Source organism: Streptomyces sp. NPDC008137, from assembly GCF_042957035.1.
Taxonomy (GTDB): Bacteria; Actinomycetota; Actinomycetes; order Streptomycetales; family Streptomycetaceae; genus Streptomyces.
Map to the genome: position 1 here is coordinate 169,494 of NZ_JBIBHN010000010.1, position 55,137 is coordinate 224,630.

A 55,137-nucleotide genomic window follows, 5' to 3' on the forward strand; every position below is an offset into this window, starting at 1 on the left:
AGCCGCTCGTTCTCGAAGTCGAGCGAGGTGCCCTCCGGCTCCGGAGGCGCGGGCGGGATCTCCAGGTCCGGGGCGACCACGCCGGTGAGCTGCTCGTAGGCCTCGTCCGCCGCGTAGCCGAGTTCCTCGCCGTCGCCGTCGATCTCCTCGTCGAATTCGTCCAGCAGCTCGGCGAGCGAGTCCGGGTCGTGCACGGCGCCCTCGAAGACATGGCGGCCCTGGCCGATCAGCCAGCACCGGAAGAAGTCGAAGGCGTCGTCGCTCGCCCCGTCCAGCAGCACCCAGGCGGCGCCCCACAGGTCCCAGCGGTAGGCGCGGTTGTAGCGCGACTCGAAGTGCCGGGCGAAGTCCAGGACCGAGTCCGGGTCCAGCCGCGAGAGCCGTTCCACGAGCAGGTCGGCCTGCTCCTCCGGGTCGCCTTCGGCGGCCTCGCGAGAGTCGTCGACCAGCTCCCAGAACTCCGTCTCGTCCATCACGGGACAAGCATCGGCCCTGGGGCACACGGGCGCACCCGGAGTGCGCGGGATCGTTATGCGCCGTCCGCGCGGTGGTACAGCCCCGCCAACCGCAGCGCGTCCGCCGCGAACCGCTCGCGCAGGCTCTCGGGCGCCAGCACCTCCACCTCCGCGCCCAGCGCCGCCAGCTGGGTGTGGGCGACCTCCTCGGACTCCACCGGCAGCGCCACCGTCACCCATCCGTCGGCGTCCGGACCGTCCGCGTCCGCCAGGGCCTCCCGCGCGGACAGCGAGTCGAGGGCGTACGGCAGTGCGCGCACACCGTCGGGGGACAACCGCACCACCACCCGGGCCCGCAGGATGGACCGGGCGAACTGTTCCGCGCGCTCCTCCCAGAAGGCGGGCAGCTCGAACTCCGGCTCCCGCTCGAAGCGCTCCCCGCCCGGGTCCACCGCCGTGAACCGGTCGATCCGGTACACCCGGAAGGACCCGCCCCCGGCCACCCGCGCGCACAGGTACCAGACGCCCGCCTTCAGCACGAGCCCGTACGGCTCCAGCTCCCGGACGACCTCGTCCTCCCCGCGCCGGTACCGGGCGACGACCCGCCGGTCGTCCCACACCGCGTCGGCCACGGCAGGCAGCAGCGCGGGCGTCCTCGGCTCCTTGAACCAGTTCGGCGCGTCCAGATGGAACCGCTGCGCCGCCGTCTTCGAGGCGTCCCGCAGGGACGGCAGCAGCGCCGCCGACACCTTCAGCTGCGCGGCCGAGGCGGCGTCCTCCAAGCCCATCTCGCGCAGCGCACCCGGCACCCCGGACAGGAACAGCGCCTCCGCCTCGCCCCGGTGCAGCCCGGTCAGCCGTGTCCGGTACCCGCCGACCAGCCGGTATCCTCCGGCCCGGCCCCGGTCCGCGTACACCGGAACGCCCGCCTCCGACAGTGCCTGGGCGTCCCGGGTCACCGTCCGCTCCGACACCTCCAGCTCACGGGCGAGTTCGGCGGCCGTCATGGCGGGCCGGGACTGGAGCAGCAGCACCATCTTGATGAGCCGGGCAGCACGCATAGGGCCATCATGGTGCGTGTTCGGGTGCGGGTGTGCGGGGGCAGGCCTGTTTCAGGGGCGCGGGGAACTGCGCGACAAGCCCCCACCGGCCCGCGGTCGACGAACGACCGGGACCGATGGGGGCCGCAGATCCTACAGACCGTACTTCTCGCGGGCTTCCTTCACTGCCGTCGCCTGGACCTCGCCGCGCTTGGCGAGCTGGGCCAGGGCCGCGACGACGATGGACTCGGCGTCCACGCCGAAGTGGCGGCGGGCCGCCTCACGGGTGTCCGAGAGGCCGAAGCCGTCGGCGCCCAGCGAGGACCAGTCCTGCTCGACCCACTGCGCGATCTGGTCCGGGACCTGGCGCATGTAGTCCGAGACCGCCAGCACCGGGCCCTCGGCGCCCTGGAGCGCCTGCCGGACGAACGGCACCCGCTCCTCGCCGCGCAGCAGCGCCTCGTCCGCCTCAAGGGCGTCCCGGCGCAGCTCGCTCCAGGACGTCGCCGACCACACGTCGGCCGCCACGCCCCACTCCTCGGCGAGCAACTGCTGCGCCTTGAGCGCCCAGTGGATCGCCGTACCGGAGCCGAGCAGCTGGATCCGCGGGGCGTTGGCCGGGGGCGTGATGCCCGCGGACTCCGCCGTGTTGAAGCGGTACAGGCCCTTGACGATGCCCTCGTCGACCCCGTCCACGGACGGCTTCGCCGGCTGCGGCATCGGCTCGTTGTAGACGGTCAGGTAGTAGAAGACGTCCTGGTCCTCACCCGGGGCCGCCTCGCCGTACATCCGGCGCAGACCGTCCTTGACGATGGCCGCGACCTCGTAGGCGAACGCCGGGTCGTACGTCAGGGCCGCCGGGTTGGTCGCCGCGATGACGGGGGAGTGGCCGTCGGCGTGCTGGAGGCCCTCACCGGTCAGGGTGGTGCGGCCGGCCGTGGCGCCGACGAGGAAGCCGCGGCCGAGCTGGTCGCCGAGCTGCCACATCTGGTCGGCGGTGCGCTGCCAGCCGAACATCGAGTAGAAGATGTAGAACGGGATCATCGTCTCGCCGTGCGTCGCGTACGACGTCGAAGCGGCGATGAAGTCGGCCATCGAACCGGCCTCGGTGATCCCCTCGTTGAGGATCTGGCCGTTCTGGGCCTCCTTGTAGTACATCAGCTGGTCACGGTCGACCGGCTCGTACGTCTGGCCCTTCGGCGAGTAGATGCCGAGCGACGGGAACAGCGACTCCATGCCGAAGGTGCGCGCCTCGTCCGGGACGATCGGCACCCAGCGCTTGCCCGTCTCCTTGTCGCGGACCAGGTCCTTGACCAGGCGGACGAACGCCATCGTGGTCGCCACGTTCTGCGAGCCGGAGCCCTTGTCGAAGGACGCGAACGCCTTCTCCGCCGGGGCGGGCAGCGGGGCGACCGGGTGCACACGACGGGCCGGGGCCGGACCGCCCAGGGCGGCACGCCGCTCCTGGAGGTAGCGGACCTCGGGGGAGTCGGCGCCCGGGTGGCCGTAGGGCACCACGCCGTCCACGAAGTCGCTGTCCTTGATCGGCAGCTCCAGCAGGTCGCGCATGTTCTTGAACTCGTCCACCGTCAGCTTCTTCATCTGGTGGTTGGCGTTCTTCGACGCGAAGCCCTCGCCGAGGGTGTGGCCCTTGACCGTCTGGGCCAGGATCACGGTCGGCGCGCCCTTGTGCTCGACGGCCGCACGGTAGGCGGCGTACACCTTGCGCGCCTCGTGACCACCGCGCGAGAGGTGGAAGCACTCGAGGATCTTGTCGTCGCTCAGCAGCTTCGCCAGCTCCGCCAGCGCCGGGTCGGCGCCGAAGAAGTCCTGGCGGATGTAGGCGGCGTCGCGCGTCTGGTACGTCTGGATCTGCGCGTCCGGTACCTGACGCAGGCGGCGTACGAGCGCGCCGGTGGTGTCGAGCTGGAACAGCTCGTCCCAGGCCGTGCCCCACAGGGTCTTGATCACGTTCCAGCCGGCGCCGCGGAACTGGGCCTCCAGCTCCTGCACGATCTTGAAGTTGGCGCGGACCGGACCGTCGAGGCGCTGCAGGTTGCAGTTGATGACGAACGTGAGGTTGTCGAGCTCCTCGCGGGCGGCGAGCGCGAGGGCCGCCGTCGACTCGGGCTCGTCCATCTCGCCGTCGCCGAGGAACGCCCACACGTGCGAACCGGCGGTGTCCTTGATGCCGCGGTTGGCGAGGTAGCGGTTGAAGCGCGCCTGGTAGATGGCGGAGAGCGGACCGAGACCCATGGAGACCGTCGGGAACTCCCACAGCCAGGGCAGACGGCGCGGGTGCGGGTAGGACGGCAGGCCGTCGCCGCCCGCCTCGCGGCGGAAGTTGTCCAGCTGCGTCTCGTTCAGCCGGCCGTCGAGGAAGGCGCGGGCGTAGATGCCGGGGGAGGCGTGGCCCTGGATGTAGAGCTGGTCGCCGGAGCCGTCGGCCTCTTTGCCCTTGAAGAAGTGGTTGAAGCCGGTCTCGTAGAGCCAGGCCGCCGAGGCGAAGGTGGCGATGTGGCCGCCGACGCCGTACTTGCTGCCCCGCGTAACCATCGCGGCCGCGTTCCAGCGGTTCCACGCGGTGATCCGCTGCTCCAGCGCCTCGTCACCGGGCACGCCCGGCTCGGCGGCGGTGGGGATGGAGTTGACGTAGTCGGTCTCGAGGAGCTTCGGCAGCGCGAGGCCGGCGCCCTCGGCACGCTCCAGCGTGCGCCGCATGAGGTATGCGGCACGATGCGGTCCGGCCGCCTCGGTCACCGCGTCCAGGGAGGCCTGCCATTCGGCGGTCTCCTCCGGGTCCCGGTCCGGGAGCTGGTCGAGCTCGCTCGGCTGGATGGCTTTGGGGTCGGTCATGTCGCCGCCTTCCTCAGTCGAAGGGGGTTCCCTCATCGGCAAGGGTTCGGGGGTGCCCTTTGTCTTTGGCAGGACAGGGCTGGGGCTTGGGTGGCAAGCCCGTCGGCGACTGTAACCCTCTGATCGATGATCGATCAAAGGGTTGAGGCGTAAAACCTCTTGATCACGAGAAAGTAGGCACGCGGTGCCTTCCGCGGTGGCACGCGGTGACCGATTTTCGAATGGTTTTCGCAGGTCGGAGCCGTTTGAGCGGGAATGTGCTCGAGTGTCACGCCCGGGGCGCGCAGCCCAGGACGTGGGCCTTCACCAGTTCGGCGATCCGGGGGTCGCGGCGCTTGAAGGCGGCGACCAGCTCCTCGTGCTCCTCCGCGTACGACTGCTGCTGGGTGCCCAGCCAGCGGATCGACAGGGCCGTGAACACCTCGATGCCGAGGCCTTCCCAGGTGTGCAGCAGGACGGAGTTGCCCGCCGCGCGGACCAGTTCGCGGTGGAAGGCGACGGTGTGGCGGACCTGTGCCGTGCCGTCCGACCTGCGGTCGGCCTCGTACAGGGCGGTGACGTGGGGTTCCAGTGCCCTGCAGTCCTCTGCCAGGCCCTGGGCCGCCAGCTCCGCCGCGATGGCCTCCAGGCCGGCCCGGACCGGGTAGCTCTCCTCCAGGTCGGCGGCGGTGAGGTTCCGTACGCGGACGCCCTTGTTGGGGGCGGACTCGATCAGGCGCAGGGATTCCAGTTCGCGCAGGGCCTCGCGGACCGGGGTCTGGCTGACCTCCAGCTCGGTGGCGATCCGGCGCTCGACGATCCGCTCGCCCGGCTGCCAGCGTCCGCTGATGATCCCCTCCAGGATGTGCTCGCGGATCTGCTCGCGCAGCGAGTGGATGACGGGCGCGGTCATGTGAGCTCCTTAAAGGGGTTTGACGTTTAGACAATAAGGCCGGGTCGCTCCCTGGGCGGGGTGGGTGAGGGTGTCTTGGTGCAGGTGAGACGAGACTTACACGGGGGGTGTGAGCTGTCCTCGACTGCCGCGCCGTCGTGGCTGGTCGCGCCCACGCGGCGGAGCCGCACATCGATACAGCCCCGCGCCCCTGAAAGACAAAGGCCGATGCCCCCGCCCGGAGTTGTCCGGACGGGGGCACCGTGGTGCTGCGACAGGCGTCAGAGGCCGAGCTCGACCTCGAACTCGCCCGCTTCCAGGATGGCCTTGACCGCCGTCAGGTAGCGGGCGGCGTCGGCGCCGTCCACCAGGCGGTGGTCGTAGGACAGGGTCAGGTACGTCATGTCGCGGACGCCGATGACCGTGCCCTCCTCCGTCTCGATGACGGCGGGGCGCTTGACCGTGGCGCCGATGCCGAGGATGGCGACCTGGCCGGGCGGCACGATGATCGTGTCGAAGAGCGCGCCGCGCGAACCGGTGTTGCTGATGGTGAAGGTCGCGCCGGACAGCTCGTCCGGGGTGATCTTGTTGGCGCGGACCTTGCCCGCGAGCTCCGCCGTGGCCTTGGCGATACCGGCGAGGTTGAGGTCACCGGCGTTCTTGATGACCGGGGTCATCAGGCCCTTCTCGGAGTCCACCGCGATACCGACGTTCTCGGTGTCGAAGTAGGTGATGGTCCCCTCGGCCTCGTTGATCTTGGCGTTGATCGGCGCGTGCGCCTTCAGCGCCTGGGCCGCGGCCTTGACGAAGAACGGCATCGGGGAGAGCTTGACGCCCTCACGGGCCGCGAACGCGTCCTTGGCACGGGCGCGCAGCTTCATCAGACGCGTGACGTCGACCTCGACGACCGAGGACAGCTGGGCCTGCTCCTGCAGGGCCTTGACCATGTTGTCGCCGATGACCTTGCGGATCCGCGGCATCTTGATGGTCTGGCCGCGCAGCGGCGAGGTCTCCAGGACCGGGGCCTTCTTGCCCCCGGCGGCCGGAGCGGCGGCAGCGGCCGGAGCCGGAGCGGCGGCAGCGGCCTTCGCGGCCTCGGCGGCGGCGATGACGTCCTGCTTGCGGATACGGCCGCCGACGCCGGTGCCCTTGACGCCGGCCAGGTCGACGCCGTTCTCGGCGGCGAGCTTGCGCACCAGCGGGGTGACGTAGGCGCCGTCGTCGGCCGGCTGGGCGGCGGCCGGAGCGGCCGGGGCCTGGGCCGGAGCCGGGGCGGGCGCGGGAGCGGACGGGACCGGCTCGGGAGCCGGCGTGGTCTGCTGCTGCGGCGCCGGGGCCGACGGAGCCTGCGGGGCCGGGGCGGGCTGCGCCGGGGCCGGAGCCGGGGTGGGCTCGGGCTGGGCCGGGGCGGCCGGGGCCTCCTGCGCCGGGGCGGCGGCCGGAGCCGCGCCCGCGACGCCGATGACGGCGAGCTTGGCGCCGACCTCGGCGGTCTCGTCCTCGCCGACCACGATCTCCAGCAGCGTGCCCGCGGTGGGCGCCGGGATCTCGGTGTCGACCTTGTCGGTGGAGACCTCGAGCAGCGGCTCGTCGGCCTCGACGCTGTCACCGACCGACTTCAGCCAGCGGGTGACGGTGCCCTCGGTGACGGACTCGCCGAGCGCGGGCAGGACGACGTCCGTGCCCTCGGCGGAGCCGCCGCCGGCGGCGGCGTCGGCGGAGGGAGCGGGCGCCGGAGCGGCCTGCTCGGTGGACGGGGCGGCCGCGGCCGGCTCGGGAGCGGGCTCGGCGGCCGGGGCCGGGGCGGCGGCGGGGGCACCGCTGCCGTCGTCGATGAGGGCCAGCTCGGCGCCGACCTCAACGGTCTCGTCCTCGGCGACCTTGATGGAGGCCAGGACGCCGGCTGCGGGGGAGGGGATCTCGGTGTCGACCTTGTCGGTCGAGACCTCGAGCAGCGGCTCGTCGGCCTCGACACGCTCGCCCTCGGCCTTCAGCCAGCGGGTGACAGTGCCCTCGGTGACGCTCTCGCCGAGCGCCGGAAGGGTTACGGAAACCGCCATGGTTTCGGTTGCTCCTTACGGAAAGTGCGGAAGTCTGTGTCGTCGCTTCTCGACCGAGGGGGTCAGTCGTGCGAGTGGAGGGGCTTGCCGGCCAGGGCCAGGTGGGCCTCGCCGAGCGCCTCGTTCTGCGTCGGGTGGGCGTGGACGAGCTGCGCGACCTCGGCGGGCAGCGCCTCCCAGTTGTAGATCAGCTGGGCTTCGCCGACCTGCTCGCCCATGCGGTCGCCGACCATGTGGACGCCGACCACGGCACCGTCCTTGACCTGGACGAGCTTGATCTCGCCCGTGGTGTTCAGGATCTTGCTCTTGCCGTTGCCCGCGAGGTTGTACTTCAGAGCGACGACCTTGTCCGCGCCATAGATCTCCTTGGCCTTGGCCTCGGTGATGCCGACGGAGGCGACCTCCGGGTGGCAGTACGTCACCCGCGGGACACCGTCGTAGTCGATCGGAACGGTCTTCAGACCGGCCAGACGCTCCGCCACCAGGATGCCCTCGGCGAAGCCGACGTGCGCGAGCTGGAGGGTCGGGACCAGGTCACCGACGGCGGAGATGGTCGGCACGTTGGTGCGCATGTACTCGTCGACCAGCACGTAGCCGCGGTCCATGGCGACGCCCTGCTCCTCGTAGCCGAGGCCCTGCGAGACCGGGCCGCGGCCGACGGCGACCAGCAGGATCTCGGCCTCGAACTCCTTGCCGTCGGCGAGGGTGACCTTGACACCGTCCTGGGTGTACTCGGCCTTCTCGAAGAACGTGCCCAGGTTGAACTTGATGCCGCGCTTGCGGAAGGCGCGCTCCAGCAGCTTGGAGGAGTTCTCGTCCTCGACCGGCACGAGGTGCTTCAGGCCCTCGATGACCGTGATGTCCGCACCGAAGGACTTCCAGGCGGAGGCGAACTCGACGCCGATGACACCGCCGCCGAGGACGATGGCCGACTTCGGCACCCGGTCCAGGACGAGGGCGTGGTCGGAGGAGATGATCCGGTTGCCGTCGATCTCCAGGCCGGGCAGCGACTTCGGCACGGAGCCGGTCGCGAGGAGGATGTGGCGGCCCTGGACACGCCGGCCGTTCACATCGACGGAGGTGGGGGAGGAAAGCTTGCCCTCACCCTCGATGTACGTCACCTTGCGGGAGGCGACGAGACCCTGCAGACCCTTGTACAGGCCGGAGATCACGCCGTCCTTGTACTTGTGGACGCCGGCGATGTCGATGCCCTCGAAGCTGGCCTTCACACCGAACTGCTCGCTCTCGCGGGCCTGGTCGGCGATCTCGCCCGCGTGCAGCAGGGCCTTGGTGGGGATGCATCCCCGGTGCAGGCAGGTGCCGCCGACCTTGTCCTTCTCGATCAGGGCGACGTCCAGGCCCAGCTGCGCCCCGCGCAGGGCCGCGGCGTAACCACCGCTGCCACCGCCGAGGATCACTAGGTCGAAAACGGTGCTGGCGTCGTTCGCCACGTCACGTCCTCCATGCATGTGCGCCGTGAGCCGGTCTTCAGTGACCGGCAGGCGGCTGGTGTCCGGCCGCTCGTTCTTCGGCCCTTCGGTGGGGCCCTGTCCTGCCGAGCCCCATCTTCGCACTTGTCGACACACAAAGAGACGCCGGGCTGCTGTGTGAGACGCCCCACGTTCAGATGAGCCGTGCCCTGAAGGGGCGCGGGGCTGTGCCTGATCTGCGGCTCCGCCGCGCGGGCGCGAGGGCGTCCGACCCCAGGGGCGCGGGGCTGTGCTCGATCTGCGGCTCCGCCGCGCGGCCGCGAGGCCTTCGCCCCAAGGGGCGCGGGGAACTGCGCGAACAACCCCCACGCCCCCGCACTCGCCACACAGCGGACGAGCCCGAGCTCTCAGGCGAAGGTCAGCCCAGATCCCCGGCAGCCGTCAGCTCGGCAAGCCGCACCAGCGTCCGCACAGCCGACCCCGTGCCACCCTTCGGCGTGTACCCGAAGGGCCCGCCCTCGTTGAACGCCGGCCCGGCGATGTCGAGGTGCGCCCAGGTGATCCCCTCGCCCACGAACTCGCGCAGGAACAGACCGGCGACCAGCCCGCCGCCCATCCGCTCACCCATGTTCGCGATGTCGGCCGTGGGGGAGTCCATCCCCTTGCGCAGGTGCTCCGGCAGCGGCATCGGCCACGCCGGCTCCCCGACCTCCTCGGCGGCCTCGTGCACCGCGGAGCGGAACGCGTCGTCGTTGCCCATGATCCCGAACGTCCGGTTGCCCAGCGCCAGTACCATCGCCCCGGTCAGCGTCGCGACGTCGACGATCGCGTCCGGCTTCTCCTGGGAGGCCGCCCACAGGGCGTCGGCCAGCACCAGCCGGCCCTCGGCGTCGGTGTTCAGCACCTCCACCGTCTTGCCGCTGTACATCCGCAGCACGTCACCCGGACGGGTAGCGGAACCGGACGGCATGTTCTCGGCCAGGGCCAGCCAGCCCGTGACGTTGACCTCGAGACCCAGCCGCGCGGCGGCGACCACCGCGGCGAACACGGTGGCCGCGCCGCTCATGTCGCACTTCATCGTCTCGTTGTGACCGGCCGGCTTCAGCGAGATGCCGCCCGAGTCGTAGGTGATGCCCTTGCCGACGAAGGCGAGGTGCTTCTTCGCCTTCGAGGAGGTGTACGACAGCTTCACCAGGCGCGGTCCCGCCGCCGAGCCGGCCCCGACGCCGAGGATGCCGCCGTATCCGCCCTTCTCCAGGGCCTTCACGTCGAGCACCTGCACCTTGATGCCGTGCTCCTTGGCCGCGGCCTGCGCGACGGCGGCGAACGCCTCGGGGTTCAGGTCGTTCGGCGGGGTGTTGATCAGGTCGCGGGCGCGGTTGAGCTCCTCGGACACGGCGGCGGCACGCTCGATCGCCGCCTTGTACGCCTTGTCGCGGGGCTTGCCGCCGAGCAGGGCGACCTCGGCGAGGGGAGCCTTGCCGTTCTTCGCCTTGGCGTCCTTGCCGTTGTCCTTGTAGGCGTCGAAGGAGTACGCGCCGAGCAGCGCGCCCTCGCCGATCGCGCCGGCGTCGGCGGCGTCCGTCAGCGGCAGGGCGAAGGCGGCCTTCTTGGTCCCGGTCAGGGCGCGGGCGGCGACGCCGGCGGCCTTGCGCAGGGCCTCGGTGTCGTAGTCGGCGTCCTTCTCGGGCAGCGCGCCCAGGCCCACCGCCAGTACGAGCGGCGCCTTGAAGCCGGACGGTGCCGGCAGCTTCGTCAACTCGCCCTCGGCACCGGAGGCGCCGAGAGTCTCCAGGACGCCGGCGAGCTTGCCGTCGTACGCCTTGTCCACGGCCTCGGCGCCCGGTGCGACGACCGGGCCCTTGGCACCCTTGGCGACACCGATCACGATCGCGTCGGCCCGCAGACCGGGCGCCGCGGCGGTGCTGAGAGTGAGAGCAGTCACGGTGGTGAAATCTCGCTTCCGATGTGAAGTTGCGATGGTCGAACGGTGTGGGTCGACCGGGCCCGAGCCGACCCTATTCCGACTCCGGGTCTGGCGATCACGGGGCCTTCCCCGGTACGGCGAACACTCGACGACGAGACTACGCGCGTGGCCGCGTTCGCTCATTACTGCGGGTGTTCATCTGCCGGTCGCGTAGTAGCCATTTCTTGATCCTTCAAGGCGGTGAACTCGGTCACACTCGCTCGGATCCGGCAAGAGTCCCGCTCGTCGCTTTGCATGCTTTTCACTGATCCTCCTCTGTTCGGCCTCTGTTCGACCGCAAGGGGATCTCTGGGATCTTCTGGGGGAGGAACCATGGCGCAGCGTGCGCGTATGTGGCGAAACACGGCCGCCGCGATGACGGCGGCAGGCCTGATCACGGCCGGGGCGACGGCGCCCGGCGCGGCGGCGGCGGAGGAACCGCGCATCGATCTCAAGGTGCTGGTGGTGGACAACGGCGACAGCCCCGTCAAGGCCGTCACCGCCCAGCTCAGGAGCACGGGTGTCCCGTACACCACCGTCGACCTGAACGACTCCGGCCGCCCGAGGATCACCGAGTCGTTCCTGAGCGACACGGTGAACGGCAGACCCCGCGCCAAGTACCAGGGTGTCGTCCTGCCCAACGAGGCCCCGTTCGGCGCGGGCTCGGCCGAGCAGACCGCCCTGGAGGCCTACGAGCGGACGTACGGCATCCCGCAGGTCGACGCCTACACCTGGGCCCACCCGGAGGTCGGCCTCGACTACACCAGCGAGGGCGGCTGGGCGGGCTCCCTCGACGGACGCGAGGCTTCCGTCACCGCGGCCGGGAAGGCGGGCCGGTTCGGCTACCTCGAAGGAACGTTTCGCTTCGAGGACAACGCCCCGGCCGTGCAGGAGAGTTACGGCTACGTCGCCCGACCCCGCGCCGGCTTCACCAGCTACGTCGACATCCCCGTGCCCGGCGGCACCGGCCGCGGCAGCCTCGTCGGCGAGTACGCCCACGACGGCCGCCGCGAACTCGTGGTGACGTTCGCGTACAACAACAACCAGCAGCAGTTCCGCCTGCTGGCGCGCGGCATCGTCGAGTGGCTCACCCAGGGCGTGCACCTGGGGCAGACCCGTAACTCCTTCGCGGTGCACGTCGACGACGTGTTCGCCCCGGACAGCCGTTGGGACACCGAACGCGACTGCACCCCGGGCGACTTCGACTGCGCGGGCGGCGACGGCGAGGGCACCACCCCGATCCGCATGACCGCGGACGACGCCGCCTACGCCGCCCAGTGGCAGCGCGAGCACGGCTTCACCATGGACATGGTCTACAACGCCGGCTCCGGCGAGGAGTGGAAGGCAGAGCACGGCGGCACCGACGCCCTCACCGACCGGCTGCTCGCCGACAAGGCCCAGTACCGCTGGGTCAACCACACCTACACGCACCCCTTCCTCGGCTGTGTGCAGGACACCTCCAGCGTGCCGTGGAGCTGCGCCAAGAACGCCGACGGCTCGGTGAAGTACCTGAGCCGCGCCGAGATCGCGGCGCAGATCCGCGACAACCACAACTGGGCCGTGGGCAAGGGCCTCCCCGTCGACCGCGCCGAACTCGTCACCGGCGAGCACTCCGGCCTGAAGACGCTGCCCCAGCAGCCCGCCGACAACCCCAACCTGGCCGGCGCCCTCACCGACACCGGCGTCAAGTGGATCGCCTCGGACAACTCCCGCGAGCCCGAGCAGCGGGCGGTCGGCAAGGCACTGACCGTCCCGCGCCACCCGATGAACGTGTACTACAACGTGGGCACGGCCGCCGAGATGGCCGACGAGTACAACTGGATCTACACCTCGCGCGGCGACGGCGGCAGCGGCGTCTGCGAGGACAACCCCACCTCGACCTGCCTGGACGAGCCGCTCGACACCACCACCGGCTACGCCGAGCACATCGTCCCGCAGGAGGCGCGCACCGCCCTCGGCCACGCCCTCGCGGGCGACCCCAGACCGCATTACGCGCACCAGTCCAACCTGGCCGAGGACCGGCTGCTCTACCCGGTCATGGAGAAGGTGCTCGCCGACTACCGGGCCCTGTTCGCCGACAACACCCCGCTGGAGAACCCCCGGCACAGCGCCATCGGCACCGAGATCCAGCGCCGAGCCGCCTGGCAGACCGCCCTGACCAACGGCCGAGTGACGGCGTACCGCATCGGCAACACCGTCACCATCACCGCCCCGTCCGGCACCCAGATCCCGGTGACCGCCCCGGAAGGCACCAAGAAACAACTCCTCCTGGGCACCAGCGACTTCGGCACCCCGTACGCGGGATCCCGCTCGACTTGGACGACCCCGGCAGCACTCCAGTCGGCGCTCACTTTGAAGCTGCCGTAGGGCTACGTACTCCAGGGGCGCGGGGCTGTATCTGACATGCGGCTCCGCCGCGGGGCGCGACCAGCCACGACGGACCCGCACTCGGCATCCGGGCAGCAGCTCCCCGCACACCATCCGCACCACAGGGGGAAACACCGCATGAGGCGAACAGGCCGACATGTCACCATGCTCACAGAAGGCACCTACCCACACGTCCACGGCGGCGTCAGCACCTGGTGCGACCAACTCGTCAAGGGCATGCCGGAGGTCGACTTCCACATCGTCTCCCTCACCGGCAACGGCCGCGAACCCGTCACCTGGGACCTCCCGCCCAACGTCTACGCCCACACCTCGGTCCCCACCTGGGGCCCCCGCCCCGGCCGCGCGAGGCCCCCCTACGGCAAGGCCCGCCGCCGCTTCACCGACACCTACGAGCGTTTCCTGCTCTCCTTCCTCGACCCCGGCTCGCCCACCGACTTCGGCACTTCCCTGATCGAGCTGGCCGAACTCGCCCGGGACGGCCGCCTGTCGGCGGCCCTGCGCACCGAGTCGGCGCTGAGGTCCCTGATGTGGATCTGGACGATGCCGCATCTGCCGACCGCCGCCGCCCGGCCCACCGTGCACGACGCGCTGACCGCCACCGACCTGCTGGAACACGCCCTGCGCCCGCTCGGCGTCCGCATCCCCGAGGACTCCGTGGCGCACGCCGTCAGCAGCGGCCTCGCGACCCTGCCCGCGCTCGCCGCCCGCCACCTGGACGGCGTACCGTTCCTGCTCACCGAGCACGGTATCTATCTGCGCGAGCGCTACCTCGGATACCGCAACGACGCCCAACGGTGGCCGGTGAAGGCGTTCATGCTCGGCTTCTACCGCGAGCTGAACTCCTACGGCTACCGCGCCGCCGATCTGATCACCCCGTGCAACCAGTACAACCGCCGCTGGGAGGAGCGCGGCGGCGCCGACGCCGGCAAGATCCGCACGGTGTACAACGGCGTCGACCCGGCCGCCTTCCCGCACGCCGGTCCCGAGCCCGAGGTCCCCACCCTCTCCTGGTGCGGCCGGATCGACCCCATCAAGGACCTGGAGACTCTGATCCGCGCCTACGCGATGGTGCGCGCCGAGATCCCCGCGACCCGGCTCAGGCTCTTCGGCCCGGTCCCGCCCGGCGGCGAGGCCTACCGGACCCGGCTGGAGAAGCTCGCCGCCGAACTGGGCGTCACCGACGGCCTGACCTTCGAGGGCCGGATCACCGAGGTCTGGCGGGCCTACGCGGCCGGGCACGTCGTCATGCTGTCGTCGATCTCCGAAGGCTTCCCGTTCTCCATCATCGAGGCCATGTCCTGCGGCCGTACGACGGTGTCGACGGATGTCGGCGGGGTGTGCGAGGCCGTCGGCGACACCGGCCTGGTCGTGCCCCCGCGCGAGCCCGAGAAGATGGCCGCCGCCGCGCTGACCCTGCTCAAGGACGACGAACGGCGCCTGGAACTGGGCGCGTTGTCACGGCAGCGCGTGATCGACCGGTTCACACTGCGCCGCTCCGTGGATGCCTTCCGCACCGTCTACAAGGAACTCGCGGGCGAGGACGAGGTGTACGAGCCCACGCTGGAGATGGTCGCCGACTGGACCCTGGAACTGCGCGACCCCTGGTACGCGTCCACAGCGGTCTGGGGGTCCCCCCGGACGGAGTCTGGGGGAGGAACGGGCTGGTGAGCGGAAGCGTCTGGCTCCCGCCGGGCTCCCGCCCGGACACCCTGCCCTACATCCCCCGCCAGCGCGCCACCCCCAGCTGGGCCCGGCCCGACCCGGTCGACGAACTCGCCGCCCGGCTCGAGGACTTCGTCGTCGCGGCCGTCCACCCGGACGAGATCGCCGCCCTGCTGGAGTCCGACGGCCTCTCCGACGACCGGATACGCGAGCGGTACGGCGTCAAGAACTCCTTCGCGCTCGCCGAGACCCTCTACGAACGCGTCGAACGCCGCTACCCCGAGCCCGACGGCCCGGTGCCCGACCCGTGGCGGACCGGCCTGCTCGGCTGCCTGCTGCGCGGCGTCGTCTTCGCCCTGCCCGGCCTCGCCTACGTCCTCGGCGCGCCCTTGTTCGCCGGCGACGACGCCTTCGGCCTCCCGCCGGGCACGGTCCCGCTGCTCGCCGGTGCCCTGTGCGGCTGGACGTGGAACCAGGGCCTCGCCCACCGGGCGTACGCCTGGCTGGGGCTGGGCGACCGGACGGCCGCGCGGCGCGCCCTGCTGCTCGGCGCCCCGGCCGGTGCCCTGCTCGGCTCGGTGGTCGCCCTGGCCTGCGCGGCCGGTGCCGCCCCGGCCGCGGTGGCCTTCGCCGCCGGGCAGTCCTGCTATCTGGCGGCGGCGACCGTCCTGCTGGTGATGGGCCGCGAACGGCTTCTGCCGGCCGCCCTCGCGCCGATGGCCACCGGCGCGGTCCTGTCCCTGGCCGACCCGCTGCCCGAGGCCGTGAGCCTGGTTCTCCTGCTGGGCTCCCTGGCGGCCGTGGCGGCCCTCGCCGCGCGCGAAGTGGCACCGGCCGTGAAGGAGGAGGGCGGGTGGACCGTCAGCCTCGTCGCCCTGCTGCCCTTCGGCGCGTCCGGCGCCGCCCCTCGTCGCCCCGCCGGGCCCCGGCTCACGGGCTCTCTGCCGTACGCCCTGTTCGGGCTCGCCACCGGCGTTCTCGTGCTGTACGCGGCACTCGGCGACGTCCTCGCCGGTGAGACCGGCAGCGCGGTCGCCGCCCCCGCCGCCGTGGCGCTCACCCTCAGCATGGGCCCCGCGGAGTGGCTGCTGTACCGATTCCGCGGCGACAGCCTCGCCGCCCTGCGCTCCAGCCGCACCGCCGGGGCCTTCCGGCGCACCACCGTCCTCACCGTCGTCGCATGCCTGGCCGCCTACCTCTCCACCCTGCTCTTACTGGGCATCGCCGCCTCCGCCCTGTGGCCGCACTCCCCGGCCCCCGGCGGAATTCGGCTGGCCGTGCTGCTTCTGCTGGGCGTGGTGCTGTGGACGGGGCTGCTGCTCCAGTCGTTCGGCGCGGTGACCGGCGCGACGGCGGTGTGCTGCGCGGCGGCCCTCGCCCAGACCCTGCTCCTCGTCACGCGCACGGGGGACCCGCACCTGACGGGCCTGACCGTGTACGGCACGGCGGCCGTCGTCCAAGGCGCCCTGGTGTGCGCCCTGCTGGGGAGGGCAACAGCCCACCGATGAGCACTCTCCTGGTTCCGTACTACGAGCACCCGTCCGTACGCCCCGCCGAATGGGAGGCGATCGTCGCGGCGGCGCCCCGCCTCTACGGGGTGGTCCTCAACCCGGCCAGCGGACCCGGCGGCCGCCCCGACGCGGCCTTCGCCGAGGTCGCCGCCCGGCTGCGCGACGCGGGCGTCCGGGTCCTCGGGTACGCCGACACCGGCTACGGCCGCCGCGCCACCACCGACGTCCTGCGCGACCTCACCCGGCACCGCGACTGGTACGGCACCGACGGCGCCTTCCTCGACCAGGTCTCCTCCGGGCCCGAGCAGTTCGAGTACTACCAGCGACTGGCGGTGGCCGCCTGGGGCGTCGGCTGCGGCACCCTCGTCCTCAACCACGGCACGGCACCGCACCCCTGCTACGCCCGCATCGCCGACGTCCTCGTCACCTTCGAGGGCACCTGGGCGTCGTACCGCGCGCTGCGCCCCGAGCCATGGCCGGGCGGCGGCGACGTGCGACTGTGCCACCTGGTGTACGACGTGCCGCCCGACGCCGACCCGGAGGGCCTGGCCAGGGCGCGGGGCGCGGCGGTGCACTGTGCGGTGCCCGGCAGCGGCGATCATCCTTGGGGCACACTGCCGTACACCCTGCACCACCCGGAGAACACCCCGTGAGACGCACGTCCTCGCTCGTCGCCCTGCTCGTCCTGCTGCTCGCCGGCTGCGCCCAGAAGGCCGACGACGACAAACCGGGCCCCCGCTGGCAGCCCCGGCCGGGCACCGCCTGGCAGTGGCAGCTCAGCGGGAAGCTGGACACCTCCGTCGACGTCCCGGTCTACGACATCGACGGCTTCGACCACTCCGAGGCCACCGTCACGCGTCTGCACCGCGAGGACCGCAAGGTCATCTGCTATCTGTCCACCGGCGCCTGGGAGGAGTTCCGCCCGGACGCCGGTAAGTTCCCGAAGTCCGTCCTCGGGCGCGGCAACGGCTGGAAGGGCGAGCGCTGGCTGGACATCCGCCGCACCGATGTCCTGGAGCCCCTCATGGCGGCCCGGATCGACATGTGCCGGGACAAGGGCTTCGACGCGGTGGAGCCCGACAACATGGACGGCTACCGCAACGAGACGGGCTTCCCGCTGAAGGCGGCCGACCAGCTCCGCTACAACCGCCTCATCGCCCGCCTGGCCCACGACCGGGGCCTGGCCGTCGGGCTGAAGAACGACCTGGACCAGATCCCCGAGCTGGTCGGGGACTTCGACTTCGCGGTCAACGAGCAGTGCGCCCAGTACGGCGAGTGCGCGGCCCTGAAGCCGTTCGTCGACGCGGGCAAGGCCGTCTTCCACGTCGAGTACGAGGTGCCCACCCGCCGTTTCTGCGCCGAGTCCCGCCGCCTGAAGCTGAGTTCGCTGCTCAAGAAGTACGAACTGGGGGTGTGGCGACAGGCCTGCTGAGGCCGGGCCGGTGGGTCAGCCCAGCGCCAGGACGACCAGCGCCGTCGTCGCCGCCGTCTCCGCGAGCCCGCCGAACACATCCCCGGTGACCCCGCCGAAGCGGCGCGTGCAGTGCCGCAGCAGCCCTTCGGCGGCGACCAGGGAGAGGACGACCGTGCACCCGGTCCGGACCACGTCGTACGGCCCCCAGAAAGCACTCACCGCAGCCGCCGCCCCCGTGACGGTGACGGCGGTGAGCAACGCCCCGCGCAGGGGCACCACGCCCGCGACCGCCGCCCCCAGCCCCTCCGGCCGGGCCGCCGGCACCCCGGCCCGGGCCGCCAGGGTCAGGGCCAGCCGGGCGGCCGTCGCGGAGACGACCGCGGCGAAGGCGCCCCGGGCCCAGGAGGCGTCGTAGGCCTGGGCGAGCGCGGCGACCTGCGCGAGCAGGACGAGGACGAGGGCGATGACCCCGAACGGCCCGATGTCCGACTGCTTCATGATCCGCAGCGCGTCCTCGGCGGGCTTCCCGCTGCCCAGCCCGTCGGCGGTGTCCGCGAGCCCGTCGAGATGCAGCCCCCGGGTGAGGACGGCCGGCACGGCGACGCCGGCCACGGCGGCGAGCAGCCCGCCCGCGCCGAGGAACAGCAGCACCAGCCCGACGGCGGCGGCAGCGGCACCGACCGCCAGCCCGGCCAGGGGAGCGCACAGCATGCCGCCGCGCCCGGCCTCCCGGTCCCACCGGGTCACCCGGACCGGGAACACGGTGAGGGTGCCGAAGGCGAAGCGGAGACCGTCGAGGGGCGAGGTTCTGGACACCGGCGCAGGCTACCGGCCGGTCAGGAGAGCGGGTGCGGTGGCCGAGGATAAAGTTCACATATGGGATGGTTCGAACGGAACATCATGGAACCCGGCAAGCTGCCGCTGCTCCTCGCTCTCGTCTCGTTCGTGCTGACCTTTCTGATCACCCGGGGCATCACCCGTCTCATCCGGGCGGGCAAGGGCCCCTTCCGCAACATCAGCGGCAGCGGCGGTGTCCACGTCCACCACGTGGTGCCCGGCGTCATCCTGACGATCATCGGCGGCTTCGGCGCGGTCGCCGGCGGCCAGTACGGCTTCGGCTCGGCGCTGGCCGCGGTGATCTTCGGCATCGGCGCGGGCCTCGTCCTCGACGAGTTCGCCCTGGTCCTGCACCTCGCCGACGTCTACTGGACCCCGGACGGCCGCAAGAGCGTCGAGATGGTCGTCCTCACCGCCTCCCTCGTCGGCCTGCTCCTGCTGGGCTTCTCGCCGCTGGGCGTCGACGACCTCAGCGAGGACCAGCAGCAGAACCGCGCCGTCGTCCTCGGGAACGTCCTCGTGAACTTCGCCTTCGCCCTCATCGCCCTGTTCAAGGGCAAGGTCCGCCTCGCCGTCCTGGGCGTGATCATCCCCCTGGTCGCCCTGATCGGCGCCGTACGGCTGGCCCGCCCCACCTCCCCGTGGGCCAAGCGGTTCTACCGCAACCGCCCCCGCGCCCGGGCCAGATCCGGCCTGCGGGCCTACCACCACGACCGTCGCTGGGTCGGCCCCCGGCGCAGATTTCAGGACTGGATCGGCGGCGCGCCCGACTCCGAGCCCGTCCGGTCCCTCGAACACCGCTGACGCAGCGCACCGGCCGCGTACAGCACCAGCACGGCCGCGATCGCCGCCAGATGCTCCTTGCCCGCGAGGTTCTCCTTCACGGCGACCTCGACCACCATGGCCACGATCACCACCGCCGCCGTGGCATACGCGCGATAGCGCAGCCCCAGGCAGACGGCGAGACCCACCACCGCCGCCGACGGCCCGGTGTCCACGACCCGGGCGTCCGAGGCGGGCAGGCCCAGCGGGGAGTCCGGGCCCAGCCAGATGCCCAGGCGGGCGTAGAGCGTGCCCGCGAGCGTCGCGAGGTAGGCGATGAGCAGGGCCCGCCGCCACCCCAGACAGATCTCCGCGATGCCGAACACCAGCAGGATCTGCGTCAGCGCACCCCACACCGGCAGATCCAGCGCGGGCACGAACAGCGACAGCGGCGTCCGCAGCAGCGCGAGCCACAGCGGGTCCTCGGCCCGCACGGCACCGGTGTCCTGCACGAACCCGTAGCCCCACGCCTGGTTGTGGACGAAGTGCAGCACGGACGTCAGGCACACGGCCCCGGCCGCCATCGGCACCGCCCGCAGGCGCCGCTCCCGCAGCGGCCCGCGCACCGCGGCGTACAGCGGCCCCCATTCGGCGCGGGCCCAGCGGGCGAGCGTGGTCATCGAGCGGTCGTCCTCGTCCGTGCGTCGGTACGTCTGAGGGTGTCTGCGACTCAGTCAAACCGACACCACGTTCCAAGACCGACCGGAACGGGACGAAGTTGAGCCAGGTGTGCGTGACCTGGATCGCTACTGCTCGGCGGGAGCCTCCGAGGTCTCCTCCTCCACCGGCTGCTCGGACTCCTTCGGCTTCTCGGGCAGCTCCGCCGCCAGCGCCGCGGCCGCCTGCACCAGGGGGAGCGCCAGCAGCCCGCCCGCGCCCTCGCCGACGGTCACGCCCTGCGTCAGCAGCGGCTCCAGGGCCATCCGGTCCAGCGCCTTCGCCTGCCCGGGCTCTCCGCTGTCGTGCGCGGCCAGCCACCAGTCCGGCGCCCGGAACGCGATCCGCTGCGCGACCAGCGCGCACGCGGCCGTCACCACCCCGTCGAGCACCACGGGCAGCTTCCGCACGGCGCTCTGCAGCAGGAAGCCCGTCATCGCCGCGAGATCGGCCCCGCCGACGGTCGCCAGCAGCTGCAACTGGTCCCCGAGCACCGGCCGGGCCCGGCGCAGCGCGTCGCGGATCGCCGCGCACTTGCGCATCCAGGCCAGATCGTCGATCGCCAGCCCGCCACGCCCGGTGACCACCGACGCGTCGACCCCGCACAACGCCGCGACCAGCACGCCCGCGGCCGTCGTCCCGCCGACGCTCACATCGCCGAGCACCACCAGATCCGTACCGGAGTCGGCCTCCTCGTCGGCCACCGCGACCCCGGCCAGGAACGCCGCCTCGGCCTCCTCCAGGGTCAGCGCGTCCTCGACGTCGATCCGCCCGCTGCCGCGCCGCACCCGATGCCGTACGACGTCCTCGGGCAGGGCCTCGGGATCGCAGTCCAGGGCCATGTCGACGATCCGCACCGGCACGCCGAGCCGCCGCGCGAGCACCGAGACCGGCCTGCCGCCCTCCAGCACCTCGCGCACCAACTCCCCGGCCCCGCCCGCCGGCCGGGCCGAGACGCCCAGTTCGGCGACGCCGTGGTCACCGGCGAAGAGCACCACCCGCGGGCGTTCGACCGGCCGCACCGGCACCGCGGACTGCGCCGCCGCCAGCCACTCACCCAGGTCGTCGAGCCGGCCCAGCGACCCTGGCGGCACGATCTGCCGCCCCCGGCGCGCCTCGGCGTCACGGCGGATCCCGCCGTCCGGACGCTCGATCAGATCGGTGAAGTCGTCGAGATTAAGCGAGCTCATTCGCCGAACAGTACCGGCACCGATCGAACAGCACGGCGCCACATCGCGACTCCGTCACGGCGACGTCGTTGCACCCAAGATCGGCATCCCATACGTTCCCGTTTGCAGCGGATTGTCGTACGTCCCTGCCGTACGGCTCGCGCCACTGCCGTACGCCTCGCGCCCGGGAGCCGCCCATGCCCGAACTTCCCGCCCCCTCCGTCCCCCAGGCGCCCGCGCCGGTCCACGAACCGCGCCGCGAGGACTGCCCCTGGTGCGGCTCCGGCCGGCTGCGCAACCGGCTGCGCACCGGCGACCTGCGGCAGTACAAGCCGGGCAGCTTCACCGTCGACGACTGCCGCGACTGCGGCCACACCTTCCAGAACCCCCGCCTCACGGACGAGGGCCTCGCCCACTACCACCGGACCGTGCGCGGGGCGCCCATGGACCCCACGGCCGACGCCCTCGTCGCCCTGCGCGGCAGCCGGCGGCGCCACCTGTCGGCCGCCCGGGCGATGCGGCGGTTCGGGGAGCCGGAGAGCTGGCTGGACGTGGGGACGGGCCACGCGCGCTTCCCGGCGACGGCCCGGGAGTTCTTCCCCTACACCTCCTTCGACGGCCTGGACGTCACCCCGGACGTGGTCCGGGCCGTCTCTGCCGAACGCGTCGAGGAGGCCCACGTCGGCCGACTGTCGGACCCCCGGATCTCCGGCCCGCTGCGTGCCCGCTACGACGTGGTCAGCATGCTCCACCACCTGGAGGGCGCCCCCGACCCCCGCGCGGAACTCCACGCCGCCCTCCACGTCCTGCGCCCCGGCGGCCACCTGCTCGTCGAGACCCTCGACCCCCGCAGCGTCTTCGCCGCCCTTCTCGGCCGCTGGTGGCTCCCCTACGACCAGCCCCGCCACCTCCACCTGCTGCCCCCGCGCAATCTCCGGGCCGAACTGGAGACGACCGGCTGCACGGTCCTCACCCTCGACCACCGCCCCACCCACATCCCCCACGACCTCTCCGGCGCGACCTCCCTGGCCCTCTCCCACGCCCTCCCCACTCCGGACACCCCCTGGCGGGCGATCCCCCCACCCGCCTTCCAACGCCACGCCCGAGAGGCCCTCCTCCGAGCGGGCCTCCCTCTGGTCGGCCTGGCGTCCCTGACGGACCACCTACTGGCCCCCCTGGCCCGCCGCACCCGCCTGGCGAACACATACCGCGTCATCGCCCAAAAGGCTCATTAGCTGCGGGCCTGCGCCCCGCCCCCGCCGCGGGCATGCGTTGCCGCCCTAGCTGCGGGCATGCGTGCCTCCCCCAGTGCCTAAAGGGCCTGGGAGGTGCCCCCAGGGCGGCACGGGTGGGCGCAGCGGCACCTCGTCACGCCGAGTTGCGCACCCACCCCGCCCCAGCCCCCACCCACAGCACCGGTCACCCCCGCAGCACCACAGCCTGCCCCGCCACCACCAACAGCACCTGCTCACACTGCTCGGCGAACCCCGCGTTCAACCGACCCAGTTCATCCCGATACCGCCGCCCCGACGCAGTCGCCGGCACGATCCCCGACCCCACCTCGTTCGACACGGCCACAACAACACGCCGACTCGCCCGCACCGCCTCCGTCAACTCCCGCACCCGCTCCCGCAACACCTTCTCCCCCCGCTCCGCCCACACCGCGTCGTCCCACGCCCCGGCGGAATCCATGGCATCCGTCAGCCACAACGACAGACAGTCGATGAGCAGAGGCGGCCCCTCCTCCGCCAGCAACGGCACCAGATCGCAGGTCTCCACCGTCCGCCACGACCCAGGCCGCCGCTCCCGGTGCGCGGCCACCCGCACCGACCACTCGGTGTCCCCGTTGCGGGACCCGCCCGTCGCCACGTACAGCACGTCGGGAAAGGCCTCCAGCCGGCGCTCGGCCTCCACCGACTTGCCCGACCGCGCCCCGCCCAGCACCAGCGTCCGCCGCGGTACGTCCGGCACGTCCTCGTACGCCCCCACCGCCAGCGTCGCCCCGTCCGGCACCGCCCGCGCCCCGGCCGCCGCGAGCCGCCGCCCGAGCTCCGGGCCCGGCGGCACGTCGTGGTCCAGATGGACGGCGACCACATCGGTGGTCGGCCCCACCGCCCCGACCGCCCGCAGCTTCGCCAGCGCGTCCGGCCGCCCCACGACATCCGCGAGGACCATGTCGTACGGCTCGGCCGGTTCCGCCAGCCCCGCCGGCGCCCCGCCCGGTGGCAGATACAGCAGCCGCTGCCCCTCCGGCCCGGTCACCTCGTACCCCGTGCCCGGCGCGTCCATCGCCACCGCCCGCACCCGGTGCCCCGTCAGCAGCGTCAACTCCTGCCCGTCCGGCACCCGTCCGGGTTGCGGCACCCCGGCAGGCACCTCGACCGCGGGCCCGTCATGCGGATGCGACAACAGCACCTGCCGCACGCCGGTCAGCGAACGCCCCGCCCGAGCGGCCGCGAACGCCGCTCCGGGCGTCAGATCGAGCAACAGCGCCCCGTCCAGAAGCAACGCGGTGGCTGCCCGGGAATCCGGTCCGAGAGCGGCCGCACAAGCCGCACAGGAACAATCGGGACGGGGAAGCCCCGCGGGAGCGCCAGTACCAAGCAGAGTGAGTTCCACGCCCCGATTCTCACCCGTGGCCATGGGGCACGCGTGACGAAGACGCCCCTGAGGGGCGCGGGACCGTATCGATGTGCGGCTCCGCCGCGCGGGCGCGACCAGCCCACCACAACCCGCACACGCCCGACCACCCGCACTCCCGCAAGCCCTATAACGCCCCACCCGGCGGAGCGCTTACGCTCGGGGACAGGAGCCGGACCAAGATCCGGCTCCCGCTGTGCAGGCTGTGCAGTGTGCTCACACACATGGGAGGCGTACATGGCGGCATGGACGTGGCGGTTCGAGAAGACCGACGGGGCGGAGGTCCAGCCCGCGGTACCGCCGGAGGACTTCCCCACCCAGGGGGATGCCGAGTCCTGGATCGGGGAGCACTGGAAGGCCTTGCAGGAGGGCGGCGCCGACCAGGTGCGTCTGTTCGAGGACGCCACGGAGATCTACGGCCCGATGAGTCTGCACGCGGCCGAGGCGTGAGCCCGGGGGCGGGGGCCGACGGCCCTCGCCCACCCCACATCGTCCGGCTGCGTCAGCCCCGGACGCCGCACAGGTGCAACAACGCCGCCACCCCGCGGTACGGATCCGTCCGCCCGGCCCTCTCCTCCACCGCGAGCAGCGTCCTGGCGTCACCCGGGACCTCGGCGTCGTCCGCCGCCGAGTCGGTGAACACGCCCACCCCGTACCAGGCGTGCAGCGGCGCCCCGATCCCCGCGAGCGTCGACGTCAGGTCCTTCAGCCGGTCGGCCCGTACGTCGAGCCCCAGCCGGTTCCGGTATGCCGTCGTGTCGAAGGCCGTCAGCGCGTCCGCCCAGGCGCCGGACAGCCCAGGCCGCAGCGCGAGCGCGTCCCCGTTGCGTACGAGCAGGGACAGCAGTCCGCCGTGCGCGAGCATCCGGGCGAGACCCGCCAGCAGCGGGTCGGGCTCCTCCACGTACATGAGCACGCCATGACACAGGACCACGTCGAAGGCGCCCGGCAGGAAGTGCACACCGGTGTCCCGGCCGTCGCCCTCGATGATCCGCATCCGCTTCCGGATGCCCTCTGGTTCCCCCGCGAGGGACTCCTGGGCCGCGGCGACCATCCTCGGGTCCTGCTCCAGACCGGTCACCTGGTGCCCGGCCCGGGCCAGCCGCAGCGCCTGCGTGCCCCGGCCCATGCCGACGTCGAGCACCCGCAGCCGCTGCCCGACCGGGAACCGCCCGGATATCTGTTCGTCCAGCTGCCGGGCGACCAGCTCCTGCCGGACCACATCGCGCAGCCCGCCCGTCCCGGTCTCCCGGGCATCCGCCGCGCTCTCGGGAATCGGCGTCGTGGTCAGGGCCGCTCTCCGCGCTTGACCTGCGGCTTCGGCAGCCGGAGCCGGCGCATCTGGAGGGAGCGCATCAGAGCGTAGGCGACCGCGCCCCGCTTGTTCTCACCGGCGAACCGCTCGGCCAGCTGCTTCTTCAGGCGGAAGGCGGAGACGAACGAGTCGAGCACGATCAGCACGATCACCACGAGCCACAGCAGCAGCGCGATGTTCTGCAGCGCCGCCACGCGCACCATGCTCAGCACGAGGATGACCACGGCCATCGGCAGGAAGAACTCCGCGATGTTGAACCGCGAGTCGACGAAGTCGCGCGCGAACCGGCGGACCGGTCCCTTGTCGCGGGCGGGCAGATACCGCTCGTCGCCGCTGGCCAGCGCCTGACGCTGGCGCTCCATCGCGGTACGGCGCTCCGCGCGCTGGCGCTTGGCGGCCTCCTTGCGCGTCGTCGACGTGTTGGCCACGCTGCGGCGCTGCGACTGGGCCGCACTGCGCTTGGGCGTGGGGCGGCCCTTGCGGGCCTCGGGGTGACGGGGCTGACTGGAGTCGGTCTCCGGCGCCTTCACGGCGTCCTGGGCCTTCTCATCCTTCGCACGGCTACGGAACACAAAACCCAAGGGTAAGGGCTTCCGGGCATGGACCCCAGCCCCGTGGGGAACGATCCGGCAACACCAGTCGTCTGTATGGGGACAGAGGGGACGATGTGTACGGCTCCGGCGGTTTCCCGGGATGTAGGCCTCCGGTAACCCCGGGGATCACCTACTCCCTACGCCGGAGCGGGACCGTCCACAGTCGTCCTTGGGGATGAGCGCATCCGTCCCCGAACAGTGCGGTAATGGATGCAGGGCCCGTACTGTGGGTTCTGTCGCAGGAGCTGGAGCCGGTTCGGTCAGAAGGGGGCGCGCGAAGCCCATGAGCGGTGTCATGAAGCGTATGGGGATGATCTTCCGCGCGAAGGCGAACAAGGCCCTTGACCGGGCCGAGGACCCGCGCGAGACCCTCGACTACTCGTACCAGAAGCAGCTGGAGCTGCTCCAGAAGGTGCGCCGCGGCGTCGCCGACGTGGCGACCAGCCGCAAGCGCCTGGAGCTGCAGCTCGCCCAGCTGAACAAGCAGTCCTCCACGCTGGAGGACCAAGGCCGCAAGGCGCTCGCGCTGGGCCGTGAGGACCTGGCCCGTGAGGCGCTGTCCCGCCGGGCCGCCCTCCAGCAGCAGGTGACCGACCTGGAGACCCAGCACTCGACGCTGCAGGGCGAGGAGGAGAAGCTCACTCTCGCGGCCCAGCGGCTCCAGGCCAAGGTCGACGCCTTCCGTACGAAGAAGGAGACGATCAAGGCGACCTACACGGCGGCCCAGGCGCAGACCCGGATCGGCGAGGCCTTCTCCGGCATCTCGGAGGAGATGGGCGACGTCGGCCTGGCCATCCAGCGCGCCGAGGACAAGACGGCCCAGCTCCAGGCCCGCGCCGGCGCGATCGACGAGCTGCTCGCCTCCGGGGCGCTGGACGACCCCTCCGGCATGCACAAGGACGACATCCAGGCCGAGCTGGACCGGCTCTCCGGTGGTACGGATGTAGAGCTGGAACTGCAGCGGATGAAGCAGGAGCTGGCCGGGGGCCCGGCCGCCGGGCAGCAGGCCATCGAAGGTGGTGGCACGAGCCAGTCGCAGCAGCAGGACCGGCAGCAGCCGCAGGACACCCCGCGCTTCGACAAGCAGTAGGGGCCCACGCCTAGGAGGGCGACATGATCGTACGGATCATGGGGGAGGGCCAGGTGAGGCTGGCCGACGGCCACCTCACCGAACTGAACAAGCTGGACGACGAGCTCCTGGCCGAAATGGAGAACGGCGACGGCCCCGCCTTCCGCCGCACCCTCCAGGCCCTGCTGACCAGGGTCCGCGACCTCGGCGACCCCCTCCCGGACGACTCCCTGGAACCCTCGGAACTCATCCTCCCGTCCCCGGACGCGACCCTGGAGGAAGTCCAGGAACTCCTCAGCGACGACGGCCTGATCCCAGGCTGACCCACCCAGCTGCGGGCATGCGTGCCGCTAGGGGCGGCACGGGTGGGCGCAGCGGCACCCCGCACCGCCGGGCTGCGCACCCACCCGGCCCCAGCCCCAACGCCGAGCACCCCACACCCGACCTTCTGAACCCCACCCCCATACCCCCGCACTCCCCGCCCAGCTACCGTAAACAGCCGTGAGCACCCTCCAAAGGGCCAAAGTCCAGGCCAAGGCGCACCCCCTGGCCGTGGACGCCGTCCTGGCCGCAGGCGTCCTGGCCTGCATGGTCGCCGGCTCCTTCGTGGAGCCCCGCCACCGAGACACCCCCGTCAGCTGGGCCCTGCGCACCCCCGACCCCCTCAGCCTCGTCCTCATGGTCCTCGGCGCCGCCGCCCTGGTCTTCCGCCGCCGCGCCCCCATGACGGTCCTGGTCCTCACCGGCACGGTCTCCGTCGTCGAATCCGTCACCGGCGACCCCCGCGCCCCCGTCGCCATGTCCGCCGTCATCGCCCTGTACACCGTCGCCTCCACCACCGACCGCCCCACCACCTGGCGCGTCGGCCTGCTCACCACGACCGTGCTGACCGGCGCCGCCATGGCCGCCGGCCCCCTGCCCTGGTACGCCCAGGAGAACCTCGGCATCGTGGCCTGGGCCGGCATCGGCGCCACCGCGGGCGACGCCGTCCGCAGCCGCCGCGCCTTCATCCAGGCCATCCGGGAACGCGCCGAACGCGCCGAACGCACCCGGGAGGAGGAGGCCCGCCGCCGGGTCGCCGAGGAACGCCTGCGCATCGCCCGGGACCTGCACGACGTCGTCGCCCACCACATCGCCCTGGTCAACGTCCAGGCCGGCGTCGCCGCCCACGTCATGGACAAACGCCCCGACCAGGCCAAGGAGGCCCTCGCCCACGTCCGGGACGCCAGCCGCTCCGCCCTCAACGAGCTGCGGGCCACCGTCGGCCTGCTCCGGCAGTCCGGCGACCCGGAGGCCCCCACCGAACCCGCCCCCGGCCTGGACCGCCTCGACGAACTCGCCGGCACCTTCCGCAACGCCGGCCAGCGCATCGAGGTCGCCCGCACAGACCAGGGCACCGCCCTGCCCGCGGCCGTCGACCTGGCCGCCTACCGGATCATCCAGGAGGCCCTCACCAACGTGCAGAAGCACGCCGGGCCGCACGCCAAGGCCGAGGTCAGCGTCGTACGGGTCGGACCGAACATCGAGATCACCGTGCTCGACGACGGCAGCGGCGAGGACGCCGACCCGGGCAGCGGCGGCGGCCACGGCCTGCTCGGCATGCGGGAGCGCGTCACCGCCCTGCGCGGCACCCTGACCACCGGTCCCCGCTACGGAGGCGGCTTCCGCGTCCATGCGATCCTGCCCGTCAAGAACCGCACACCGACCGGGGAGGACCCCGCATGACCATCCGTGTCCTGCTCGCCGACGACCAGGCGCTGCTGCGCAGCGCCTTCCGGGTGCTCGTCGACTCCGAGCCCGACATGGAGGTGGTGGGGGAGGCGTCCGACGGGGCGGAAGCGGTGCGGATGACGAAGGAGCAGCACGCCGACGTCGTCCTCATGGACATCCGGATGCCCGGCACCGACGGTCTCGCCGCGACCCGCATGATCAGCGCCGACCCCGAACTCGCCGATGTCCGCGTGGTCATCCTGACGACGTTCGAGGTCGACGACTACGTCGTGCAGTCGCTGCGCGCCGGCGCCTCCGGCTTCCTCGGCAAGGGCTCCGAGCCCGAGGAGCTGCTGACCGCGATCCGGACCGCCGCCGGCGGCCAGGCGCTGCTGTCCCCGGCGGCCACCACCGGCCTCATCGCACGCTTCCTCGCCCAGGACCCGGCCGACGACGGCGAGCGCGACCCGGCCCGCGCCGAGCGGCTCGACTCGCTCACCGGCCGGGAGCGCGAAGTGCTCGTCCAGGTCGCCGGAGGACACTCCAACGACGAGATCGCCGAGCGCCTCGAGGTCAGCCCGCTGACGGTGAAGACGCACGTCAACCGGGCCATGGCCAAGCTGGGTGCCCGGGACCGGGCCCAGCTCGTGGTCACTGCGTACGAGTCCGGACTGGTCCGTCCAAGGGTGGAGTGAGCCCGGCCCGGGTGTACTGCGCCCGGAGTATGCGCGGCATAAGGAAATGGACCTGGGGCCTACGAATCCAGGGTCCCCGATGGCTCAGGGTGTTAGGGCGGGTGCTCATCTGCGCGCTCGCTGCCGCTTCTGCCGCTAACAGAAGAGAGACCCTCACCCATGTCCTGGCTGTCGAAATTCAGCCTCGCGCAACGGGCCCTGATAGGGCTGATGTCGATCATCGCGCTCGTCTTCGGGGCGATCGCGATACCCCAGCTCAAGCAGCAGCTGCTGCCCACCATCGAACTGCCCATGGTGTCCGTGCTGGCGCCGTACCAGGGCGCGTCCCCGGACGTGGTCGAGAAGCAGGTCGTCGAACCCATCGAGGACAACCTCGAATCCGTCGACGGCATCAGCGGCGTCACCTCCACCGCCAGCGAGGGCAACGCCGTGATCATGGCGTCCTTCGACTACGGCAACGACACCAAGCAGCTCGTCGCCGACGTCCAGCAGGCCGTCAACCGGGCCCGCGTCCAGCTCCCGGACGACGTCGACCCGCAGATCGTCGCCGGTTCCACGGACGACATGCCGACCGTCGTCCTCGCCGTCAGCTCGGAGCGGGACCACCAGGCCCTGGCCGACCAGCTCGACAGGACCGTCGTACCGGACCTCAAGAGCATCGACGGCGTCGGCCAGGTCACCGTGGACGGTGTGCGCGACCTCCAGGTCGCCGTCACCCCCGACAACGCGAAACTCGCGAAGGCGGGCCTCACCCCGCAGTCCCTCATGCAGGCGCTCCAGGCGGGCGGCGCGACCGTCCCGGCCGGCTCCTTCGACGAGGACGGCGCCAACCGCACGGTCCAGGTCGGTGGCGGCTTCACCTCGCTGAAGCAGATCCAGGACCTGATGGTCACGGGCGAGCCCGGCAAGGGGAAGCCGGTGCGCCTCGGCGACGTCGCCACGGTGAAGCAGCAGGAGGCCCCGGCCGACTCCATCACCCGCACGGACGGCAAGCCCAGCCTCTCCGTCGCCGTCACCATGGACCGCGACGGCAGCGCGGTCGCGATCTCCGAGGCCGTCCAGGACAAGCTCCCCGACCTCCGCAAGGACCTCGGCTCCGGCGCCGACCTCACGGTCGTCAGCGACCAGGGCCCGGCGGTGTCCAAGTCCATCAAGGGCCTGACCACCGAGGGCGGGCTCGGTCTGCTCTTCGCGGTCCTGGTGATCCTGGTCTTCCTGGCCTCGATCCGCTCCACCCTCGTCACGGCGGTCTCGATCCCGCTGTCGGTCGTCCTCGCCCTGATCGTCCTGTGGACGCGCGACCTGTCGCTGAACGTCCTGACGCTGGGCGCGCTGACGATCGCCATCGGCCGGGTCGTCGACGACTCGATCGTGGTCCTGGAGAACATCAAGCGGCACCTCGGCTACGGCGAGGAGCGCCACTCGGCGATCCTCCAGGCCGTCCGTGAGGTCGCGGGCGCGGTGACGTCCTCGACCCTCACCACGGTCGCGGTCTTCCTGCCGATCGGCCTCGTCGGCGGCATGGTGGGCGAGCTGTTCGGCTCGTTCAGCCTGACGGTCACGGCCGCCCTGCTGGCCTCGCTCCTCGTCTCCCTGACGGTCGTACCGGTCCTGTCGTACTGGTTCCTGCGCCCGCCGAAGGGCACCCCGGAGGACGCGGACGAGGCACGCCGCCTCGCGGAGGAGAAGGAAGCCAAGAGCCGCCTCCAGCGCATCTACGTCCCGGTCCTGCGCTTCGCGACCCGCCGCCGCCTCACCAGCGTGGCCCTCGCGATCGTCGTCCTCGTCGGCACGTTCGGCATGGCACCGCTGCTGAAGACGAACTTCTTCGACCAGGGCGAGCAGGAAGTCCTCAGCGTCAAGCAGGAGCTGAAGCCCGGCACCAGCCTGGAGGCTACGAACGCCCAGGCGAAGAAGGTCGAGCAGCTGCTCGCCGACACCAAGGGCGTGAAGGACTACCAGGTCACCATCGGTTCGTCCGGCTTCATGGCCGCCTTCGGCGGCGGCACGGACACCAACCAGGCCTCGTACCAGGTGATGCTGGACGACTCCGTGCCGTTCGAGGACGTCCAGGACGACATCGAGAAGGGCCTGGCAGGCCTCAAGGGCATCGGCACGACCACCATCGCCGCCGGTGACGGCTTCGGCGCCCAGGATCTCAGCGTCGTGGTGAAGGCCGCCGACGCCGATGTCCTGCGTACGGCGTCCGAGCAGGTCCGCAAGACGGTCGCCGAGCTCGACGACGTCACGGACGTCACCAGCGACCTGGCCCAGAGCGTGCCGCGCATCTCGGTGAAGGCCAACGACAAGGCGGCCGCGGCCGGCTTCAACGACCAGACGCTGGGCGCTGCCGTCGCGCAGGCCATCCGCGGCACCAACGCGGCCAAGGCGACCCTCGACGACAGCGAGCGCGACGTCGTCATCCGCTCGGCGAAGCCCGCGCAGACCCTGAAGCAGCTTCAGGACCTGAACTTGGGCGCGGTGAAGCTCGGCGACATCGCCACGGTGAAGCAGGTCGACGGCCCGGTCTCCATGACCCGGATCGACGGCCAGCGAGCCGCCACCATCTCCGCGAAGCCGACCGGCGACAACACCGGCGCGGTGAGCACCAAGCTCCAGTCCGAGATCAGCGCGCTGAAGCTCCCCGACGGCGCCACGGCGTCCATCGGCGGCGTCTCCGAGGACCAGGACGAGGCGTTCCTCAACCTGGGCCTGGCGATGCTGGCCGCCATCGCGATCGTCTTCATGCTGCTGGTCGGCACCTTCAAGTCCCTGGTCCAGCCGCTGATCCTGCTCGTCTCCATCCCGTTCGCGGCCACCGGCGCCATCGGCCTCCTGGTGGCGACCGGCACCCCGATGGGTGTCCCCGCGATGATCGGCATGCTGATGCTGATCGGCATCGTGGTGACGAACGCGATCGTGCTGATCGACCTGATCAACCAGTACCGCAAGCAGGGCTACGGCGTCGTCGAGGCCGTCATCGAGGGCGGCCGCCACCGACTGCGCCCGATCCTCATGACCGCCCTGGCGACGATCTTCGCCCTGCTCCCGATGGCCCTCGGCATCACCGGCGAAGGCGGCTTCATCGCCCAGCCACTGGCCGTGGTCGTGATCGGCGGCCTGGTGACATCGACCCTGCTCACCCTCCTCCTGGTCCCGACGCTGTACGCGATGCTCGAACTCCGCAAGGAGCGCCGGGCGAAGAAGCGCGCGGCGAAGAAGGGCCTCCCGGCCCCGCGCACGGAGACGGCGGAGGAGCCGGAGCCGGCGCAGGTCTGACAGCAGTACACACGACGAGGGGCGCCCCGTGGCTCATGCTCACGGGGCGCCCCTCGCCGTGCGTCAGGGACCATCCGTTCGTGTGATGAGGCGGTGACCCGGGTCTGTTGATAACCTGTGCGTTATACGTTCCGAGCATGAGCTGGGAGATCATCCTTACTCCCGAGGTCCATGATTGGTTCCTCGGGCTCGACGACACCAGCGCGTCCTTGGTCCGTGACGCCGTCGAGTTGCTTGCGGATCATGGACCGACGCTGGGCCGATATCTCGAGACCCCGAGTGAGGAGATCGAATGAGCAAGCACTACCGGTGGGAGACCTCACTGGACGCCAGGCGCTCCGCGGATCCGGGGATCGACGCCGATGAACGCATCGCTGCGGCACGCACAGCGCGGGAAGCGGCCACCTTGGGACACCATCTGGCCGAACTCCGCCGACAGCGAGGTCTGACCCAGGCCGAGGTGGCGGAGAAGATGGGCGTCTCGCAGGTTCGCGTGTCGCACATGGAGAACGGTGACATCGACCGCATGCAGGTCGAATCCATTGCCGCCTACATCGCGGCCCTGGGCGGGCATTTGCGTCTGGTGGCCGACATCGGCGAGGTCAGCACGACGTTTGTCGACTACACAGATCTCCTCACGGCATGATCGGCGAGGCTCCGCCCACCCCCAAGCATGGGGGTGGGCGGAACCGTCGTCTCGATCGTGGAGCCGTCAGGCCTCAGCGGGGAAGGGCCTCTCCGCCCTTGAGGCACGTGACGAACGCGTCCCAGGCGGTGGCCGGGACGACGAGTGTGGGGCCGTGGGGGTTCTTGCTGTCGCGGACGGGGACGACGCCGGGGAAGTCCTCGGTGATCTCGACGCAATCGCCCCCGTTGGTGTTGCTGTAGCTGCTCCGGCGCCACCGGGCAGAGTTCAGCTCGGGGGTGTGCTGCATGGCTTGTAGTCCTCCATCGCGTCTCGGATCAGCTCCGCCGAGGCCGCGGGTGGGAGGGCGTTGGCGCGCAGCACCTCGTACTGCCGCCGCCACTTCTTCACCGACTCCCGGTCCTCGTAGAGGTGACCGACCTGGATGCCCTCTTCGTAGGCCATGACGGAACCCTTGGGAAGGGTCAGCAGGGTCAGGGCGCCGCCCATCAGTGAATGGGGACCCGCGTTGAAAGGCAGAACCTGGACCTTGCTGTCGGGAGTATCCACCTGTTCGAGTAGCAAGGCCAGTTGGTTGTACCAGCACTCTTTGCTGCCGACCCTGCGTCGGAGGACAGACTCTTCGATGATCGCCCAACGCAGGGGCGCTTGCTCCGACGTCAGCCGAGCCTGCCGGGACAGGCGGGCGTTGACGCGCTCCTCGATCTGCTCCCTGGGCAGGTCCTCCTGGCAGCTGAGCATCGCGCGGGCGTACTCCTGGGTCTGCAACAGCCCTGGCATGGCCTGCGCCACGTAGTTCTCGACGACCTCGGCCTGCGCCTCGAAGTCCATGAACCGCCGGTACTGATCCGGATGCGCCTCCCGCTTGGCCAGCTCGTACAGCCCGTGAAAGTGCTTGTCCGTGCCGAACGCCGCGTCCAGCCGGTCGGGAAGGTCCGGGGGAGGCATCAACTCGGCGGTCTCGATGCGGGCGAGGGTGCTCTTGCTGGAGTTCACGATGCTCGCCAGCTGTACGAGGGACAGCCCTGCGGCCTCGCGGTGACGGCGCTGCTCGGCGCCGAAGTAGTGACGGGCGGAGAGGTACGGGGTGAGGGTCTGTGGCTTGAACGTCATGGTCTGGCCTCTCGGCTGACGTTGAGGTCGCTGTGGATGTCCCGATCTCGGTCCCGGGACGCCGCGCTCCTGTCGAGAACACATGCCACAGCGCGACGATTGAGGCACACACGGTAATCACCGGTGTTCACGCCTGTCAGCGGAACGGCCCGAAAGGAGCGGTGGTAGATGATGCGCGACGGAACGGGTGCGCCCCTGAGGTTGCTGCCCTGGACCACTCCGGACGGACGTCCGTGTTACCTCAGCACGGACGACGACGGCAGCCGTCTCTCCCGCTTGGCCGATGAGTTGGAGGCCGAGCTGCTCGAATCGGCCGCGTACGTCCTCACCGCGGCCAGGTCACTCCTCGGCGAACCTGCTGTCGGCGGCAGAGAGTTGAGGTTCACGGGTGAACGACTCGCCGAGGCGCTCACGGACGCGCTGCGAATCGCGGAGAGCAGGGGAGCGCGGCTGTCGGGCGAATGAGCCGGGTGGGTGGTCAGAACTGCGGGGGCGGCGGGCGGAAGCGGGCTTTGCGCAGATGGGTGCCGGACTGCTGGTAGCGGAGGCTGAGAGGTTCCTGCCGGGGTACGTCGCGTGCCTCCGGGCCGATGAGGAAGTGTGCCTCGGCAATGCGCCCATCGCTGGTGTGCAACGTCGGCGGGCTCGCGCAACCGCCGAGATCCAGCATTATGCGAGCGGTGGCGTGGGCCTGCGGCCTGCGTGGAGAAGGCCCGCGTGGAGAAGGGGGACGCCGACCACAGCCGACGCCCCCCCTTCATACCCCGCTACGGGCCACGGGTTACGGCAGCGCCAGCATCCGCTCCAGCGCCAGCTTCGCGAACGCCTCCGTCTCCTTGTCCACCTCGATGCGGTTGACGAGGTTGCCCTCGGCCAGGGACTCCAGGGCCCAGACCAGGTGAGGGAGGTCGATGCGGTTCATGGTCGAGCAGAAGCAGACCGTCTTGTCGAGGAAGACGATCTCCTTGTCCTCGGATGCGAAACGGTTCGCCAGGCGGCGGACCAGGTTCAGCTCCGTGCCGATGGCCCACTTGGAGCCGGCCGGGGCGGCCTCCAGGGCCTTGATGATGTACTCCGTCGAGCCGACGTAGTCCGCCGCGGCCACGACCTCGTGCCGGCACTCGGGGTGGACCAGGACGTTCACGCCCGGGATGCGCTCGCGGACGTCGTTCACCGAGTCGAGGCTGAAGCGGCCGTGCACCGAGCAGTGGCCACGCCACAGGATCATCTTCGCGGCGCGCAGTTCCTCGGTCGTCAGGCCGCCGTTCGGCTTGTGCGGGTTGTAGAGGACGCAGTCCTCCAGGGACATGCCCATGTCCCGCACGGCGGTGTTGCGGCCGAGGTGCTGGTCGGGGAGGAAGAGCACCTTCTCGCCCTGCTCGAAGGCCCAGTCCAGGGCCCGTTTCGCGTTCGAGGAGGTGCAGATCGTGCCGCCGTGCTTGCCCGTGAACGCCTTGATGTCGGCGGACGAGTTCATGTACGAGACGGGCACGACCTGCTCGGCTATGCCGGCCTCGGTCAGCACGTCCCAGCACTCGGCGACCTGCTCGGCCGTCGCCATGTCGGCCATCGAGCAGCCGGCGGCGAGGTCGGGCAGGACGACCTTCTGGTCGTCGGACGTCAGGATGTCCGCGGACTCGGCCATGAAGTGCACGCCGCAGAAGACGATGTACTCGGCCTCCGGGCGGGCGGCCGCGTCCCGGGCCAGCTTGAACGAGTCACCCGTCACGTCGGCGAACTGGATGACCTCGTCGCGCTGGTAGTGGTGGCCGAGCACGAAGACCTTGTCCCCGAGCTTCTCCTTCGCCTTGCGGGCGCGCTCCACCAGGTCCGGGTCGGACGGCGAGGGCAGATCGCCTGGGCACTCCACGCCGCGCTCGCTCTTCGGGTCGGCCTCACGGCCGAGGAGCAGCAGGGCGAGGGGCGTCGGCTGAACGTCGAGCTCCTGGGGCTGGGCGGTGGTCACGACACGCACCCTTTCTCTTCCGCGACTTTTCGTCGATTTGACGCTATCTATCATAACCGCTTCACGTCACTTTGACGATGGCCATAGCGTCTGTGTGACGTGAATCCCGGTGAGTCGCCGTTCATTCCCGGGAAGACCCGGAAAGAGCCGTTTTCCGGTTCCCGGCACGTGTGCGAGCATGAAACGGAGCCGTAAAACGAGCGCCCGGCCCGGAATGAATCCGCGGCCCCGCCGGTTGCCACTGTCGGCAAGCAGTCTCCGTACAACCCGGGAGAGATGTAGATGTCCGTATCGGACGAGACCACCACCGTCAGCGACGGCATCATCCTGACCGACGCCGCCGCGGACAAGGTCAAGACCCTGCTCGACCAGGAAGGCCGCGACGACCTCGCGCTTCGCGTCGCCGTCCAGCCCGGCGGCTGCTCCGGCCTGCGCTACCAGCTCTTCTTCGACGAGCGTTCCCTCGACGGCGACGTCGAGAAGGACTTCGGCGGTGTGAAGGTCGTCACCGACCGCATGAGCGCCCCGTACCTGGGCGGTGCCACGATCGACTTCGTGGACACGATCGAGAAGCAGGGCTTCACGATCGACAACCCGAACGCGACCGGCTCCTGCGCCTGCGGCGACTCCTTCAGCTGAGCCTGCCGGGCCGCCACGGGCGGCAGCGGACATGACGAAGGCGGCGGCCCCCTCCGACGGGGCCGCCGCCTTCGTGCTCGCTATCCGCCCGGGTACTACCGCTCCCGCGTGGGGGGAGCCGGCAGCCGCGCGCCCTCACTGGCCAGCGGGACGCCCTTGCCGTCCGAGTCCACGACCGCACGGTCACCCAGCGGCTCGTCCAGGCGCACGGTCTCCTGGAACTGCTTCGCGATCATGATGCAGACCTTGTCCGGCCAGGAGGTCGAGGTCACCTCGACCGTCACCTCGTCGCCCTTCTCGCTCGCCTTCACGTCGTAGTCGGCACACACACCGCCCGTGAAGGTCACGGTCAGCTCGTCACCCTCGGCCCGGTAGCCGTCCACCTCCACGTCGCGCTGCTCGGGCGCCGACGTCGGCTTGTCGCTCGGCCCGCTCGGCTGGGCAGAGGTCAGATACTTCGGGTCGACCGCCGGGTACGTCACCGTGAACGGGTCCTTCACACCCGGCGCCGTCACCTCGAACAGCCAGGACGGCACCAGCGCCTGTCGGCCGTCCACGAAGTGCGAGGCCAGCCCGAACACCGCGTTCTCGACCGTGACCGAGTCCTGCTGCTTCTGCTCCGGAGAGCCGCTCGCCGACGATCCGCAGGGCTCCTCCAGCCGGTCCTTCAGCGGCACGGCGCTCGCGCAGCCGCCGATGCCCATCCGGTGGTCGCCCGTCGGCCGCTCCTCCATCAGTTCCAGCGCCTTCTTGGCGCTGACCACGGGGTACGTGTCCCCCTTCGCCGGCGCCCTCAGCTGACCGCTGCCGCCGACGACCACGCCTTCGGAGCCGACCGTGACCCCGGTGTTCCAGCCGTGCGTCGGCAGTCCGCCGACCTCGGGTGCGGCGTTCACCACCCGCTGGGCGCCCATGACCTGGCTCGCGTCGATCTTCGCGTCGTCCTGACCCAGCGCCTTCAGCACGGGCGCGGCGGCCTTCTCGGCCTCCGCCTCGCTCACCGGGGTGCCGCCGGACTGCGGAGCCGTGCAGGTGTCGGTGCCCTTGCAGTTGTCGGTGCCCGGGGCGTAGCGGTTGAACGTCCAGGCCCCCGGCGCCTGCTTGTTCACCTGGAGGCTCGGCCCCGAACCGTCCTGACCGGCCCCGACCTTCCAGGCCTCGCCCTGTGCCACCGGCGTCCCCTCGACCCCGAGGGCCTTGGCCAGCCGGGCCACGTCCTCCTCGGTGACCTCGCCCCGCGCCCGGTACACCGGGGCTTCCTCGGGGCCGTCCGGCAGCGTGCCGCCGAGCTTGTAGGTGGCGCCGTAGGGGTTGGGCTCACCGGGCGCGATGCCGTTGCCCTCGCCGGAGGTCGGTTCCGAGTATCCGTCGAGCGCGAGCGGCGGGGGAGTGTCGTCCCCGCCGGGCGCGCCGGACGTCTGCCCGCCCGACCCGTCGGCCACGTTGGTGGCGAGCCAGGCCCCGCCCCCGCCGATCAGCAGCACGGCGGCGGCGACGGAGGCGATGATCGCGGGCGTCCGGGGGCGCCCGCCGCCCGGGTGGACCAGGTTCTCCACGTCGCGGGGCAGGTCACCGTCCGGCACCTCGTCGGCTGCCGCGCCTGCCCGGTCCGGGGCCGAGCCGGCTTCGTCGACGCCGGTGCTCTCGGTGCCGACCTCGGGTTCCGGTGCGGATGCCGTCGGCTTCGCGTCCCCCCGGACGTCAGAGGCGTCGGTGGAGTCGGACGCGTCCTCGGAGGCGTCAGGGGCCTCAGGAACGTCAGAGGCCTCAGGGGCCGGGGCGGCCTCAGCCTCCGGGGCCTGCTCCGTCTCGGCGCCCCCGCCGCCCCCGCCGGCCTCACCGGACTCGGCGGACTCGGTGGCCTCCGCCCCGTCCCGGGCGTCCGTCGAGGCCACGTCCTCGGCGGACGCCGAACTCGCCTCCGTCTCGTCGCGCGCGTCCGCCGAACCCCGTTCACCGTCGGAGACGCCCCCGATGCCCCGGGCAGGGTCGGCGGCGGCTCCGGCGCCGCCCGCTTCCCTGGCGTCGTCGTCGTTGTCGGGTCGCTCGGTGTTCACCGCATCGCTCCTTCGGCTGCACAGCCGTCCCATGGGACCCGGACCGGTCACATATGGGGCGCTGGTGGGTCGTATCCCGCCTCCCCTTTACGGGGGACAGCGATGGGACGCAGCGGGGGAGCACACGGTTCCCGCGGGGGCCCGTTCAGTCCCCGTAGTCCGACATGGCGTCGAGCAGCCGGGCCGACGCCGGGGGTACGGTCACGCCGTGGATCAGGGCCGGGGAGACGGGCCGGGAGGCGATCCGGTCGGGAGCCGCCCAGTGGGGAGCCATCCGCGCCCCGTCACCCGGCAACGAGGCCAGATCGCCTTCGAGGTCGACCGGAACGGGTGTCTGGACCTTGAGGTTCGTCATAGCGGCACCGTAGGCACGCTCGAGCTCGTGGAGAAAGATCTACTATCGGGTAGTTTCGCTGCCTTCAGAGCTGCCCCGTCCACCCGATAGCGTGAAGTGTCAAGGCCCGCCTCCCTCAGGAGAATCCACGCCGTGCGCATCGCAGTCACCGGCTCCATCGCCACCGACCACCTCATGACCTTCCCCGGTCGCTTCGCCGACCAGTTCGTAGCGGACCAGCTGCACACGGTCTCGCTGTCGTTCCTGGTCGACAAGCTCGACGTCCGCCGCGGCGGCGTCGCCGCGAACATCGCGTTCGGCATGGGACAGCTCGGCACCCGGCCGATCCTGGTCGGCGCCGCGGGCGCGGACTTCGACGAGTACCGCGCCTGGCTCGACCGGCACGGCGTCGACACCGAGTCCGTCCGCATCTCCGACACGCTGCACACCGCCCGCTTCGTGTGCACGACCGACGCCGACCACAACCAGATCGGCTCCTTCTACACGGGCGCCATGAGCGAGGCCCGCCTCATCGAGCTGAAGACCGTCGCCGACCGGGTCGGCGGACTCGACCTGGTCTCCATCGGAGCGGACGACCCCGAGGCGATGCTCCGCCACACCGAGGAGTGCCGCTCCCGGTCCATCCCGTTCGCCGCCGACTTCTCCCAGCAGATCGCCCGGATGGACGGCGAGGAGATCCGCATCCTGCTGGACGGGGCGACGTACCTCTTCTCCAACGAGTACGAGAAGGGCCTCATCGAGACCAAGACCGGCTGGAGCGACGCGGAGATCCTCTCCCGGGTGGGCCACCGTGTGACCACCCTCGGCGCGCGCGGCGTCCGTATCGAGCGGGTCGGCGAGGACCCGATCGAGGTCGGCACTCCGGACGAGGAGCGCAAGGCCGACCCCACGGGCGTCGGCGACGCGTTCCGCGCGGGCTTCATGTCGGGCCTCGCGTGGGGTGTCTCCCTGGAGCGGGCCGCGCAGGTCGGCTGCATGCTGGCGACTCTCGTCATCGAGACGGTGGGGACGCAGGAGTATCAGCTGCGGCGGGGGCACTTCATGGAGCGGTTCACCAAGGCGTACGGGGATGAGGCGGCGACCGAGGTTCAGGGGCATCTGGCCTGACCGTTTGCCGAGTGCGGGTGCGTGGGGGCTGGTCGCGCAGTTCCCCGCGCCCCTGAATACAGGGCCTTCAGCTCACCCGGCGGACCGTGTACGCCGTGCCTCGGTCCGCCGGCTCCTCGCCCACGTACTCCTGGTTCCTCATCTCGCACCACGCCGGGATGTCCAAGCGGGCCGCCTCGTCGTCCGACAGGACCCGCACCAGGCCGCCCACCGGCACATCGCCGATGACCTTGGCCAGCTCGATGACCGGAATCGGGCACCTCTTGCCCAAAGAGTCCACGACAAGCACGTCGGCCTCCCGCACAACCGTCTCAGAGGGCGCCCCCAGCTTCTCCCGCACGGCCGCCACAGCCCGGGGCAGCACGGCGAGGAACCGCTCCACATCCTCCTCCGCCACCCCCAGCGGCAGCGAAACCCGCACATTCCCCTCGCTCAGCACGCCCATCGCCCGCAGCACATGGCTCGGTGTCAGCGTGCTGCTCGTACAGGACGATCCTGACGAGACGGAGAAACCCTCCCGGTCCAGCTCGTGCAGCAGCGCCTCTCCGTCGACGTAGAGGCAGGAGAAGGTGACGACCCCCGGCAGCCGGCGCACCGGATCCCCCACCACCTCCACGTCGGGCACCAGCTCAGGCACCCGGGCCCGGATCCGTTCCGTCAGCTCCCGCAGCCGCGCGGCCTCCCCGGCCGCCTCCGCCCGTACGGCCCGCAGCGAAGCCGCCGCGGCCACGATCGCCGGGATGTTCTCGAAACCGGCCGCCCGCCCCGACTCTCGCTCGTCCACCGGCCCTTGCGCCGAGAACCGCACACCCTTCCGTACGACGAGCAGCCCGACTCCCGACGGCCCGCCCCACTTGTGCGCACTGGCGGCGAGCAACGACCAGTCGCCCTCCACTCGCCCCCACCCCAGCGACTGCGCGGCGTCCACCAGCAACGGCACCCCGGCCGCCCGGCACACCTCGGCCACCTCGGCGACGGGCTGCTCGGTCCCCACCTCGTGATTGGCGGACTGCAGACAGGCCAGAGCCGTGTCCGCCCGCAGGGCGTCCCGATACGCCTCCGGACTCACCGCCCCACCCCGGTCGACCGTCACCTGGGTGACGGACCCCCCGTCCGCCTCATGCGCCTCGGCCGAATGGAGCACCGAAGAATGTTCGACCGCCGACACGATCAGGTGGCGCCCGACCCGCCGCCGCCCGGCCAACGCCCCCGCGATCCCCGTATGGACGGCACGCGTCCCGGACGAGGTGAACACCAGCTCGTCCACCCGGCACCCCACCGCCTCGGCGGCGGCCTCCCGAGCGGCGTCCAACAGCATCCGGGCCCGCCGCCCTTCCCTGTACAACCGCGCGGGATCCGCCCACCCCTCATCGAGGGAGGCCAGCAGAGCCTGCCGGGCAACAGAATGAAGCGGAGCAGCGGAAGCAGCATCGAAGTAGGCCACACAGCAACGCTAGAACGCCCAGCACGCAGACGTCCCTCAGGGGCGCGGGGAACTGCGCGAAGAACCACAAACCACCCGCAGCCGCCAATTCAGCGAACCCCTCGGGTGAGTAGGCACCCCTCCTAGAGAACCCCCGGAGGGCGTCGGCTAGGGTTTGGTCCGCATAAACATCCAAACCCCTGCCCGACGCAGGGCGGCGACCGACCAGCGAGAAGGCCAGGCCGCAGCCGATCCGCGCGGGCGAGACTCTCGGGAAGGCGCTACGTGAGTCCCAACGGCTCCGACCGCTCGCCGCGGCGCCCGATGCGGCGGAAGCTGCTGCAAGGCATGACCGCGGGCCTGGTCCTGGCGACAGCCACCGGTTGCTCGTACAACTGGGAAGACTTCCCCCGCCTTGGTATGCCCACCCCGACCACGGAAGAGGCTCCGCGGATCCTCTCCCTGTGGCAGGGGTCCTGGGCGGCTGCGCTCGCCGTCGGCGTGCTGGTGTGGGGTCTGATCCTGTGGAGTGCTTTCTTCCACCGGCGCAGCCGCACCAAGGTCGAAGTTCCCCCACAGACCCGGTACAACATGCCCATCGAGGCGCTGTACACCGTGGTTCCGCTCATCATCGTCTCGGTGCTGTTCTACTTCACCGCCCGTGACGAGTCCGAGCTGCTCAGCCTCAAGAAGAAGCCCGACGTCACGGTCAACGTGGTCGGCTTCCAGTGGAGCTGGTGCTTCAACTACATCGAGCCCGTCGCGGGTTCCACGGGTGACGCCAAGACCTCCAAGGACCTGGACGCGATCCCGGACCGGTTCAAGGAGGACTTCCCGGCCAACGCCGGCGGCGCCTACGACTGCGGTACCCCCGGTACGCGGAACCCGCAGACCAACAACCCCGGTCCGACGCTCTGGCTGCCCAAGGGCAAGACGGTCCGCTTCGTGCTGACCTCGCGTGACGTCATCCACTCCTTCTGGGTGGTGCCGTTCCTGATGAAGCAGGACGTCATCCCGGGCCACACCAACGCCTTCGAGGTGACCCCCAACAAGGAGGGCACCTTCCTGGGCAAGTGCGCCGAGCTCTGCGGCGTCGACCACTCTCGGATGCTGTTCAACGTGAAGGTCGTCTCCCCCGAGCGCTACGAGCAGCACCTCAAGGACCTCGTGGACAAGCAGCAGAACGGTTACGTTCCTGCCGGCATCGCGCAGACGAGCCACGAGAAGAACCGGGAGACGAACAACCTGTGAGCATCCTCAACGAACCCCAGGGTGCCGCGGCAGCAGGGTCCCATTACGCGGACGAGCTGCCGGTCAGGCGCCAGAACCGCGGCAGTGTCGTGGTCAAGTGGCTGACGACGACGGACCACAAGACGATCGGCACGCTGTATCTGGCGACGTCGTTCGCGTTCTTCGTCATCGGTGGCGTGATGGCGCTGTTCATGCGCGCCGAGCTGGCCCGGCCGGGTCTGCAGATCATGTCGAACGAGCAGTTCAACCAGGCGTTCACGATGCACGGCACGATCATGCTGCTGATGTTCGCGACGCCGCTGTTCGCCGGCTTCGCGAACTGGATCATGCCGCTGCAGATCGGCGCGCCGGACGTGGCGTTCCCGCGGCTGAACATGTTCGCCTACTGGCTGTACCTGTTCGGCTCGCTCATCGCGGTCGGCGGCTTCCTCACTCCGCAGGGCGCGGCCGACTTCGGCTGGTTCGCCTACAGCCCGCTCTCGGACGCGGTCCGCAGCCCGGGCATCGGCGCCGACATGTGGATCATGGGTCTGGCCTTCTCCGGCTTCGGCACGATCCTCGGCTCGGTCAACTTCATCACCACGATCATCTGCATGCGCGCCCCGGGCATGACGATGTTCCGCATGCCGATCTTCACCTGGAACGTGCTGCTGACCGGTGTGCTGGTCCTGCTCGCCTTCCCGGTCCTGGCCGCGGCCCTGTTCGCCCTGGAGGCGGACCGCAAGTTCGGCGCCCACATCTTCGACTCCGCCAACGGCGGCGCCTTGCTGTGGCAGCACCTCTTCTGGTTCTTCGGCCATCCAGAGGTGTACATCATCGCGTTGCCGTTCTTCGGTATCATCTCCGAGGTCATCCCGGTCTTCTCCCGTAAGCCGATGTTCGGTTACACGGGTCTGATCGGCGCGACCATCGCGATCGCGGGTCTGTCCGTGACGGTGTGGGCCCACCACATGTACGTCACCGGCGGTGTGCTGCTGCCGTTCTTCTCCTTCATGACCTTCCTGATCGCGGTACCGACCGGTGTGAAGTTCTTCAACTGGATCGGCACCATGTGGAAGGGCTCGTTGTCCTTCGAGACACCGATGCTCTGGGCGACCGGCTTCCTGATCACCTTCACCTTCGGTGGTCTGACCGGTGTCATCCTGGCCTCGCCGCCGATGGACTTCCACGTCTCCGACTCGTATTTCGTGGTGGCCCACTTCCACTACGTCGTCTTCGGCACCGTGGTCTTCGCGATGTTCTCCGGCTTCCACTTCTGGTGGCCGAAGTGGACCGGCAAGATGCTGGACGAGCGCCTCGGCAAGATCACCTTCTGGACGCTGTTCATCGGCTTCCACGGCACGTTCCTGGTCCAGCACTGGCTGGGTGCCGAGGGCATGCCGCGTCGTTACGCCGACTACCTGGCGGCCGACGGCTTCACCGCGCTGAACACGATCTCGACGATCAGCTCGTTCCTGCTCGGCATGTCGATCCTGCCGTTCTTCTACAACGTGTGGAAGACCGCCAAGTACGGCAAGCCCGTCGAGGTCGACGACCCGTGGGGCTACGGCCGCTCGCTGGAGTGGGCGACGTCCTGCCCGCCGCCGCGGCACAACTTCATCACCATGCCGCGGATCCGCAGCGAATCCCCGGCGTTCGACCTGCACCACCCGGAGATCGCCGCTCTCGACCAGCTCGAGAACGTGGGCCACGGTGACAAGGCCCTCGCCGGCGGCAAGGAGGCCGGCAAGTGAAGATCCAGGGCAAGATGTTCATGTGGCTGAGCGTCTTCGTGCTCGTCATGGCGGTCGTCTACGGCTACTGGTCGAAGGAGCCGGCCGGTACCACGGCCCTCTTCCTGGCCTTCGGCCTGTGCATCATGATCGGCTTCTACCTCGGCTTCACGGCCAAGCGGGTCGACGTCGGCGCACAGGACAACAAGGAGGCGGACGTCGCGGACGACGCCGGCGAGGTCGGGTTCTTCAGCCCGCACAGCTGGCAGCCGCTCTCCCTGGCGATCGGAGGCGCCCTCGCCTTCCTGTCGGTCGCCATCGGCTGGTGGCTGATGTACTTCTCGCTGCCGATCATCCTGGTCGGCATCTGGGGCTGGGTCTTCGAGTACTACCGCGGTGAGAACCGCACCCAGTAACACGCGCAGAGCGCCACAGGGGCCCGGACACTCCGAGAGGAGCGTCCGGGCCCCTGCCCGTTGCCGCAATACATGTCACTCGTACGAGTCTCTCGGCGTGCCGCTGTTGACGGGCCTTCCTAGCGTGAGGTCATGAGCCACACAGCGATAACCCGGCCCCGCACCGTCGTCAGTTGCACGCTGCTGGTGATAGCCCTCAGCGCGGGCGTCATCACCGCCTGCGGCTCCGACGGCAACCCCCTCGCCCACCGTCCCTACGACGCGGCGGACCAGATCTCCTTCAACGGCCCCGTGGGAGGCCGCGAGAAGGCCGACCCGGACAAGCCCCTGGAAGTGGTCGCCGAGGACTCCGACGGGCGGATCACGGACGTCACGGCCTACGACGCCACCGGACGCTACCTCGCGGGCGAACTCGCCGCCGACGGCAGCCGCTGGCACAGCACCGCGCCGCTCGCCGCCAACGCCGGGTACACGGTCCGGGTGAGCACCGAGGACGAGGACGGGGCGCCCGGCCGCAAGGTCCTCACCTTCGACACCGGCAAGCCCACCACCAAGAAGCGCCTGGACGTCGCTTTCGGCCCCAGGAAGGGCACCTACGGCGTCGGCCAGCCCGTCACCGCCGAACTGAGCCGGCCCGTCAAGGACAGGGCCCAGCGGGCCGTCGTCGAACGCGCGCTCAAGGTCACCTCCATACCCGCGGTGGACGGCGCCTGGCACTGGGTGGACGACAAGAAGCTCCACTACCGCCCGAAGGACTACTGGCCCGCACAGGCCACCATCCAGGTCCGCAGCAACCTGGAGGGCATCAAGATCGGCGACCGGCTGTGGGGCGGCGGCAAGGCCAAGCCGCTGACCCTCACCACCGCCGACAAGCTCATAGCCGTCACGGACGCCTCGGCCCACCAGATGACGGTCTACAAGAACGACGAGATCATCCGCCAGATACCCGTGACCACGGGTATGCCCGGCTACGACACCCGCAACGGCGTCAAGGTCGTCCTGGCCAAGGAAGGCACCGTCCGCATGACCAGCGCCAGCATCGGCGCCTCGGACTTCTACGACCTGATCGTCCACCACTCGGTCCGGGTCACCAACAGCGGCGAGTACGTCCACGCCGCCCCCTGGTCGGTCGGCTCCCAGGGAGCCGCCAACGTCAGCCACGGCTGCACCGGCATGAGCACCGAGAACGCCGCCTGGTTCTACGACACCGTCCGCGAGGGCGACATCGTCAAGGTCATCAACTCCGGCGGCGACACCATGACCCCCTTCGGCAACGGCTACGGCGACTGGAACCTCGACTGGCAGAAGTGGCGCACCGGCAGCGCCCTCCTGGGCGGCACCCCGGACGGCCCGGCAGCGGCCGACAGGGCCCGTCTACGTCCTCAGAGCGTCTAGACGCCCTCAGGGGCTCGTCCCTCAGGGACGCGGGGAACTGCGCGACAAGCCACAACCCACCCGCACCCGCCGCACAACCGGTCGAACCGAGCCCCTAGGCGTTCAAGGCATTCTTCTCCCGCAGCAGAGCAGCCAGGGCCGCAGCGAACTCCACCGGCTCCACCGGCAACGTCACAGCAGACTCCGCACGACTCCACGTCGCCAGCCACGCATCCTGCGGCCGCCCGATCAGCAACAGCACCGGCGGGCAGTCGAACACCTCGTCCTTGATCTGCCGGCAGACCCCCATGCCCCCCATCGGCACGGCCTCCCCGTCCAGCACACAGACATCGATCCCACCCCGGTCCAGCTCCCTGAGCACCGCGTCCGGAGTCGCACACTCCAGGAACTCCACCACAGGGACGTCCGGCGCCGGCCGCCGTCCCGTGGCGAGCCGCACCTGCTCGCGGGTGTTGGAGTCGTCGCTGTAGACCAGCACCGTGGCGGTCGGCTGCATTGTTCCTCCGTGACGTCAGCGTCGTAAGGACAGGCCCGATGGGCGGGATGCTACTCCCTTGAACACCACGTCAACACCGGTACGACAGGCGAAGACACTCCGAACGGCACCCCCCGGAGTGAGGGCGGGATAAGCGACCGACATAATGTCGGTCGTGGCGACAGCAACGACAGCAGAAACCGGGCACGCGCACCCGTCGGTCAACCGGCCGAACCTCACCAGCGTCGGAACCATCATCTGGTTGAGTTCCGAGCTGATGTTCTTCGCGGCCCTCTTCGCGATGTACTTCACCCTGCGATCGGTGACGGGTCCCGATCACTGGAAGGAGATGGCCGGCCATCTCAACTTCCCGTTCTCGGCGGCGAACACCACCATCCTGGTGCTCTCTTCCCTGACCTGCCAGCTCGGCGTCTTCGCCGCCGAGCGCGGTGATGTGAAGAAGCTCCGGATGTGGTTCATCGTCACCTTCGTGATGGGTGCGATCTTCATCGGCGGTCAGGTCCTCGAGTACACGGAGCTGGTCAAGGAGGCGGGCCTGTCCCTGTCCTCCGACCCCTACGGCTCGGTGTTCTACCTGACCACCGGCTTCCACGGCCTGCACGTGACGGGCGGCCTCATCGCCTTCCTGCTGGTCCTCGGCCGGACCTACGCGGCCAGCAGGTTCACCCACGAGCAGGCGACCGCCGCGATCGTCGTGTCCTACTACTGGCACTTCGTCGATGTCGTCTGGATCGGCCTCTTTGCCACGATCTACATGATCAAGTAACGCGGCCCGCATCCACGCGTGCTCCATGAAGCGCGCATCCCAGAAGCATCGACGCAGAAGATCCTGACACCGGGGTAATCCGTGAAAAAGCTCTCCGCACGACGACGCCACCCGCTGGCGGCGCTCGTCGTCCTACTCCTCGCGCTGGCATGCACCGGGGGGCTGTATGCCGTGTTCGCACCGACGAGCCCGGCGAAGGCCGACGAAACCGCCCAGTCCCTCACCATCGAGGAGGGCAAGAAGCTCTACGCCGTCGGCTGCGCCAGTTGCCACGGCACCGGCGGTCAGGGCACCTCCGACGGGCCGAGCCTGGTGGGTGTGGGCGCCGCGGCCGTCGACTTCCAGGTGGGCACCGGCCGGATGCCGGCCGCCACCTCGCAGGGCCCGCAGGTCCCGGCGAAGAAGAACATCTACTCGCAGGCCGAGATCGACCAGCTCGCGGCGTACATCGCCTCGCTGGGCGCCGGTCCGTCCATCCCGACGGAGGAGCAGTACGGCCCCGAGGGCGCCGACATCGCCGAGGGCGGTGAGCTGTTCCGCACCAACTGCGCGCAGTGCCACAACTTCACCGGCAAGGGCGGCGCGCTGACGCACGGCAAGTACGCGCCGACCCTCGAGGGCGTCTCCGCGAAGCACCTGTACGAGGCCATGCAGACCGGCCCGCAGAACATGCCGTCCTTCCCCGACACCACGCTGTCGGAGGAGAACAAGAAGGACATCATCGCTTACCTCGACGCGGTCAACAGCGACAAGACCGAGAGCCCCGGCGGCCTCGAGCTCGGCGGCCTCGGGCCGGTCAGCGAGGGCCTGTTCGGCTGGATCTTCGGTCTCGGCGGACTGATCGCCGTCGCCGTGTGGGTCGCCGCCCGGACCGCAAAGGCCAAGAAGTCATGAGTAGCCAAGACATTCCAGAAGAGAACCTGCCCGCCGAGCACGCGGGACGTGACCAGCACGGGCACGACGCGGTGAGCGTCCCGGACGACAAGCACCCGTTCGCCGACCCGGGCCTTCCTCCCCACGAGCACCGGATCCAGGACATCGACGAGCGGGCCGCCAAGCGGTCCGAGCGTTCGGTCGCTCTGCTGTTCACGGTGTCGATGCTGGCCACCGTCGCCTTCATCGCCTCGTTCGTGGCGATCCCGGTCGACAAGTCGGTCTTCATCTTCCCGCTGGGTCACATCAGCGCCCTGAACTTCGCGCTGGGCATGACGCTCGGCATCGCGCTGTTCTGCATCGGCGCGGGCGCCGTCCACTGGGCGCGCACCCTGATGTCCGACGTGGAGGTCGCCGACGAGCGGCACGCGATCGCGGCGACGCCCGAGGTCCGCGAGAAGGTCTTCGCGGACTTCAAGCAGGGCGCCAAGGAGTCCGCGCTCGGCCGCCGCAAGCTGATCCGCAACACCATGCTCGGCGCGCTCACGCTGGTGCCGCTCTCCGGTGTCGTGCTGCTGCGCGACCTCGGCCCGCTGCCCGGCACCAAGCTCCGCCACACGCTGTGGTCCAAGGGCAAGCTGCTCGTCAACATGAACACGAACGAGCCGCTGCGTCCGTCCGACGTCGCGGTCGGTTCGCTGACCTTCGCCAAGCCCGAGGGCCTGGAGGAGCACGACCACTCGTTCCAGAACGAGATCGCCAAGGCCGCCCTGATGATCGTCCGGATCCAGCCGGAGAACATCAAGGACAAGCGCGAGCTCGAGTGGTCGCACGAGGGCATCGTCGCGTACTCGAAGATCTGCACCCACGTCGGTTGCCCGATCTCCCTGTACGAGCAGCAGACGCACCACGTGCTCTGCCCGTGCCACCAGTCCACCTTCGACCTCTCCGACGGTGCCCGAGTGATCTTCGGTCCCGCCGGTCACGCCCTGCCGCAGCTCCGCATCGGCGTGAACGACGAGGGCTATCTTGAGGCGCTCGGCGACTTCGACGAGCCCGTCGGCCCTGCATTCTGGGAGCGCGGATGAGCACTGCACAAGAACGACGCAAGGCGCCCGCGGGTGAGCGGGTCGCCGACTGGGCCGACGGCCGCCTCGGGATCTACTCCCTGGCCAAGGCCAACATGCGCAAGATCTTCCCGGACCACTGGTCCTTCATGCTGGGCGAGATCTGCCTCTACAGCTTCATCATCATCATCCTCACGGGTGTGTACCTGACGCTGTTCTTCCACCCGTCGATGAACGAGGTGGAGTACCACGGCAGTTACGTCCCGCTCCAGGGGCAGCTGATGTCGGAGGCGTTCGCCTCCACGCTGGACATCAGCTTCGACGTCCGCGGCGGTCTGCTCATCCGGCAGATCCACCACTGGGCGGCGATCATCTTCCTCGCCGGCATGTTCGTGCACATGATGCGCGTCTTCTTCACCGGCGCGTTCCGCAAGCCGCGCGAGATCAACTGGATGTTCGGCTTCCTGCTGTTCGTCCTGGGCATGTTCACCGGTTTCACCGGCTACTCGCTCCCGGACGACCTGCTCTCCGGCACCGGTGTCCGCTTCACGCAGGGCGCGATCCTGTCCGTGCCGATCGTGGGCACGTACATCTCGATGTTCCTGTTCGGCGGGGAGTTCCCGGGCACCGACTTCGTCGCCCGGTTCTACTCGATCCACATCCTGCTGCTGCCGGGCATCATGCTCGGGCTCGTGGTCGGCCACCTGATCCTGGTCTTCTACCACAAGCACACCCAGTTCGCGGGTCCCGGACGGACCAACAAGAACGTCGTCGGCATGCCGCTGCTGCCGGTCTACATGGCCAAGGCCGGAGGCTTCTTCTTCCTGGTCTTCGGTGTCATCTCGGCCCTCGCCGGCATCGCGACGATCAACCCGATCTGGGTCCTGGGCCCCTACCGTCCCGACCAGGTGTCGACCGGTGCCCAGCCCGACTGGTACATGGGCTTCGCCGAGGGCCTGATCCGCGCGATGCCGGGCTGGGAGGTCAACTTCTGGGGCCACACACTGGTCCTGGGCGTGTTCATCCCGCTGGTGCTCTTCGGCCTCTTCCTCGGGATCATCGCCCTCTACCCGTTCATCGAGTCGTGGGTCACCGGGGACAAGCGCGAGCACCACATCCTGGACCGGCCGCGCAACGCCCCGACCCGTACCGGTGTGGGTGTCGCCTGGGTCACCGGCTACATCATCATGCTGATCGGCGGTGGCAACGACATCGTCGCCACGCACTTCCATCTGTCGATCAACGCGGTCACCTGGTTCGTCCGGATCGGGTTCTTCGTCGGACCGGTCCTCGCGTTCATCGTCACCAAGCGCATCTGCCTCGGCCTGCAGCGCCGGGACAAGGAGAAGGTGCTGCACGGCCGCGAGTCGGGCATCATCAAGCGCCTGCCGCACGGTGAGTTCATCGAGGTGCACGAGCCGCTCAGCCAGGAGCAGATGTACACGCTCACCGCGCACGAGCAGTACCAGCCGGCCGAGATCGGTCCGACGACCGACGAGAACGGCGTCGAGCGCAAGGTGAAGGGCTCCGAGAAGCTGCGCGCCAAGCTCAGCGAGTCCTACTACGGCGAGGGCGCCCAGATCCCCAAGCCCACCGCCGAGGAGTACCGGGAGATCACGAGCGGCCACGGCCACCACTGATCGCTGCTTCGCCACGCCACGCAAAGGGCCTCGTCCGGTGTTCGGACGGGGCCCTTCGCGGTGCCCGGGGCTGGATAGGGTGGGGACCACGGCTTTTACGTGACGTACGACGACCCAGGAGCGGCTGATGAGCGCTGTGACCCCCGCTGGAGGCGACACCGCGGCGGGCCGCTCCTGGCCCGCCCTGCTGAACGGCCTGCTGGACGGCAGGCACCTGAGCGCGGACGACACCGCCTGGGCGATGGACCGGGTCATGCGCGGCGAGGCGACCGAGGCGCAGATCGCGGGCTTCGTGGTGGCCCTGCGGGCCAAGGGCGAGACCGTCGAGGAGATCAACGGCCTGGTCCGGACGATGTACGCGCACGCGAACGTGATCGAGGTGCCCGGGGCGACGGTCGACATCGTCGGCACGGGCGGTGACGGCGCCAAGACGGTCAACATCTCCACGATGTCCTCGATCGTCGTCGCCGGCACGGGCGCGAAGGTCGTCAAGCACGGCAACCGGGCCGCGTCCTCCGCGTCCGGGGCCTCCGACGTGCTGGAGAAGCTCGGCGTCAATCTGGAGCTGCCCCTGCACCGGGTCGCGGAGGTCGCCGAGGAGGCCGGGATCACCTTCTGCTTCGCGGTGAAGTTTCACCCGGCGCTGCGTCACGCGGGCGCGGCCCGCGGCCAGCTGGGCATCCGTACGGTGTTCAACGCGCTCGGCCCGCTGACCAACCCGGCCCGGGTGCGTTCCCAGGCCGTCGGTGTGGCGGACCCGCGCATGGCACCGATCGTCGCGGGCGTCTTCGCCGAGCGCGGCAACTCCTCCCTGGTCTTCCGGGGCGACGACGGTCTGGACGAGCTGACCACCACGGCCACGTCCCGGGTGTGGACCGTCCGGGACGGCAAGGTCACCGAGGAGCCCTTCGACCCGCGCGACGTGGGCCTCGAACTGGTCCCCGTGGAGGCCCTGCGCGGCGCCGACGCCTCCTACAACGCCGAGGTCGCCCGCCGTCTGCTGGAGGGCGAGACCGGGCCCGTCCGCGACGCGGTCCTGCTGAACTCGGCGGCCGCGCTGGTGGCCCTGGAGCCGACGGGGGCGCCGCTGGCCGAGCAGATCCGCGCCGGGATGGCGAAGGCGGCGGAGTCGATCGACTCGGGGGCGGCGAAGCGGACCCTGGAGCGCTGGGTGGCGGCCAGCAACGCGTAACCGAGGTGCGCGCGGTCCCGCGATGCGGACACGAGTTGCGGGACCGCGATCACTTCACGTACTTTCCTGATCAGGTCATGAGTGACAGTCATGAGGCCCCGGCCGACTGTCCGGCAACCCTCCGTCCGTGGCGGGGTGCCCCGGGTGAAGACCGGGCCGCAGGCAGCGAGGTCTGTGGCAAGCGCGTGACGAGGAGTTTCTCGTGAACCAGCGAATGCGATAGGGCCGCAGAGCCCCGCCTCCGCACCCCCTTCTTCCTTCACCCCCGCTTGAGCCGTACGTGCTCGCGGGCGGATTCGACCTGCCTTCACGGGAGTTCCGTCATGTCCGTCTCCACCGCTGCCGCCGCCCCGTCCGTCTGTGCCTCGCTGCCCGTTCTCGGCCGGGATGTCACCGTGCCGCTCGTGACCGGGGGCGAGGTCACCTACGCCGCTCTCGACTACGCCGCCAGCGCCCCGGCGCTCCAGCGCGTCTGGGACGATGTCGCCGCCTACGCGCCGTACTACGGCAGCGTCCACCGCGGTGCCGGGTACCTGTCCCAGCTGTCGACCGACCTCTTCGAGAACGCCCGGCGGACCGTCGCGGAGTTCCTGGACTGCCGGGACGGTGACCAGGTGGTGTTCACCCGGTCCACCACCGACTCCCTGAACCTCCTCGCCGCCGCGCTCCCGGACGGCTGCCAGGTCTACGTCTTCGAGACCGAGCACCACGCCTCCCTGCTGCCGTGGCGGAACGCCCACGTCACCTACCTCGACGCCCCGAGCAGCCCCCGCCAGGCCGTCGAGACCCTGGAGCGCGCACTCGCCGACCGCACTGTGTCGATCGAGGGGGGCTACGGCCCGGCCCTCGTCTGCGTCACCGGCGCCTCGAACGTCACCGGCGAGCTGTGGCCCGTACGGGAACTCGCCGCCGCCGCGCACGCCCACGGCGCCCGGATCGTGCTGGACGCCGCCCAGCTGGCCCCGCACCACCCGGTGTCCGTCGCGGACCTCGACGTCGACTGGGTCGCCTTCTCCGGGCACAAGCTGTACGCGCCCTTCGGCTCCGGCGTCCTGGCCGGCCGGGCCGACTGGCTGCGGGACGCCGACCCCTACCTCGCGGGCGGCGGTGCCTCGCGCAAGGTGGCGCGGCGCACGGACGGGGGCGTCGACGTGGAGTGGCACGAGAGTGCCGCCCGCCACGAGGCCGGCTCCCCGAACGTCATCGGCGCCTACTCCATCGCCTCCGCCTGCACGGCGCTCACCGAGGCCGGGTTCGACAACCTGGTCGCCCGTGAGCGGTACCTGATCGAGAAGGTGCGTACGGGCCTCGCCGAGGTGCCGGAGGTGCGGATCCTCTCCCTCTTCGGCGACGAGGCCCCGCGCGTCGGTGTCATCTCCTTCGTCGTCGAGGGCTGGAACAGCTCCCACTTCGCCGCCGCCCTCTCCGCCGAGTACGGCATCGGGGTGCGGGACGGTCTGTTCTGCGCCCATCCCCTCCTGCGGACCCTGCTGGGCAGCGACCCGCAGACCCAGGGCGAGTGCGGCGCACCGGAGGCGGCTCCCGGCGAGAAGTCCCTCAACGCCATCCGGGTGAGCTTCGGCGCGGGCACGCCCGACGAGCACGTCGAGCGGTTCGTGAACGCCGTCAAGGAACTGGTCCAGGACGGCGCGCGGTGGAACTACCGTACGGAGGACGGCCGTTGCGTCCCGGACACCTCCGCGTGAGCCGGTAGCCGGGCGCCCAGCAAAATCATCCGCAGGGCGCGTTCGGTCGCGTCCGTGAGGAGTTCGGAGGCCCGGATCAAGGCCTCCGCCAGGGCCATCGGCGCCGGCGGGATGCCGCTGCACGCGTCCACGCCCGGCACCTCGTGCGCGCCCTCGCCGAGGGTGCCCGCGAGGGCCAGGACCGGGCGGCCGTGGAGCTTGGCCCGGCGGGCCACCTCGGGCGGGACCTTGCCGCGCGGTGTCTGGTGGTCCAGGACGCCGTCCGCGGTGACGACCAGGTCGGCGCGGGCCAGCCGGGCGTCCAGGTCGAGATGGTCCAGCAGCACGTCGAAGCGGGGGAGGAGCCGGGCGGCGAGACCGGCTCCCAGACCGCCGGAGACTCCCGTGCCGGGACCGGAGCGGAGGTCGGTGTCCGGGACGGCGACGTCGCGGGTGAGGACGCCCAGTTCTCCAGTGCGGCCGACAGTTCCTCGACCTGGGGAGGTGTCGCGCCCTTCTGCGGGCCGAAGACCCGGGCGACGCCCCGCTCGCCGCACAGCACGTTGTACGGGTGGGTGTGCCGCTGTCCAGCTCCACCTGCTGGGACGGGACCTTCGGCGACTGGGGGCTGTCCGCGAGGGCGTAGCTGGTCGCCGCGATGCCCAGCGGGGTCAGCACGACCGCGAAGAGGGCGGCCATACGACGGGAGAATCCCATGTGCCCGATCCTGCGGACGCCACCCGCGGCGGATGATGAACCCCGGATGAAGAACTCTTCATCCGGAGCCGGGTCGCGCCCGCGAGCCCTAGGGCCTGTCGTTTGGATCACGGCGCAGGGAATCGGCAGCACTTCTTCGACGCCGGTGAGCGGGGCCTGGTGCGTGCAGCTGCAAGGCGGAG

The 55,137-nt window shown here is 70.6% G+C and carries 48 protein-coding genes, 1 pseudogene and 1 riboswitch (1 of these 50 cut by a window edge); of the genes and pseudogenes, 28 read left to right on the forward strand and 21 right to left on the reverse strand.

Annotated features, from left to right (window positions below; translation table 11 throughout):
• The 7 genes from ACFZBT_RS19225 to ACFZBT_RS19255 form a co-directional block, all read right to left on the reverse strand.
• Positions 1-476: the 5' portion of a DUF4240 domain-containing protein gene (locus tag ACFZBT_RS19225; protein ID WP_391104856.1), read on the reverse strand. 46 nt of this gene lie to the left of the window's left edge; the window shows 476 of its 522 coding nt (coding positions 1-476); it begins with the start codon at positions 474-476; its stop codon lies beyond the left edge, outside the window.
• Positions 477-529: 53 nt separating this feature from the next.
• On the reverse strand, positions 530-1,516 hold the full coding sequence (locus tag ACFZBT_RS19230; protein ID WP_391104858.1) for a WYL domain-containing protein: 987 nt from the start codon (positions 1,514-1,516) through the stop codon (positions 530-532).
• Positions 1,517-1,648: 132 nt separating this feature from the next.
• Positions 1,649-4,351, reverse strand: a complete 2,703-nt coding sequence (aceE, locus tag ACFZBT_RS19235; protein WP_391104860.1) for a pyruvate dehydrogenase (acetyl-transferring), homodimeric type — start codon at positions 4,349-4,351, stop codon at positions 1,649-1,651.
• Between the two features lie 268 nt (positions 4,352-4,619).
• On the reverse strand, positions 4,620-5,243 hold the full coding sequence (locus tag ACFZBT_RS19240; RefSeq protein WP_391104862.1) for an FCD domain-containing protein: 624 nt from the start codon (positions 5,241-5,243) through the stop codon (positions 4,620-4,622).
• A gap of 260 nt (positions 5,244-5,503) precedes the next feature.
• Positions 5,504-7,282 carry a 2-oxoglutarate dehydrogenase, E2 component, dihydrolipoamide succinyltransferase gene (gene sucB, locus ACFZBT_RS19245; protein ID WP_391104864.1) on the reverse strand — a complete coding sequence of 593 codons (1,779 nt, stop codon included), beginning with the start codon at positions 7,280-7,282 and terminating at the stop codon, positions 5,504-5,506.
• A 62-nt stretch (positions 7,283-7,344) separates the two neighbouring features.
• Positions 7,345-8,733 (reverse strand): dihydrolipoyl dehydrogenase, encoded by a 1,389-nt coding sequence (lpdA, locus tag ACFZBT_RS19250; protein ID WP_391104866.1) that lies wholly within the window; start codon positions 8,731-8,733, stop codon positions 7,345-7,347.
• A gap of 397 nt (positions 8,734-9,130) precedes the next feature.
• Positions 9,131-10,657: a leucyl aminopeptidase gene (locus ACFZBT_RS19255; RefSeq protein ID WP_391104868.1), complete on the reverse strand. Its 1,527-nt coding sequence runs from the start codon at positions 10,655-10,657 to the stop codon at positions 9,131-9,133.
• A 396-nt stretch (positions 10,658-11,053) separates the two neighbouring features.
• Here ACFZBT_RS19255 and ACFZBT_RS19260 point away from each other — a divergent pair, with 396 nt between their 5' ends.
• The 5 genes from ACFZBT_RS19260 (at position 11,054) to ACFZBT_RS19280 (ending at position 17,671) form a co-directional block, all read left to right on the forward strand.
• Positions 11,054-13,045: a hypothetical protein gene (locus tag ACFZBT_RS19260; protein WP_391104956.1), complete on the forward strand. Its 1,992-nt coding sequence runs from the start codon at positions 11,054-11,056 to the stop codon at positions 13,043-13,045.
• A 138-nt stretch (positions 13,046-13,183) separates the two neighbouring features.
• Complete coding sequence (pelF, locus tag ACFZBT_RS19265; protein WP_391104870.1) at positions 13,184-14,734, forward strand: GT4 family glycosyltransferase PelF; 1,551 nt, start codon at positions 13,184-13,186, stop codon at positions 14,732-14,734.
• Positions 14,731-16,236 carry a hypothetical protein gene (locus ACFZBT_RS19270; protein ID WP_391104872.1) on the forward strand — a complete coding sequence of 502 codons (1,506 nt, stop codon included), beginning with the start codon at positions 14,731-14,733 and terminating at the stop codon, positions 16,234-16,236. Before pelF ends, ACFZBT_RS19270 begins: the two co-directional genes overlap by 4 nt.
• Positions 16,233-16,892 (forward strand): spherulation-specific family 4 protein, encoded by a 660-nt coding sequence (locus tag ACFZBT_RS19275; RefSeq protein ID WP_391104874.1) that lies wholly within the window; start codon positions 16,233-16,235, stop codon positions 16,890-16,892. The genes ACFZBT_RS19270 and ACFZBT_RS19275 overlap by 4 nt, the downstream gene beginning before the upstream one ends.
• On the forward strand, positions 16,889-17,671 hold the full coding sequence (locus ACFZBT_RS19280) for an endo alpha-1,4 polygalactosaminidase (protein WP_391104876.1): 783 nt from the start codon (positions 16,889-16,891) through the stop codon (positions 17,669-17,671). The genes ACFZBT_RS19275 and ACFZBT_RS19280 overlap by 4 nt, the downstream gene beginning before the upstream one ends.
• Positions 17,672-17,686: 15 nt before the next feature.
• Here ACFZBT_RS19280 and ACFZBT_RS19285 read toward each other — a convergent pair whose 3' ends face one another.
• Positions 17,687-18,469, reverse strand: coding sequence for an adenosylcobinamide-GDP ribazoletransferase (locus tag ACFZBT_RS19285; RefSeq protein ID WP_391104878.1), 783 nt, complete (start codon positions 18,467-18,469; stop codon positions 17,687-17,689).
• A 60-nt stretch (positions 18,470-18,529) separates the two neighbouring features.
• Here ACFZBT_RS19285 and ACFZBT_RS19290 point away from each other — a divergent pair, with 60 nt between their 5' ends.
• Positions 18,530-19,294, forward strand: a complete 765-nt coding sequence (locus ACFZBT_RS19290) for a hypothetical protein (RefSeq protein WP_391104881.1) — start codon at positions 18,530-18,532, stop codon at positions 19,292-19,294.
• Here ACFZBT_RS19290 and ACFZBT_RS19295 read toward each other — a convergent pair.
• The gene (locus tag ACFZBT_RS19295; protein ID WP_391104883.1) at positions 19,234-19,932 is read right to left on the reverse strand and encodes a hypothetical protein; all 699 of its coding nucleotides are present in this window, start codon (positions 19,930-19,932) and stop codon (positions 19,234-19,236) included. The genes ACFZBT_RS19290 and ACFZBT_RS19295 overlap by 61 nt on opposite strands.
• Before the next feature lie 126 nt (positions 19,933-20,058).
• Entirely contained in the window at positions 20,059-21,159 is a 1,101-nt protein-coding gene (cobT, locus tag ACFZBT_RS19300; RefSeq protein ID WP_391104885.1) for a nicotinate-nucleotide--dimethylbenzimidazole phosphoribosyltransferase, read from the reverse strand.
• Positions 21,160-21,335: 176 nt separating this feature from the next.
• Between cobT and ACFZBT_RS19305 the strand changes: the two genes are divergently transcribed.
• Positions 21,336-22,373, forward strand: a complete 1,038-nt coding sequence (locus ACFZBT_RS19305; RefSeq protein WP_391104887.1) for a methyltransferase domain-containing protein — start codon at positions 21,336-21,338, stop codon at positions 22,371-22,373.
• A 184-nt stretch (positions 22,374-22,557) separates the two neighbouring features.
• Here ACFZBT_RS19305 and ACFZBT_RS19310 read toward each other — a convergent pair whose 3' ends face one another.
• Entirely contained in the window at positions 22,558-23,757 is a 1,200-nt protein-coding gene (locus tag ACFZBT_RS19310) for a bifunctional adenosylcobinamide kinase/adenosylcobinamide-phosphate guanylyltransferase (RefSeq protein ID WP_391104889.1), read from the reverse strand.
• Positions 23,758-24,015: 258 nt separating this feature from the next.
• Between ACFZBT_RS19310 and ACFZBT_RS19315 the strand changes: the two genes are divergently transcribed.
• A complete protein-coding gene (locus ACFZBT_RS19315; RefSeq protein ID WP_382499266.1) occupies positions 24,016-24,228 on the forward strand; it encodes a hypothetical protein in 213 nt (70 codons plus the stop codon).
• A 52-nt stretch (positions 24,229-24,280) separates the two neighbouring features.
• Here the strand turns inward: ACFZBT_RS19315 and ACFZBT_RS19320 are convergent, their stop codons facing one another.
• Complete coding sequence (locus ACFZBT_RS19320) at positions 24,281-24,985, reverse strand: methyltransferase domain-containing protein (RefSeq protein WP_391104958.1); 705 nt, start codon at positions 24,983-24,985, stop codon at positions 24,281-24,283.
• 80 nt (positions 24,986-25,065) lie between these two features.
• Entirely contained in the window at positions 25,066-25,665 is a 600-nt protein-coding gene (locus tag ACFZBT_RS19325) for a DUF3043 domain-containing protein (protein WP_391104892.1), read from the reverse strand.
• A 325-nt stretch (positions 25,666-25,990) separates the two neighbouring features.
• On the opposite strand from ACFZBT_RS19325, the gene ACFZBT_RS19330 reads away from it, so the two are divergent.
• The 7 genes from ACFZBT_RS19330 to ACFZBT_RS19360 all read left to right on the forward strand — a co-directional run bounded on the left by ACFZBT_RS19330 (position 25,991) and on the right by ACFZBT_RS19360 (position 33,085).
• Entirely contained in the window at positions 25,991-26,776 is a 786-nt protein-coding gene (locus tag ACFZBT_RS19330) for a PspA/IM30 family protein (RefSeq protein WP_391104960.1), read from the forward strand.
• Between the two features lie 23 nt (positions 26,777-26,799).
• Positions 26,800-27,078: a hypothetical protein gene (locus ACFZBT_RS19335; RefSeq protein WP_391104894.1), complete on the forward strand. Its 279-nt coding sequence runs from the start codon at positions 26,800-26,802 to the stop codon at positions 27,076-27,078.
• 178 nt (positions 27,079-27,256) lie between these two features.
• Complete coding sequence (locus ACFZBT_RS19340; protein WP_391104896.1) at positions 27,257-28,480, forward strand: histidine kinase; 1,224 nt, start codon at positions 27,257-27,259, stop codon at positions 28,478-28,480.
• Complete coding sequence (locus ACFZBT_RS19345; RefSeq protein WP_382499260.1) at positions 28,477-29,160, forward strand: response regulator; 684 nt, start codon at positions 28,477-28,479, stop codon at positions 29,158-29,160. The genes ACFZBT_RS19340 and ACFZBT_RS19345 overlap by 4 nt, the downstream gene beginning before the upstream one ends.
• 159 nt (positions 29,161-29,319) lie before the next feature.
• Positions 29,320-32,439, forward strand: coding sequence for an efflux RND transporter permease subunit (locus tag ACFZBT_RS19350; protein WP_391104898.1), 3,120 nt, complete (start codon positions 29,320-29,322; stop codon positions 32,437-32,439).
• Between the two features lie 137 nt (positions 32,440-32,576).
• Complete coding sequence (locus tag ACFZBT_RS19355; RefSeq protein WP_391104900.1) at positions 32,577-32,735, forward strand: hypothetical protein; 159 nt, start codon at positions 32,577-32,579, stop codon at positions 32,733-32,735.
• Positions 32,732-33,085 (forward strand): helix-turn-helix domain-containing protein, encoded by a 354-nt coding sequence (locus ACFZBT_RS19360; protein WP_391104902.1) that lies wholly within the window; start codon positions 32,732-32,734, stop codon positions 33,083-33,085. Before ACFZBT_RS19355 ends, ACFZBT_RS19360 begins: the two co-directional genes overlap by 4 nt.
• A 73-nt stretch (positions 33,086-33,158) precedes the next feature.
• Here the strand turns inward: ACFZBT_RS19360 and ACFZBT_RS19365 are convergent, their stop codons facing one another.
• Positions 33,159-33,374 (reverse strand): DUF397 domain-containing protein, encoded by a 216-nt coding sequence (locus ACFZBT_RS19365; RefSeq protein WP_391104904.1) that lies wholly within the window; start codon positions 33,372-33,374, stop codon positions 33,159-33,161.
• Positions 33,353-34,198: a Scr1 family TA system antitoxin-like transcriptional regulator gene (locus ACFZBT_RS19370; protein ID WP_391104906.1), complete on the reverse strand. Its 846-nt coding sequence runs from the start codon at positions 34,196-34,198 to the stop codon at positions 33,353-33,355. Before ACFZBT_RS19370 ends, ACFZBT_RS19365 begins: the two co-directional genes overlap by 22 nt.
• A 168-nt stretch (positions 34,199-34,366) precedes the next feature.
• Between ACFZBT_RS19370 and ACFZBT_RS19375 the strand changes: the two genes are divergently transcribed.
• Positions 34,367-34,663 carry a hypothetical protein gene (locus ACFZBT_RS19375; RefSeq protein ID WP_391104908.1) on the forward strand — a complete coding sequence of 99 codons (297 nt, stop codon included), beginning with the start codon at positions 34,367-34,369 and terminating at the stop codon, positions 34,661-34,663.
• 316 nt (positions 34,664-34,979) lie between these two features.
• Here the strand turns inward: ACFZBT_RS19375 and nadA are convergent, their stop codons facing one another.
• Positions 34,980-36,164, reverse strand: a complete 1,185-nt coding sequence (gene nadA / locus ACFZBT_RS19380) for a quinolinate synthase NadA (protein ID WP_391104910.1) — start codon at positions 36,162-36,164, stop codon at positions 34,980-34,982.
• A 282-nt stretch (positions 36,165-36,446) separates the two neighbouring features.
• Between nadA and ACFZBT_RS19385 the strand changes: the two genes are divergently transcribed.
• Positions 36,447-36,803, forward strand: coding sequence for an iron-sulfur cluster assembly accessory protein (locus ACFZBT_RS19385; protein ID WP_003989692.1), 357 nt, complete (start codon positions 36,447-36,449; stop codon positions 36,801-36,803).
• A gap of 95 nt (positions 36,804-36,898) precedes the next feature.
• Here ACFZBT_RS19385 and ACFZBT_RS19390 read toward each other — a convergent pair whose 3' ends face one another.
• Positions 36,899-38,860, reverse strand: a complete 1,962-nt coding sequence (locus ACFZBT_RS19390) for a hypothetical protein (protein WP_391104913.1) — start codon at positions 38,858-38,860, stop codon at positions 36,899-36,901.
• A gap of 145 nt (positions 38,861-39,005) precedes the next feature.
• On the reverse strand, positions 39,006-39,215 hold the full coding sequence (locus ACFZBT_RS19395) for a hypothetical protein (RefSeq protein WP_193483837.1): 210 nt from the start codon (positions 39,213-39,215) through the stop codon (positions 39,006-39,008).
• 132 nt (positions 39,216-39,347) lie between these two features.
• On the opposite strand from ACFZBT_RS19395, the gene ACFZBT_RS19400 reads away from it, so the two are divergent.
• Complete coding sequence (locus tag ACFZBT_RS19400; RefSeq protein ID WP_391104915.1) at positions 39,348-40,322, forward strand: PfkB family carbohydrate kinase; 975 nt, start codon at positions 39,348-39,350, stop codon at positions 40,320-40,322.
• A gap of 67 nt (positions 40,323-40,389) precedes the next feature.
• Here the strand turns inward: ACFZBT_RS19400 and ACFZBT_RS19405 are convergent, their stop codons facing one another.
• Complete coding sequence (locus ACFZBT_RS19405) at positions 40,390-41,766, reverse strand: aminotransferase class V-fold PLP-dependent enzyme (protein ID WP_391104917.1); 1,377 nt, start codon at positions 41,764-41,766, stop codon at positions 40,390-40,392.
• 264 nt (positions 41,767-42,030) lie between these two features.
• Here ACFZBT_RS19405 and coxB point away from each other — a divergent pair, with 264 nt between their 5' ends.
• The 4 genes from coxB (at position 42,031) to ACFZBT_RS19425 (ending at position 46,519) form a co-directional block, all read left to right on the forward strand.
• Positions 42,031-42,996, forward strand: a complete 966-nt coding sequence (coxB, locus tag ACFZBT_RS19410) for a cytochrome c oxidase subunit II (protein WP_391104919.1) — start codon at positions 42,031-42,033, stop codon at positions 42,994-42,996.
• A complete protein-coding gene (gene ctaD, locus ACFZBT_RS19415; RefSeq protein WP_391104921.1) occupies positions 42,993-44,729 on the forward strand; it encodes a cytochrome c oxidase subunit I in 1,737 nt (578 codons plus the stop codon). The genes coxB and ctaD overlap by 4 nt, the downstream gene beginning before the upstream one ends.
• Entirely contained in the window at positions 44,726-45,124 is a 399-nt protein-coding gene (locus ACFZBT_RS19420) for a cytochrome c oxidase subunit 4 (protein WP_391104923.1), read from the forward strand. Before ctaD ends, ACFZBT_RS19420 begins: the two co-directional genes overlap by 4 nt.
• Before the next feature lie 132 nt (positions 45,125-45,256).
• Positions 45,257-46,519, forward strand: coding sequence for an Ig-like domain-containing protein (locus tag ACFZBT_RS19425; protein ID WP_391104925.1), 1,263 nt, complete (start codon positions 45,257-45,259; stop codon positions 46,517-46,519).
• A gap of 94 nt (positions 46,520-46,613) precedes the next feature.
• Here ACFZBT_RS19425 and ACFZBT_RS19430 read toward each other — a convergent pair whose 3' ends face one another.
• The gene (locus ACFZBT_RS19430) at positions 46,614-47,015 is read right to left on the reverse strand and encodes a hypothetical protein (RefSeq protein ID WP_391104927.1); all 402 of its coding nucleotides are present in this window, start codon (positions 47,013-47,015) and stop codon (positions 46,614-46,616) included.
• A 145-nt stretch (positions 47,016-47,160) separates the two neighbouring features.
• Here ACFZBT_RS19430 and ACFZBT_RS19435 point away from each other — a divergent pair, with 145 nt between their 5' ends.
• The 6 genes from ACFZBT_RS19435 (at position 47,161) to ACFZBT_RS19460 (ending at position 54,259) form a co-directional block, all read left to right on the forward strand.
• A complete protein-coding gene (locus tag ACFZBT_RS19435) occupies positions 47,161-47,781 on the forward strand; it encodes a heme-copper oxidase subunit III (RefSeq protein WP_328338040.1) in 621 nt (206 codons plus the stop codon).
• 81 nt (positions 47,782-47,862) lie between these two features.
• Entirely contained in the window at positions 47,863-48,675 is an 813-nt protein-coding gene (locus ACFZBT_RS19440; protein ID WP_391104930.1) for a c-type cytochrome, read from the forward strand.
• Positions 48,672-49,742 carry a Rieske 2Fe-2S domain-containing protein gene (locus ACFZBT_RS19445; RefSeq protein ID WP_391104932.1) on the forward strand — a complete coding sequence of 357 codons (1,071 nt, stop codon included), beginning with the start codon at positions 48,672-48,674 and terminating at the stop codon, positions 49,740-49,742. The genes ACFZBT_RS19440 and ACFZBT_RS19445 overlap by 4 nt, the downstream gene beginning before the upstream one ends.
• Positions 49,739-51,361, forward strand: coding sequence for a cytochrome b N-terminal domain-containing protein (locus ACFZBT_RS19450; protein WP_391104934.1), 1,623 nt, complete (start codon positions 49,739-49,741; stop codon positions 51,359-51,361). The genes ACFZBT_RS19445 and ACFZBT_RS19450 overlap by 4 nt, the downstream gene beginning before the upstream one ends.
• Before the next feature lie 127 nt (positions 51,362-51,488).
• Positions 51,489-52,553: an anthranilate phosphoribosyltransferase gene (gene trpD / locus ACFZBT_RS19455; RefSeq protein ID WP_391104936.1), complete on the forward strand. Its 1,065-nt coding sequence runs from the start codon at positions 51,489-51,491 to the stop codon at positions 52,551-52,553.
• A 73-nt stretch (positions 52,554-52,626) separates the two neighbouring features.
• A riboswitch (SAM riboswitch) is annotated at positions 52,627-52,743 on the forward strand.
• 133 nt (positions 52,744-52,876) lie between these two features.
• A complete protein-coding gene (locus ACFZBT_RS19460; RefSeq protein WP_391104938.1) occupies positions 52,877-54,259 on the forward strand; it encodes an aminotransferase class V-fold PLP-dependent enzyme in 1,383 nt (460 codons plus the stop codon).
• On the opposite strand, the pseudogene ACFZBT_RS19465 reads toward ACFZBT_RS19460, so the two are convergent.
• A pseudogene (locus ACFZBT_RS19465) lies at positions 54,214-54,812 on the reverse strand (glycerate kinase); the annotation flags it as partial. The gene ACFZBT_RS19460 and the pseudogene ACFZBT_RS19465 sit on opposite strands and share 46 nt — an antisense overlap.
• Positions 54,813-55,137 lie beyond the last annotated feature (325 nt).

What these genes read in the sequence shown, in the direction of transcription:
- ACFZBT_RS19230 (WP_391104858.1), bottom strand. Translation starts at nt 1,516, where the DNA reads ATGCGTGCTGCCCGGCTCATCAAGATGGTGCTGCTGCTCCAGTCCCGG.
- aceE (WP_391104860.1), bottom strand. Translation starts at nt 4,351, where the DNA reads ATGACCGACCCCAAAGCCATCCAGCCGAGCGAGCTCGACCAGCTCCCG.
- ACFZBT_RS19240 (WP_391104862.1), bottom strand. Translation starts at nt 5,243, where the DNA reads ATGACCGCGCCCGTCATCCACTCGCTGCGCGAGCAGATCCGCGAGCAC.
- sucB (WP_391104864.1), bottom strand. Translation starts at nt 7,282, where the DNA reads ATGGCGGTTTCCGTAACCCTTCCGGCGCTCGGCGAGAGCGTCACCGAG.
- ACFZBT_RS19260 (WP_391104956.1), top strand. Translation starts at nt 11,054, where the DNA reads ATGACGGCGGCAGGCCTGATCACGGCCGGGGCGACGGCGCCCGGCGCG.
- pelF (WP_391104870.1), top strand. Translation starts at nt 13,184, where the DNA reads ATGAGGCGAACAGGCCGACATGTCACCATGCTCACAGAAGGCACCTAC.
- ACFZBT_RS19275 (WP_391104874.1), top strand. Translation starts at nt 16,233, where the DNA reads ATGAGCACTCTCCTGGTTCCGTACTACGAGCACCCGTCCGTACGCCCC.
- ACFZBT_RS19290 (WP_391104881.1), top strand. Translation starts at nt 18,530, where the DNA reads ATGGGATGGTTCGAACGGAACATCATGGAACCCGGCAAGCTGCCGCTG.
- ACFZBT_RS19295 (WP_391104883.1), bottom strand. Translation starts at nt 19,932, where the DNA reads ATGACCACGCTCGCCCGCTGGGCCCGCGCCGAATGGGGGCCGCTGTAC.
- cobT (WP_391104885.1), bottom strand. Translation starts at nt 21,159, where the DNA reads ATGAGCTCGCTTAATCTCGACGACTTCACCGATCTGATCGAGCGTCCG.
- ACFZBT_RS19305 (WP_391104887.1), top strand. Translation starts at nt 21,336, where the DNA reads ATGCCCGAACTTCCCGCCCCCTCCGTCCCCCAGGCGCCCGCGCCGGTC.
- ACFZBT_RS19315 (WP_382499266.1), top strand. Translation starts at nt 24,016, where the DNA reads ATGGCGGCATGGACGTGGCGGTTCGAGAAGACCGACGGGGCGGAGGTC.
- ACFZBT_RS19330 (WP_391104960.1), top strand. Translation starts at nt 25,991, where the DNA reads ATGGGGATGATCTTCCGCGCGAAGGCGAACAAGGCCCTTGACCGGGCC.
- ACFZBT_RS19335 (WP_391104894.1), top strand. Translation starts at nt 26,800, where the DNA reads ATGATCGTACGGATCATGGGGGAGGGCCAGGTGAGGCTGGCCGACGGC.
- ACFZBT_RS19345 (WP_382499260.1), top strand. Translation starts at nt 28,477, where the DNA reads ATGACCATCCGTGTCCTGCTCGCCGACGACCAGGCGCTGCTGCGCAGC.
- ACFZBT_RS19350 (WP_391104898.1), top strand. Translation starts at nt 29,320, where the DNA reads ATGTCCTGGCTGTCGAAATTCAGCCTCGCGCAACGGGCCCTGATAGGG.
- ACFZBT_RS19355 (WP_391104900.1), top strand. Translation starts at nt 32,577, where the DNA reads ATGAGCTGGGAGATCATCCTTACTCCCGAGGTCCATGATTGGTTCCTC.
- ACFZBT_RS19360 (WP_391104902.1), top strand. Translation starts at nt 32,732, where the DNA reads ATGAGCAAGCACTACCGGTGGGAGACCTCACTGGACGCCAGGCGCTCC.
- ACFZBT_RS19365 (WP_391104904.1), bottom strand. Translation starts at nt 33,374, where the DNA reads ATGCAGCACACCCCCGAGCTGAACTCTGCCCGGTGGCGCCGGAGCAGC.
- ACFZBT_RS19370 (WP_391104906.1), bottom strand. Translation starts at nt 34,198, where the DNA reads ATGACGTTCAAGCCACAGACCCTCACCCCGTACCTCTCCGCCCGTCAC.
- ACFZBT_RS19375 (WP_391104908.1), top strand. Translation starts at nt 34,367, where the DNA reads ATGATGCGCGACGGAACGGGTGCGCCCCTGAGGTTGCTGCCCTGGACC.
- ACFZBT_RS19385 (WP_003989692.1), top strand. Translation starts at nt 36,447, where the DNA reads ATGTCCGTATCGGACGAGACCACCACCGTCAGCGACGGCATCATCCTG.
- ACFZBT_RS19395 (WP_193483837.1), bottom strand. Translation starts at nt 39,215, where the DNA reads ATGACGAACCTCAAGGTCCAGACACCCGTTCCGGTCGACCTCGAAGGC.
- ACFZBT_RS19425 (WP_391104925.1), top strand. Translation starts at nt 45,257, where the DNA reads ATGAGCCACACAGCGATAACCCGGCCCCGCACCGTCGTCAGTTGCACG.
- ACFZBT_RS19430 (WP_391104927.1), bottom strand. Translation starts at nt 47,015, where the DNA reads ATGCAGCCGACCGCCACGGTGCTGGTCTACAGCGACGACTCCAACACC.
- ACFZBT_RS19435 (WP_328338040.1), top strand. Translation starts at nt 47,161, where the DNA reads ATGTCGGTCGTGGCGACAGCAACGACAGCAGAAACCGGGCACGCGCAC.
- ACFZBT_RS19445 (WP_391104932.1), top strand. Translation starts at nt 48,672, where the DNA reads ATGAGTAGCCAAGACATTCCAGAAGAGAACCTGCCCGCCGAGCACGCG.
- ACFZBT_RS19450 (WP_391104934.1), top strand. Translation starts at nt 49,739, where the DNA reads ATGAGCACTGCACAAGAACGACGCAAGGCGCCCGCGGGTGAGCGGGTC.
- trpD (WP_391104936.1), top strand. Translation starts at nt 51,489, where the DNA reads ATGAGCGCTGTGACCCCCGCTGGAGGCGACACCGCGGCGGGCCGCTCC.
- ACFZBT_RS19460 (WP_391104938.1), top strand. Translation starts at nt 52,877, where the DNA reads ATGTCCGTCTCCACCGCTGCCGCCGCCCCGTCCGTCTGTGCCTCGCTG.